Genomic DNA, 56915 nt, shown 5'->3' on the forward strand with positions numbered 1-56915 from the left:
CGCTCCTACGGAACTGCTATCGGGGGCAAGTCGAATCGTCGCACCGCCCCTCCTACATTTGGAACATCATTCGGCTCAGGGTTTGGCTTCGTTGCTGAAACTATCGACCGTCTTGATCAGCCCCTGCGCCGCCAACGCCACCAGCTCACCGCCTTTCTCCACTGTGGCAAGCGCCGGGTCCGAGCCCATGCGCCCATCGGGGAAGCGTGCGCGGAAGTCCAGGGCTTCGCGAATCGGGCCGGTGTTGGCAATTTGCGGCGAGTACTCGGCCGACTTGATCGACTGCGGGTACGCCCACTGTGTCACCGCAATCTCCGACGGCGTGGCGTGGCTGCCGTGGCCGACCGGGAATTGGCGGTGGGCCAGGTCCGTTACGCCTTCCAGATCCCACCAATTAACCAGCTTCAGCGCGAAGCCGGCCGGGCGGCGGGCGAAGCTGGCTTCGGCGTACAGCTCGGAGAACGCTGCTTCGATTGTGGCGATATTGCCGCCGTGGCCGTTCAAGAACAGGATCTTCTCGAAACCATGCCCGGCCAGCGAGCGCACCCAGTCGCCAATCGCGGCGATAAAGGTGGAAGGGCGCAGGGAGATGGTGCCGGGGAAGCCCAGGTGATGTTGGGCCATGCCGATATTGAAGGTCGGGCCGATGAGGATGTCGGCGTTTTTCTGTGCCTCATGGGCGATGATCTCCGGGCACATCCAGTCAGTGCCCAGCAGGCCGGTAGGGCCATGTTGTTCGTTGGAGCCGATGGGAATCACCACCGTGCGACTGCGTTCCAGAAACTGCCCGATTTCGATCCAGGTGGAGGTGTGTAGAAGCATGCGACGCTCTCTTTTATCTGTGGGGACAGGCTATCCGCCACGGATTGTACGACTACTCGCCACCTGTTGGGGTTTGCAATTGAGGTAGGTCGAAGACTTCAACCAGCGCTGGTCAGGGTACCAGGAGAACATGAACTGCCCACCCTTGAGCTTGTCCACTACCTGGCGCGCCACCTGTGGGCGCACCGCCGGACAACCCTGGCTGCGGCCTATGCGGCCTTCGCGCTTGCTCCACAAGGGGCTGACGTAGTCGGCGGCATGGATCACGATGGCACGGTCGCGTGCCAAGTCATTGAAGCCGGGTTCCAGGCCATCCATGCGCAGCGAATAGCCGTGGGTGCCGAGGTAGCTTTCCTGGGTGCGGAACAAGCCCAGGCTGGACTGGTGGCTGCCCTCGAGGTTGGAAAACTGGGTGGCGAAGTTTTCCCCGGACTTGGCTCCATGGGCCACCAGGTCACGCAGCACCAGAGTCTGTTTGCGCAAATCGAAGATCCACAGCCGACGAGCGGTCGAGGGCTGGGAGTAGTCAATAACCGCTAGGCGATCGGAACGTTCCTCGCCGTTATTGACCGCGCACTGCACCGCGCTCAAGGCGCTTTTCAGCACGGCGGGATTGAGTTCTGGAGCCGAGCGCGCCAGGCTGCTATACAAGGAAGGAGGGGCGCCATTGGCGGCGAGCGCAACGTTGCTCAGTAAAGCCAGGCTCCCGGTGATCAAGCCCACGGTGGTTATGCCGAGGCGGCGCATAAAAGTCAGCATCTACAGTCGATCCCCAAGCTGTGGAGTGGAGCTCAGTCAATTGTTCAAAAAACACGCATGTTACTTGAGCATTTGCCTGCTCGTTGCACCATTGGTCGCCATGGCCGATGCACCGCCGCTGGAGCCGTTGCCGGTGACCACGCCGGCGCCGATCGACCTGGCGCCCGTGCAACAGGCTTTGGCGCAATTGCCCAGCGTCTGCCCCCAGTTGGCTCCGCGGATTGACGCCACCGCGTTGGTGCGCCTGCAAGCCTTTTACCAACAGCAGGGCAATGCCTCGCTGTGGTCGGACGACGAGCCCCGCAAAGCCTTGCAAGCCCAGCTGCTGATGCTCGCCGACGACGGCCTGGATCCCACCCACTATAGCTTGCCCACGGTGGATGCTACGTCCAACGTGCTGTGCAGCGATATCGCGACCAGCCAGCAGTACCTGCAGGCCCTGCACGATTTGCATTACGGGCGCCTGCTGCAATCGCATTATGAACCGCTCTGGCATTCTCAACCGCCCACAACAGACCCGAACACTGCAGTATTGGCATTTGCCGCTACCGGCTTGCAGGACATGGTCAAGGCGTTCGACCAGGCGCGCCCCAGTGCGGATTTGTATCGCAGCCTGCGCAATGCCTATTCCAACGTGCGCCAACAGCCTTTACCGCACTGGGACGCGGTGGGCAGTGGCCCGTTATTACGCCCCGGCATGGAAGATCCGCGCGTGCCGGAACTGGCGCGGCGCCTGCACAGTGGCGGCTATCTGGCCAAGTTGCCCGGCGGCAATGGCAAGCAATACCAAGGTGAGTTGGTCAAGGCGGTGAAGGCGTTCCAGCTCAGCCACTCCTTGCAAGCCGACGGTGTGATCGGTGCGGGCACCGTGGCCGAACTCAATATCAGCCCGGCGGTGCGCCGTGAACAACTGCGCATCAACCTGGAACGTTTCCGCTGGCTGGCCCAGGACCTGGAGCCCGAAGGCGTCGTGGTCAATGTGGCGGCCGCGCAACTGAGCGTTTACCAGAGCGGTATCCCGGTGTGGCAAACCCGCCTGCAGGTCGGGCGCGCGGAACGCCAGACACCGTTGCTCAAGTCGCGCATCACACGGTTGACCCTCAACCCCACCTGGACCATCCCGCCGACCATCATGCGCGAGGACAAGCTCCCGGCCATCCGCCTCAACCCCGAATACCTGCGCCAGCAAAACCTGCAGGTGCTCGACGCCGAAGGCCACCCGCTGGCGCCCGAGCAAGTTGACTGGGCACGCCCCGGCAACATCCTGCTGCGCCAGCAGGCCGGCCCGCGTAACCCGCTGGGCAAGATCGTGATGCGTTTCCCCAACCCGTATTCTGTGTACCTGCACGACACCCCCAGCCAACCGCTGTTCACCAAGGGGCCGCGGGCGTTCAGTTCCGGCTGCGTGCGGGTCGAGCAGCCGCTGCTGTTGCGTGACCTGCTGGTGACCCCGGCCGAGCGCACCCGCACCGATGAATTGCTGGCCACCGGCGTGACCCATGAATTCAGGCTGGCCACGCCAGTGCCGGTGTTGTTGGGGTATTGGACCGTGGAGGTGGATCGCCAGGGGAGCCTGGTCTACGCGCCGGATATCTATGCATTTGATCCGGTGTTGATCAAGGCCATGGGGAGTGTGCTCTAGGCAGAATGTTGGAGCGAGCTTGCTCGCGAAAACGTCAACGATAACGCGTTTCTCCTGAATAAACGCGGCGCCTATGGGTTTTTCGCGAGCAAGCTCGCTCCTACAAGTGCCCTAAGCGGGTTCTCAGTCAGGTATCAATTGCTGGCGGCACTCCAGTACAAGCCGGGCACCGCCCAGTTCGCTGGTGCCGACGTCGAGCTTGAAGCCGTGCAAGTTGATGATCGCCGCCACAATCGACAGCCCCAAGCCAAAACCACCTTGTTGATCGTTTTCATCCACCCGATAGAAACGCTGGAATACCGAAGCGCGTTCAGCCGCCGGAATTCCGGGTCCCGAGTCGAGCACTTCAATGCGGGTGCTGCCCATATCATTGACCGCCCGCAGGATGACCTTGCCATTGGGCGGGGTGAACTTGATCGAGTTGCTCAACAGGTTGGCCAAGGCTTCAAACAACAGCGCGCGGTCGCCGGTCACCCACGGCAGTGATTCGGGCGCCTGCAGCACCAGTTCCATTTCACCTTCTTCAGCCAGGGGCAAATAGAAGTCGTGCAATTCGCGCAGCAACGGCAACGGGTCGAGTACCAGGAAACCCGAGCGGCGCTGGTGGTCCTCAAGTTCCGAAATGCGCAGCAGCCCGCGAAAGCGCGCCATCAGCGTGTCGGTTTCGGCTATCGCATCATCGAGTTTTACCGCGTGGGCGGAGTCTTCCTCGGCTTGCTGTTTGATGCGGTAAAGCTGTGCACGCAGACGTGTGAGCGGGGTACGCAAGTCGTGGGCGATGGCGTCGCACACACCCTTGACCTCGTTCATCAGTTTCTCGATGCGGTCGAGCATGGCGTTGACGATGGCGGCGAGCATGTCCAACTCGTCACGGCGGTTGGACAGCGGCAAGCGGTGCGTCAGGTCGCCGGCGACGATGGCTTCGGCGCTGGCCTGGATCCCGCGGATCCGCCGCAGCGGGCGACGGCGCAGCAGGTGCCAGCCGGCAGCGCCAGGGATGATGGTCAACGATAGGGCCCACAGCAAGGCGTGCCAGATGATCCGGGTCACGCCGAACAGCGAACCGTTGGCGCGCACCAGCACCAGCCAGCGCCCGTCGCCGGTGCGGGTAGCCACGGCGTCGCAGCTGTCCTTGGGCAGTTTCGGGTCGTCGGATTCGACGCAATTGGCCAGCGCATGGATCTTGCCATCCAGAGGCAGATCGGCCGGCACCTTACGGATTGGCCCGCTCAGGGGGCGAAATTGCTCATCGAACAGACCATAGGCGTCCACGCCCTTCATGTCGAAGGTCATGCTGGTGGTCAGGGCCTCCACCAGTTCTTCGCCGTCGAAGCGCTGGAATAAATGCTGGCGCTGCAGCAGGGAGTGGCGCGACAAATCGCCCAGGTAACCTGATACCTCGTAGTACAGCACCCCCATGAGGATGCAGCTCCAGGCCACGAACAACGAACTGTACAGCGCCAGCAAGCGGCTGCTGGAAGAGCGCCAGCCCTTAGAGGGGTTCAGCAATGACATAACCGGAACCTCGTACCGTGCGGATCAACGGCGTAAGGCCCGGTGGGTCGATCTTTTTGCGCAGGCGACCGATGTGCACATCGATCAGGTTGGTGCCTGGGTCGAAGTGATAACCCCAGACTTCTTCGAAGATCATCATTCGCGAGAGAATCTGCCCGGTGTTGCGCATCAGGAATTCCAGCAGCTTGTATTCGGTAGGCAACAGGGTCAGCGGTTGCTCGGCACGGCTGGCTTCGCGGCTGATCAGGTTCAGTTCCAGGTCGGCCACGCGCAGGGCGGTCTCGAACTCCTTGACCGTGCTTTTGCGCCGCAGCAGCACTTCGACGCGGGCGGCCATTTCGTCGGAGGCGAAAGGTTTGGTCAGGTAGTCATCGCCCCCGGCACGCAGGCCGCGTACGCGCTCGTCGACATCAGAGAGCGCGCTGATCATCAGGATCGGCGTCGACACGCCGATGGTGCGCAGGGTGGTGACGATGGCCAGGCCATCCAGTTCGGGCAACATGCGGTCAAGGGTGATCAGGTCATAATCACCACTGACGGCACGGACCAGGCCTTCGCGGCCATTGTCCACCCAATCTACGTCCAGTCCATGGCTACTCAGCTCGGCGACAATCTCGCGGGCCGTTACGGCGTCATCCTCGATGGTCAAAATGCGGGTCATAGGATTACCTGGTGAGCGTTCACACTAGAAGTGCGGGTATTTTGCCAAGAAGTTGCTGAATGTTTCCTAAATAAAACTTCATCTAGGCAGCCGTCACCTGTTCGTGACTGGCACGGATCCAATGTGGGAGGGGGCTTGCTCCCGATAGCGGTCTGTCAGGACAAGTTTTATAGCCTGGCACACCGCTATCGGGAGCAAGCCCCCTCCCACAGGGAATGCATAACGCCCGCCTGCAACAGACAGTTCTTGCAACTTGCATGGTTTGAATAAGTTCAATCTTCCTAACTCTTTGAAATGTAAAGATTTTAATTTTATACGCGACTGGCATGGTGCCTGCACTGTCCCTTTTGAGACTTGTAACACTATTTTTCATGCCTGGAGCAAAACAACAATGATCACATCCTCATCCACGCTGCAAGAGTCAAGCACGCTCTCCGGGGTTTCCTGGGGGGCGATCTTCGCCGGGGCCGCTGCGGCGGCTGCCTTGTCATTGATACTGGTGCTGCTGGGCTTCGGCCTGGGCTTTTCGGCGGTTTCGCCGTGGGCCGATAGTGGCATCAGTGCCAAGGGCCTTGGCATTTCCACGATTGTCTGGCTGGCCTTTACCCAGATTGTTGCGTCGGGCCTAGGCGGCTACATCGCCGGTCGGTTGCGGGTAAAGTGGGCCAATATGCATGGCGATGAGGTGTACTTTCGCGATACCGCCCATGGCTTCCTGGCCTGGGCAGTGGCGACACTGATCACCGCGATGTTGGTGGTCGGCTCCGTCAGCAGCGTCGTCAGCGGTGGTGTGCAAGCCGGTGCCAGCGTCGCGTCGGGCGCCGCCAGTGGCATGACCCAAGCGGCCGGCAGCGCAGCACAGGGTGCCGACAGCGGTGACTTCGGCTACTACGTCGACAGCCTGTTCCGCGATGACCGCCCAGCCGCAGTCAGCGATGACGCCGCTCACGCCGTGGTCGGTCGCATTTTCGCCCGCACCCTGAGCAACGACGGCCAACTGGCAGCCGAAGACCGTGCCTACCTGGCCCAGTTGATCAGCCAGCGCACCAACCTCAGCCAGGCCGATGCCGAAGCGCGTATCGACAAAGTCTACGGCGATGCCCGTAAAGCCATCGAAGACGCCAAGCTCAAGGCCAAGCAAGCCGCTGATACCGCTGCGAAAGTCGCTGCCTATACCTCGCTGTGGACCTTCGTGGCGTTGTTGATCGGTGCGTTCTTTGCCAGCTTCGCCGCTACCTTCGGCGGCCGCCGTCGGGATGCCGTGGTGTATGTCGAAACCGAAAACTACGTTCGTTAATTCAAGGCCCGTTCACTTAAGGAGAATATGATGCGCTCATTATTGCTGTGGTTCCTCGGCGTGCCGATTCCGCTGATCATCCTGATCGCGATCTTCATGCACTAAACCCGAGCCCGGCTCGGTGAAGGGCGGGAGGGACTTTGTTCCCTCCCACTTTGCGTTTTGCGCAGGATCAGCCAGCTTGTGACCAGTAATGCACTGGCAAGCGAGGTCATGATCACCAACGGCTGTGAAGTACCGTCCGACAGCAGTCCGGTGGCCCAACTGCTCAGCGCCGTGACAAACATCTGGATGAAAAAGAACAGCCCCGACGCCGTGCCGGCAATTGCCCCATACGGCTGCAACACAGACAGCTGGCAAGCAGGCATCGTCAGGCCCACCGACACCATGATCACCACCATCGGCACCACAATGGCCAGCCACGCCTGTGGCAGCAGTGCCGTGGCCAGCGCGAGCAAGATGCTGCCCAGCACATTCAAGCCGATGGCCACGCTGATCAGGCGGTCGGCTCCGATCCGCTGCACCAGGCGCCGGAACAGGTTGGCACCGAGCATATAGCCACTGATTGTCGCGGCAAACACCAGGGCGTAGGCGCTCGGCGACAAATCGAAGCCTCGTTGCAGCAATGCCGAAGACTCGCTGATGAACGGAAAGTACGTGCTGTACGCACAGCCGATCGCCAAGGCATAACGCAGGAAGTAGTGGTCGCGCAGCAATTGGCTATAGGTGCGCAGCAAGTGGCCTGGCGGCGCAGCGGCCAATTGCGGCGGGCGAGTTTCAGGCAGGCGGCGCTGGACCATTACGCAGAGCACGCAACCGATCACCCCGAGCAATACAAACAAGCCACGCCAGCCCAAAAGCGGCAATAACAGGCTGCCGAGCACCGGCGCGGCCATGGGCGATACGGCCATCGCCATGGAGATCAACCCCAGCAGGCGCGCCTGCTCATCGCGGTCAAAATAATCGCGCACGATCACTCGGCCAATCACCGTGGTGCAGCACCCGCCAAGCGCCTGGAACAGCCGCGCAATGACCAGCACGCCGAGGCTATCGGCCAGGGCGCAGGTCACTGTCGCCAGCACATACAGCATCAACCCGGCCAACAGCACCGGGCGTCGGCCGAAGCGGTCGGTGAGCGGGCCGCTGACCAGCAGGGAAATCGCCGAGCCGAGGGTGTACAGGGTCAGGACCAGTTGCAACTGGCTGTCCGAGGTGTGGAAGTAGTCGGCCATGGCGGGCAGGGCGGGCAAATGCAAATCCAGGGTGAGGCGCGGCAGGCCCACCAGGACCGTCAGCAACGTCAGCCAGAACCAGGGAGCGAGAAGGCGTTGAGTCATGGGCGGGTTTCTTCGCAATGGGTCGAGCCCGGACTCTAGCGACTTTGTGGTTTAATCCTCAGTACCACTTATGCCATGGATGACTGGACCACTATGAGCCGCGGAAAAGCTGCCTCCGACCTTGACCTGCCGCGCCCCGATACGCTGGATGCAGGCAAACAGCAGGGCGCCTACGAAGCGTTGCGCGAGGCGATCCTGGCTCGACAGTTGCCGGCCGGCAGTCGTTTGCCGTCGACCCGCAGCCTGGCCGAGCGCTGGCAGGTCTCACGTGGCACCCTTGAGGCCGCTTTTGACCGTTTGCACAGCGAAGGCTATGTGCAGCGTGTGGCCGGCTCCGGCACGCGGGTGTGTGCGGTGATTCCGGAGCAGTTCATCGCCGCCCCGGTGGCCAGGCAAAACCAGCGCCGACCGGTTGAGCCCGACTTACCTCACGCCGGCGTGCAGAGCCACGTGCCCTTTGTCGCACGACGCCCGGATGCCAGCCTGTTCGACCTGAAAATCTGGGTGCGCTGCCTCTCCCGCGGGTTACTGGCGGCAGGCCCCGGCGTGCTGGAGGCTGCGCACCCCGGCGGGTTGCCGGCCTTGCGCGAACTGATCGCGGATTACCTGCGCCGCTATCGCGGCATGCAGTGCGAGGCAGATGAAGTGATCGTCACCACGGGCATTCGCCATGGTCTTGACCTGATTGCGCGCACGCTGCTCCAGCCAGGTGACACCGCCTGCGTCGAAGACCCCGGCTACACACCGGCGCGGCGTTTGTTCGGCCTCGCCGGGGCGCGGGTCCAGGCGATCGCGGTCACCACCGAAGGGCTCGACACCGACCAGCTCCCCGAGCACGCACGGCTGGCCTATGTCAGCCCGGCGCACCAGGCGCCGCTGGGCGTGACCCTGTCGGTGTCACGTCGGCTGGCACTGCTGGACTGGGCGAACCGGGCGGATGCCTGGGTGGTGGAGGATGACTACGACAGCGAGTACAACTACAACAGCGCACCTCTGGCGGCGCTCAAGTCCCTGGATTCGAACAACCGCGTGCTCTATTGCGGCAGCTTCAACAAAAACCTGTTTCCCGGCTTGCGGGTCGGCTTCATGGTAGTGCCCAAGATCCTGCGCCCGCCACTGCTGCGCACCTTGCAACTGACCGGGCATTCAGTGGGCGCAACCGACCAGCTGGGCTTGGTGGAGTTTCTTGGCAGTGGTGCCTTCGTGCGGCACCTGCGGGCTTCGCGCCAGGCGTATCAGGCGCGGCGGGATGCGTTGCTTGCCTGCCTGCCGGAGGGCGTCACGGTCAGTGGCCAGCAGGCCGGGCTGCATTTCGTGCTGTGGTTGCCGGCCGGGGTGCAAGAGGCGGACTTCTGTGACCGCGCCGCCGACGCCGGGCTGAGCTTGCAGCCGTTGGGCAAATTTTGTGTCGATGTGACCTTGCCGCCCGCCGTGATTATCGGCTACACCGCGTTGACCCTCGCGCAGATCCGCTTCCACGGCCGGGCCCTGGCGCAATTACTGTAGGAGCGAGCTTGCTCGCGAAGATCGTTAACGATAACGCGGGCATCCTGGATGGCCGCAATGCCTATGGGTTTTTCGCGAGCAAGCTCGCTCCTACAGGTAGCGCGCGTCAGTCGTCGAACCCGACCTGCTCATGAATCTCGTCCACCTTCAATTCCAACCGATACGCCACCGCAATAAACAGCGCCTGGCACAGGCACAAGGTGGCGCTCAACGAGCGGAAGGCGAACGAGGAACCTTCATTGACCAGAAGCACCGCGTTCGCGCGCTTGGCCAGCGGTGACAGGTTGCTGTCGGTGATGATCAGGGTCTTGGCCTGATGATGCTGGGCGATGCGCAGGCAGTGCTGGGTTTCCTTGCCGTAGGGCGTGAAGCTGATCGCAATCACCAGGTCATTGGCACGCACACTGCGCATCTGCTCGCGATAGCTGCCGCCCAGGCCGGAGATCAGGTGGATGCGCTTGTTGGTGTGCTGCAGGTTGTAGACCAGGTAGTCGGCCACCGCAAAGGAGCGGCGCACACCGACCACGTAGATGTTGTCGGCATTGACCACCAGGTCCACGGCTTTTTCGAAGGCGGTATCGTCCAGCTCCAGGCCCAGGCGCTCGATGCCCGAGAGGGTCGCGTTGACGCATTCGCGCGCGAGGTCGCCACCGCTGGCCTTTTGCGACTTGTTGGCGATCATGCTGCGGATGCGCTGCTGGTAGTTCTGCACCGGCGTGGTTTTGTGGGTATACGCCTCGCGAAACAGCGCCTGCATCTCGCTGAACCCGCTGAAGCCGAAACGCTGGGAGAACCGCACGATGGCCGAGGGGTGCACTTCGCATTCGCGGGCAATGTCGCTGATGCGATCGACCATGATCCGGTCGCTCTGCTGGCTCATGTAGCTGGCGATGCGCTTGAGTTGACGGGGCAGGCTCTCGTATTCGTCGGTGATCAGCTGCAACAGGCGTTCGGCATTGATCGGAGGGCTGGCGACAGTTTCTTCCAGAGTGGTCTCGGGATCGGTGCGGGACATGGGCAATCCTTCTGGCGTGTTCGTCTGATGCGCTGATGGGTGGCGCAAGTCTACAGGGTAGGCGCAAAAAAATACCTCGGCATCACGGCCCGCGTGGCCTGCTGAAACGATGCACGGGCGCTGGCGTGCCGCTATGCTGACGTATTGGAAAAAATATTCCACTAAAAATAATTATGGAATAAATATTGATTGCCGCCGCTGGACGTTCTAGTCTGCTCCCACCAAGAGCGTTTGCCGTCGCCACGGCGGCACAACGCAGGCTGATAAAAATAACAGGAGCCAGCATGGGCCAGACTCGTTTTGCCAGTGGGCGTCAATTGGATCTGATTTGCCTCGGGCGCCTGGGCGTCGACCTCTATGCGCAGCAAGTCGGTGCGCGGCTTGAGGACGTGACCAGCTTCGCCAAGTACCTCGGCGGTTCTTCCGCCAACATCGCCTTCGGCACCGCCAGGCTGGGTCTCAAGTCAGCGATGCTGAGCCGCGTGGGCGACGACCATATGGGCCGTTTTCTGGTGGAATCCCTGGCCCGTGAAGGCTGCGATGTCAGCGCTATCAAGATTGACCCGGAGCGCCTCACCGCCCTGGTGCTGCTGGGCCTCAAGGATCGTGAAACCTTCCCTCTGGTGTTCTACCGCGAAAACTGCGCGGACATGGCCCTGCGCGCCGAAGACATCAGCGAGGCCTTTATTGCCTCCAGCAAAGCGCTGTTGATCACCGGCACGCACTTCTCCACCGACGGCGTGTACAAAGCGAGCATCCAGGCCCTGGATTACGCCGCCAGGCACAACGTCAAACGCGTGCTGGACATCGACTACCGCCCGGTGTTGTGGGGCCTGGCGGGCAAGGCTGATGGCGAAACCCGTTTCGTTGCCGACCAGAATGTCAGTCAGCATGTGCAGAAGATCCTGCCGCGTTTCGACCTGATCGTCGGCACTGAAGAAGAATTCCTTATCGCCGGTGGCAGTGAAGACCTGCTCACCGCGTTGCGCACGGTACGCGAACTGACGCCTGCGGCCCTGGTGGTCAAGCTGGGTCCCCAGGGTTGTACGGTCATCCACGGCGCGATTCCTGCGCGGCTGGAAGACGGGGCGATCTACCCCGGCGTGCGCGTGGAAGTGCTCAATGTGCTGGGGGCCGGCGATGCCTTTATGTCGGGCTTTCTCAGCGGCTGGATCAATGACGCCAGCGATGAACGTTGCAGCCAATTGGCCAATGCCTGCGGTGGCCTGGTGGTTTCGCGCCATGCCTGTGCACCGGCCATGCCGACACCCGCCGAACTCGAGTACCTGTTCAGCAGCCCGGTGCCCATTACCCGCCCGGACCAGGACGTGACCCTGCAACGCCTGCACCGCGTAACGGTGCCGCGCAAGGCCTGGAAGCAATTGTTCGTGTTTGCCTTCGACCACCGCTGGCAACTGGTGGACCTGGCGCAAAAGGGCGGCCAGGAACCGGCGCGCATCAGCGCGATCAAGCAGCTGTTTATCCAGGCCATCGAACGTGTGGAGCGCAAACTCAGCGAGCAGGGCATCGAGGCCGACGTTGGACTGCTCGCCGACCAACGTTTCGGCCAGGATGCCCTCAACGCCGCCAGCGGTCGCGGCTGGTGGATCGCACGCCCGGTGGAAGTGCAGAACTCGCGGCCTCTGGCGTTCGAACACGGCCGCTCGGTGGGCAGCAACCTGATTGCCTGGCCCCAGGAACAGATCATCAAGTGCCTGGTGCAATTTCATCCCGATGACGAACCGATGCTGCGCCTGGAGCAGGAAGCGCAACTCAAGGCGGTGTACGAGGCCTCCATCGTAAGCGGGCATGAGCTGCTGCTGGAAGTCATCCCGCCCAAGGATCACCCGTCCACTTACCCAGATGTGCTGTATCGCAGCCTCAAGCGCCTGTACAACCTGGGCATCTACCCGGCCTGGTGGAAGATCGAGGCGCAGTCGGCCGAGGATTGGAAGAAACTCGACGAACTGATCCAGGAGCGTGACCCGTACTGCCGGGGCGTGGTGCTGCTGGGTCTGAACGCGTCCGCCGAATGCCTCGCCGATGGTTTCCAGCAAGCACGCCTGAGCACCACCTGCCGTGGGTTTGCCGTAGGCCGCACGATCTTCCAGGAGCCGAGCCGGGCGTGGATGGCGGGGGAGATCAATGATGAGACCTTGATCCAGCAGGTACAGGCTACCTTCGAACAACTCATCAATGCCTGGCGCAGTTCCAGAGCTTAATCACAGTTCTAAAGGTGCAATGTAATCAAATGTGGGAGGGGGCTTGCTCCCGATAGCGGTGTATCAGGTACCAATTTATCAACTGACCCACTGCCATCGGGAGCAAGCCCCCTCCCACACAGGCTGATCCCAGTGATCTCAGGCTAAAACAATAAAGGTGCAGCCATGCCCGCAATCCGAATTGGCATCAACCCGATCTCCTGGAGTAACGACGACCTCCCGGCCCTAGGCGGTGAAACTCCGCTGAGCACAGCCCTGAACGAAGGCAAGGACATCGGCTACGAAGGTTTTGAACTCAACGGCAAATTCCCCAAGGATGCCAAGGGTGTCGGCGACGTGTTGCGCCCCTATGACCTGGCCCTAGTCTCGGGCTGGTACTCCAGCCGCCTGGCCCGTCGCTCCGTGGCCGAAGAAATCGAGGCGATTGCCGGCCATGTCGAACTGCTCAGGCACAACGGCGCCTCGGTGCTGGTGTATGGCGAAGTGGCTGATTCGATCCAGGGCTCGCGCATTCGTTTGATCGAACGCCCGCGCTTCCATAGTGAGCAGGCTTGGCAGGACTATGCCGATAAACTCACCGAACTGGCGCGCTTCACCCTGTCCCAGGGGGTACGCCTGGCGTACCACCACCATATGGGCGCCTACGTCGAGTCCCCCGAAGACATCGACCAGCTGATGCAGCGCACCGGGCCGGAAGTCGGCCTGCTGTTCGATTCGGGCCACTGCTACATGGGCGGCGGCGAACCCATCGAGGTGTTGCGCAAGCATATCGACCGGGTCTGCCACGTGCATTTCAAGGATGTGCGCAAACCCGTGGTGCAACTGGCGCGCAACCAGATGTGGAGCTTTCCCGATTGCATCGTCAACGGCACTTTCACCGTGCCCGGCGATGGCGACATCGATTTTGCACCGTTGCTGGACGTACTGCTGGCGGCGAACTACGAGGGCTGGCTGGTGGTGGAAGCCGAGCAGGACCCGGCCGTGGCGCCCAGCTATATCTACGCCAAAAAGGGTTATGACACCTTGCGTGCGCTTCTCAACCAGAGGACATGAGTGATGAGCTTGTTGGTCAAAAGCAGCAAACGCGGGCAAACCATGGTCGCCCTGGAGCCCGGGCGCCTGGAATACGTAGGCTTTGCCGCCTACCGCCTGAGCCAGGGCGAAAGCCTGCCGGTCAGCGCGGGCGATCAGGAGTTGTGCCTGGTGTTGCTCAGCGGTCGGGTAAACATCGAAGGTGAAGGTTTCAATTGGCAGAACCTCGGTGATCGTCAGTCGGTGTTCGAAGACAAGTCACCTTTCGCCGCCTACCTGCCCCCCGGCACCGACGCCCGGGTCAGCGCTTTGAGCGACGTGCAGATCGCAGTCTGCGCCGCGCCCGGTGTGCAGGGTTACGAGCCGCGCCTGATTCGCCCCGAAGACTGCAAGCGCAGTGTGCGTGGCAAAGGCGCCAACACCCGCTACGTGTGCGACATCCTGCCCGACAGCGAGCCGGCCCATTCGCTGCTGGTGGTGGAAGTGCGCACACCGTCGGGGCATTCCTCGAGCTACCCGCCGCACAAGCATGACACCGACGACCTGCCGCACCAAAGCTTCCTGGAAGAGACCTATTACCACCGGATCAACCCGCCCCAGGGCTTTGTATTCCAGCGCGTGTACACCGATGACCGCAGCATCGACCAGGCCATGGCCGTGGAAAACAGCGACCTGGTGGTGGTGCCCAAGGGTTACCACCCGGTCAGCGTGCCATACGGCTACGAGTCGTATTACCTCAACGTGATGGCCGGCCCCAAGCGCGCCTGGCATTTCCATAACGACCCGCAGCACAGCTGGCTGCTGGACCTTTAAACGGTTTGGACGGAGAACAACAACAATGAAGTCGCCGCTACGTTTTGCCCTTAACCGCATGGTCGCGCCTGACCTGGCCCTGGCGGATTTCATCCAGATGGCCAAGGCCCTCAAGTGTGATGCCATCGAGATCCGCAACGACCTCAAGAACCGCGAAATCGAATACGGCATGCCCGCCACTCGCGTGCGTGAGTTGTGCGCGGCGCAGGGTATTACGGTGCTGTCGATCAACGCGCTGTACCCCTTTGATGTGTGGAACGACGAGCGTCGCGCCCAAGCGTTGGAGCTTGCCACCTACGCCCGCGAATGCGGTGCCCAGGGTCTGGTGATGTGCCCGTTCAATGAGCCCGGCGATACGCGCACCGACGCGCAGCGCGCCGCCGCTTTGCGCACCGCCTTGAGCGAACTGGCGCCCATCCTGCGCGAGTACGGGATTCTCGGTTTCGTCGAACCCCTGGGCTTTGAAGTATCCGCCCTGCGTCGCAAGCGCGTGGCGGTGGAGGCGATCAAGTCCATCGGTGGCCTGGATGTGTTCCGCGTGGTGCATGACACCTTCCACCATCACCTGGCCGGCGAGCATGAGTTCTTTCCCGAACTGACCGGCCTGGTACATATCTCCGGGGTGGAAGATCGCGAGGCGCCGCTCAACGCGATCAGCGACGGCCACCGCGTACTGGTAGGCGAGGGCGATATCCTCGGCAATGCGGCGCAGATCGACACCCTGTTGAGTACCGGTTACAGCGGCTATCTGTCGTTCGAACCGTTTGCCGAAAGCGTGCATGGGTTGGCGGATATCCAGCAGGCCTTGGGGGCAAGCATCGCCCACCTGCAAAAACCATAAGGGGCGCGTCATGACCACCACACGATTGACCATGGCCCAGGCCCTGGTGAAGTTCCTGGATAACCAATACATCGAAGTCGACGGCGTACAGAGCAAGTTTGTTGCCGGCGTATTCACCATTTTCGGCCATGGCAATGTATTGGGCCTCGGCCAGGCCCTGGAGCAGGACAGCGGCGACTTGGTGGTGCACCAGGGCCGCAACGAGCAGGGCATGGCCCATGCTGCCATCGGCTTTGCCAAGCAGCACCTGCGACGCAAGATCTATGCGTGCACGGCGTCGGTCGGGCCTGGCGCTGCGAATATGCTTACCGCCGCAGCCACCGCCACGGCCAACCGCATCCCGTTGTTGCTGTTGCCCGGCGATGTCTACGCCAGCCGCCAGCCGGATCCGGTGCTGCAGCAGATCGAGCAGTTCCACGACCTGAGCATCAGCACCAACGACGCGTTTCGCTCCGTGAGCAAATACTGGGACCGCATCAACCGCCCCGAGCAATTGATGACGGCCGCGATCCAGGCCATGCGCGTGCTCACAGATCCCGCGGAAACCGGCGCGGTGACCCTGGCCTTGCCCCAGGACGTACAGGCCGAAGCCTGGGACTATCCCGACTACTTCCTGCAAAAACGCGTGCACCGCATCGACCGGCGCCCGGCCACTGCGGCGATGATCGGTGATGCGCTGGCCGCGTTTCACGGCAAGCGCAAGCCGCTGATCATTTGCGGTGGCGGGGTGAAATACTCCGGGGCCAATGCCGCGCTGCAAGCCTTTGCCGAGCGCTTTGCGATTCCCTTCGCGGAAACCCAGGCGGGTAAGAGCGCAGTGGTTTCCAGCCACCCGCTGAACGTCGGCGGCATCGGCGAAACCGGCTGCCTGGCGGCCAACCTGCTGGCGCCCGAAGCCGACCTGATCATCGGTATCGGCACCCGCTATACCGACTTCACCACCTCATCCAAATCGCTGTTCAAGCACGCCGGGGTGAAGTTTCTCAACCTCAATATCAGCCCGTGCGACGCCTTGAAACTCGACGGCGTGCAAGTGCTGGCGGATGCCAAGGTCGCCCTTCAAGCGCTGGCTGATGCCCTGGGCGATTACCGTTCCGGCTGGGGGGAGCAAATCGCTGACGCCAAGGCGCAACTCGATGCCGAAGTGGACCGTGTGCATCAGGTGGAATACCAGGGCGATGGGTTCGTCCCCGAAGTCAACGACCACCTGGACCCTGGAGTCTTGCGTGAATTTATCGAGCTGACCGGCTCATGCCTGACCCAAAGCCGTGTGCTTGGCGTGCTCAACCAGAGCCTGGCCGACGACGCGATCATCGTCGCCGCCGCCGGCAGTCTGCCCGGCGATTTGCAACGGGCCTGGCGCAGCAAGGGCGTCAACACCTACCACGTCGAATACGGCTATTCGTGCATGGGCTACGAGATCAACGCGGCCCTTGGTGTGAAGCTGGCCGAGCCGACCAAGGAGGTCTATGCGCTGGTCGGTGATGGCTCCTACATGATGCTGCACTCGGAGTTGGCCACCTCGATCCAGGAGCGGCGCAAGATCAACGTGGTGCTGCTCGACAACATGGCTTTCGGCTGTATCAACAACCTGCAGATCGGCAATGGCATGGACAGCTTCGGCACCGAGTTCCGCTACCGCAACCCCGAGAGCGGCAAGCTCGACGGTGGCCTGGTGCCGGTGGACTTCGCCATGAGTGCGGCGGCCTATGGCTGCAAGACCTACAAGGTCAGCACGGTGGAGCAGCTCGACGCGGCCCTGGCGGATGCGCGCACGCAAAGCGTCTCGACCCTGATCGATATCAAGGTGCTGCCCAAGACCATGATTCACGGCTACCTGTCGTGGTGGCGGGTGGGCGTGGCACAGGTGTCCACCAGCGAACGCACCAATGCCGCTGCGAAAAAACTCAATGAACACCTGGCAAAAGCCCGGCAGTACTAATAACAAGAGGAGTGTTTGCATGTCTTTGCTTTCTAATTCACTGCGGTTAGGTGTAATCGGCACAGGCGCCATCGGCCGTGACCATATACGTCGTTGCAGCCAGACCCTGCTCAACAGCCAGGTGGTGGCGGTCACCGACATCAACCTTGAGCAGGCCGCCAAGGTGGTCGCGGACTTGAAGCTGGACGCAGAGGTGTACCCGGACGGCCATGCACTGATCAGCTCGCCGCAGGTCGAAGCGGTACTGGTGACGTCCTGGGGCCCAAGCCACGAAGACTTCGTACTGGCCGCCATCGCCGCCGGCAAACCGGTGTTCTGTGAAAAGCCCCTGGCGGTCACTGCCGAAGGCTGTCGCAAGATCGTCGAAGCCGAAGTCGCCCATGGCAAACGCCTGGTGCAAGTGGGGTTCATGCGTCCGTATGACGAAGGCTATCGTGCCTTGAAAGCGGTGATCGACAGCGGCCAGATCGGCGAGCCGCTGATGCTGCACTGCGCGCACCGTAACCCCACGGTGGGCGAGAACTACAACACCGGCATGGCGATCACCGACACCCTGATTCATGAGCTGGATGTGTTGCGCTGGCTGCTCGACGACGACTACGTTTCCGTGCAGGTAGTGTTCCCGCGCAAGACCAGCAAGGCCATGGCCCACCTGCGCGACCCGCAGATCGTACTGCTGGAAACCGCCAAGGGCACGCGTATCGACGTGGAAGTGTTTGTGAACTGCCAATATGGCTACGACATCCAGTGCGAAGTGGTGGGGGAGACCGGTATCGCCAAGCTGCCGGAGCCGTCCCAGGTGCAACTGCGCAGTGGTGCGAAGCTGTCCAACGCGATCCTGATGGACTGGAAGGACCGCTTTATCGGCGCCTATGACGTGGAGTTGCAGGCGTTCATAGACAGCGTGCGCGCTGGAAAGCTAGGTGGGCCGTCGGCCTGGGATGGGTATGCGGCGGCGGTGGCGGCGGATGCCTGCATTGAAGCCCAGGGCAGCGGGCAGATTGTGAAAGTCAGCTTGCCGGATCGCCCACACTTCTACAGCTGATCCCAATCTCACAGGTGGAACCTGGTCAATGTGGGAGGGGGCTTGCTCCCGATAGCGGTGGGTCAGTCACCCAGTATGTATCTGATCTACCGCTATCGGGAGCAAGCCCCCTCCCACATTTGGATTGGTTTTCACTTCAAGTCAGGAGTGTATGCATGCGAATTGGACTAGTCGGCTACGGCCACGGAGGGCGCTTCTTTCATGCGCCGCTGATTGCAACGTTGCAAGGCGCGACGTTTGTAGGCGTCGTCACACGCTCAGCCGAACGCCGCCAGCAATTAAGTACCGACCTTCCAGGCGTGAAGGCCTTCGACTCCATCGGCCAGATCGTCGAGGCCGGCGTCGACGCCCTGGTCATCTCCACCACCCTTAAAGGCCGCCCTGCACTGGTCCTGGAAGCCATCGAACACGGCGTAACCGTGGTCAGCGATAAACCCTTTGCCGCCAACGCCGAACAAGCCCAAGCCTTGATCACCGCCGCCGAGCGCCAGGGCTCGCTGCTCAGCGTCTACCAGAACCGGCGCTGGGACTCGGATTACCTGACCCTGCGCAAACTTATCGACGCCGGCGCCCTGGGCAGCATCACCCGGTTTGAATCCCGCGTGGAGCGCTACAGCCCGGATGCTGTGGGCAATGCCAGTGGCGGCGGATGGCTGCGTGACCTGGGCAGCCATCTGGTGGACCAGGCGCTGCAACTGTTCGGCCCGGTGGATCGAGTGTTCGCCCAACTGCACTACACCCCTGAACACCCCAGCGTGGATTACGGTTTTTTTGTTTCCCTGACCCACGCCAGCGGTGTGATTTCACACCTATGGGGCAACGCCTTGCAGAACAGCCAGGCACCACGCTTTCGGGTCAGTGGCAGCTTGGGTTGCTACACCGTCGAAGGCTTGGACGGCCAGGAAGACGCGTTGATGGCCGGTAAATCGCCGAAGACCGAAGGCGAGCATTGGGGGGCCGAGGAACATCGACGCTGGGGCTGGTTCGAACAGGGGCCGGAACGTGAGCGGGTGCCGTCGGAGAAGGGCTGCTGGACCCAGTTCTATCGGCAGTTGCAAGCGGCCGTGCAGGACCAGGGGCCGCTGCCGGTAAGCGCCTATGATGCGCTGGAAACCACCCGTATATTGGACGCCGCGCGCCTGAGTGCCGAGCGCCAGCAGGTGGTTTCGACAAAAATAGAATAAAATTCTAAAACAGGTTGATATGGAAATTATTTTCCAATAAAGTCTTTTCCAGGTTGCATAAAGTCCGTCCCGCACACATTTGGGGCGACTCAACAAAAACAAGATCAAAAACAACCAGGTACCGTCAGATGAAAATCGTCAACGCTGTACTGCGAGTTTTACGCCCCGCCCAAACGCCTCGCGGCCTGCCCCGCGCCCGGCCGTTCTACTTCTCCTTCCTCAATGTGCTGTGCGTCGAAAACCAGGGCGCGCTGCTCTGCTGCATTCCGGGCGCGCCGGTGGTGCGAGTGCCGGCCGAGGCCTGATCAACGCAACGTCCAAAAAAACCAACAAAAAAGTGGAGACAGACCGTTCATGAAGACCCCGATCCGTTTTACCGCGCTGGCCCTGTCCATGCTGCTGGCCAGTGGTGTTGCCGGCGCCGCCGATCTCAAGGTGGGCGTCACGATGTCCGCGTTCGATGACACCTTCCTTACCTACCTGCGCGAAGACATGGACAAGCAAGCCAAGTCCTACCCCAAGGGCGATGGTGTACAACTGCAGTTTGAAGATGCCCGTGCCGATGTGGTCAAGCAACTGAGCCAGGTCGAGAACTTCATCAGCCAGAAAGTCGACGCCATTATCGTCAACCCGGTCGATACCGCCTCGACCAAGAACATCATCAATGCCGCGACCAAGGCGGGCATTCCGCTGGTGTTCGTCAACCGCCGGCCCGACCAGAAAGACCTGCCCAAGGACGTGGTGGCGGTGACGTCCGATGACGTTGAGGCCGGTCGCCTGCAAATGCAGTACATCGCCGAGAAACTCGGTGGCAAGGGCAAGATCGTGATCCTGCTCGGCGACCTGGCGAACAACTCCACCACCAACCGCACCAAGGGTGTGAAGGAAGTACTCGCCAAGTACCCGGACATCAAGATCGAACAGGAACAGACCGGTATCTGGCTGCGGGACAAGGGCATGACCCTGGTCAACGACTGGCTGACCCAGGGCCGCGAGTTCAATGCAGTGCTGGCCAACAACGATGAGATGGCCATTGGCGCATCCATGGCGCTGAGATCGGCCGGCAAGGAAAAGGGCAGCGTGCTGATCGCGGGTGTCGACGGTACGCCGGACGGCTTGAATGCAATCACCAAGGGCGACATGGCCGCTTCCGCGTTCCAGGACGCCAAGGGTCAGGCCGTGGGTTCGGTGGAGGCGGCGCGCAAGATGGCCAGGAACGAGCCGGTCGAGCAGAACGTGATCATTCCGTTCCAGCTGATTACTCCGGACAACGTCGCCCAGTTCAAGTAGCCCTGACATCACAACAATGAACCGGCAGGGCGGTCGTGCCCGCCCTGCTGATGGAGTACCGCCTTATGCTCGCTCATGCCGCTGTTTCGCAGCCTCCCGGTATCCAGCCGTTGCCGCTGGACGAACCCTACCTGTTGGAAATCGTCAACATCAGCAAAGGCTTTCCCGGCGTCGTGGCCCTGGCCGACGTACAACTGCGTGTGCGTCCTGGCACGGTGCTGGCGCTGATGGGCGAGAATGGCGCGGGCAAGTCGACCTTGATGAAAATCATCGCCGGTATCTATCAGCCCGACGCTGGGGAAATCCGCCTGCGCGGCAAGCCCATCGTGTTTGAAACACCGCTGGCGGCACAGAAGGCCGGGATCGCGATGATCCACCAGGAACTCAACCTGATGCCGCACATGAGCATCGCCGAGAACATCTGGATCGGCCGCGAGCAGCTCAACAGCCTGCACATGGTCAACCACCGCGAAATGCACCGCTGCACCGCCGAGTTGCTGGCGCGCCTGCGCATCAACCTCGACCCGGAAGAACAGGTCGGCAACTTGAGCATCGCCGAGCGGCAGATGGTCGAGATTGCCAAGGCAGTGTCCTATGACTCCGACATCCTGATCATGGATGAGCCCACCTCGGCGATCACCGACAAAGAGGTGGCCCACCTGTTTTCGATCATTGCCGACCTCAAGTCCCAGGGCAAAGGCATCGTCTATATCACGCACAAGATGAACGAAGTGTTCGCCATCGCCGATGAAGTGGCGGTGTTTCGCGACGGCCAGTACATCGGCTTGCAACGTGCCGACAGCATGAACAGCGACAGCCTGATCTCAATGATGGTAGGGCGTGAGTTGAGCCAGTTGTTCCCGGTGCGCGAGACGCCCATTGGTGAGCTGCTGCTGTCGGTGCGCGACCTGAGCCTGGACGGCGTGTTCAAGGATGTATCGTTCGACCTGCACGCCGGGGAAATCCTCGGCATCGCCGGGCTGATGGGCTCCGGACGCACCAATGTGGCAGAAACCATTTTTGGCATCACCCCAAGCACCAGTGGGCAAATCACCCTTGACGGCCAGGCGGTGCGTATTACCGACCCGCACATGGCCATCGAGAAAGGCTTTGCGCTGTTGACCGAGGACCGCAAGCTCAGTGGCCTGTTCCCGTGCCTGTCGGTACTGGAGAACATGGAAATGGCGGTGTTGCCGCACTATTCGGGCAACGGCTTCATCCAGCAGAAAGCCCTGCGTGTGTTGTGTGAAGACATGTGCAAGAAGCTGCGGGTGAAAACCCCGTCCCTGGAGCAATGCATCGACACCTTGTCCGGCGGCAACCAGCAAAAGGCCTTGCTGGCGCGCTGGCTGATGACCAACCCACGTCTGCTGATCCTCGATGAGCCGACCCGCGGCATCGATGTGGGCGCCAAGGCCGAGATCTATCGCTTGATCGCTTTCCTCGCCAGCGAAGGTATGGCGGTGATCATGATTTCCTCCGAACTGCCCGAAGTACTCGGCATGAGTGACCGGGTGATGGTGATGCACGAAGGCGAGCTGATGGGCACCCTGGATCGCGCTGAGGCCACCCAGGAAAAAGTCATGCAGCTGGCTTCCGGTATGACCGCGGTCCACTGATCTACAGAATAAGAAGGTGATGGGTTATGAACGCAATAACAGACAACAAGCCGGCGACGGCACCGGTCAAGAACCGTCGACGCATGCCTACCGAGCTGAGCATCTTCCTGGTGCTGATCGGCATCGGCCTGGTGTTTGAACTGTTTGGCTGGATCGTGCGCGACCAGAGCTTCTTGATGAACTCCCAGCGCCTGGTGCTGATGATCCTGCAAGTGTCGATCATCGGCCTGCTGGCCATCGGTGTGACCCAGGTGATCATCACCACGGGGATCGACCTGTCTTCCGGCTCGGTACTGGCCTTGTCAGCAATGATCGCCGCGAGCCTGGCGCAGACCTCCGATTTTTCCCGGGCGGTGTTTCCGTCCCTCACCGATTTGCCGGTGTGGATCCCGGTGGCGATGGGCTTGGGCGTGGGGCTGCTGGCCGGGGCAATCAACGGCAGCATCATCGCGGTTACCGGCATCCCGCCGTTTATCGCAACCCTGGGCATGATGGTCTCGGCCCGTGGCCTGGCGCGTTATTACACCGAAGGCCAGCCGGTGAGCATGCTCTCGGATTCCTACACTGCTATCGGCCATGGCGCGATGCCGGTGATTATCTTCCTGGTGGTGGCAGTGATCTTCCATATCGCCCTGCGCTACACCAAGTACGGCAAGTACACCTACGCCATCGGCGGCAACATGCAGGCGGCACGCACCTCAGGGATCAACGTCAAGCGCCACTTGATCATCGTCTACAGCATCGCGGGCCTGCTGGCGGGCCTGGCCGGCGTGGTGGCTTCGGCACGTGCGGCTACCGGCCAGGCGGGCATGGGCATGTCCTATGAGCTGGATGCGATCGCCGCAGCGGTGATCGGCGGCACCAGCCTGGCGGGCGGGGTCGGGCGCATCACCGGCACCGTGATCGGCGCGCTGATCCTCGGCGTGATGGCCAGTGGATTTACCTTCGTCGGCGTGGATGCGTATATCCAGGACATCATCAAGGGCCTGATCATCGTGGTGGCGGTGGTGATCGACCAGTACCGCAACAAGCGCAAGCTCAAGCGCTGAGTGAATCCAAGGGACGAATCAGATCAAATGTGGGAGGGGGCTTGCTCCCGATAGCGCGGGTTCAGTCAATGCATATGCAAGCTGATACTCCGCTATCGGGAGCAAGCCCCCTCCCACATTTAGTCCGGGAGCAGCCACTTTCAACCGTTTGTCTTCTATATAGCTCCACAAACTTGAATTTCTTGCTATAAACGCACTCCGATGACCGTTCGCCAAGCCCGTCCTGGTGCCTTTGGGGGTTAATTGGGAAAAAATGCCTGTCTTTTCAGTTGCTGCGCCCTCAAGTCGGCCTTAGACTGCCGCCCCTCGTAAATTGAGTGCCGGGTGGCGCTTGAAATGGACGGCGCCCTTCCGAGACCTGCAGAGGCCTGCCGGAACGCTCCCTTATTCGCCTTAATGCACGTATTTTTTATAGAGAAATCAATGACAAAGGAAAAGTTGCTGGCCATGCCGGCGGATGACTACATGAATGCCGAACAGCACGCTTTTTTCGAGAAGTTGCTGCAAGACATGAAAGTGGAACACCACGAGCGCATTGAACAGAACCGCATCGCCATTGAAAGCCTGGACACCCCGGCCGACCCGGCTGACGCCGCTTCCGTGGAAGAAGAGCGCACCTGGCTGGTAAATGCCATCGATCGCGACCAGCGCATGCTGCCGCAGCTTGAGCGCGCCTTGGAGCGTATCAAGGAAGATTCCTTTGGCTGGTGCGATGACAGCGGCGAGCCTATCGGCCTCAAGCGTCTGCTGATCAGCCCTACCACCAAGTACTGCATCGAAGCGCAAGAGCGCCACGAGCAGATCGACAAGCACCAGCGTCAAGCCTGACACGGGTGAGGGGGGCGCCTGCCAGTGAGCCGGCCGCCCCGCCTGCAACAGCATCGCGAGAGCATCCGGCCGCGTCCAGCGCGTAGATTGTTGCTGTTTATGCAATGAAGCTATTCCGAAGATAGCTTTTTCCAACTGGAATAAAACCGTAGCATGGCCAACATTGTTAGCAAGCTAACTAATGCTGCGGAGAAGCTCCATGCAAAACAAAGTCGATGTGGCCGTGATGATCGGCAGTGGCGTACCTGAGACCTTGCGTGCTCTGGGCCAGAGAGCTTGCTGGGTGGTATTGCTCAATGGTGAGCAGCGCGGTACCGCCTTCGCCAGCCGCGATGAGGCCGAGGAGTGCAGGACTGCATGGCAAGCGCTGTTGCGCATGGAACAGTCAGACAGCCTGCATTGAATTATTCCTTGGGCGATTCGTGCAACAGTGCGTTGAGGTCGTCCACCGCAGGCGCCCATTCGGCATCTACATGCAATTGTTCCTTGAGGAAACTCGCCTGTTGTTCGCTCCAGAACGGCGCGTCGATGAGTTTGACATCATCCGGCAGGCGATGCTCGGCGGTAAAGCGCTCGATGGCTTCCTGGCTCGAGTCCAGGCCCAGTTGATCGAACAAGGTTTCGAGCGTGGGGGTGGTGGTGTCCATGTCGTACTCCATGCAGTTCAGGTGTGTATGCATGGGAGGCTTGGGGCGCGGCAGAGTTCTATCAGATTGTCAGGAGGTGAGCGCCCCTGAATCCACGGCTGCCTTGAGCGCCTTGGCGGCATCCTTCGCGGCGCTGGCGGCGGCGTCCACGGTTTTGAACCAGCGGTCCTTCTCTACCTGATGCGTAGTGACGGTGGTCAAGGGTGGTTTGGCACGCATTACGATAACTGCTTGAAACTCTCCGTCTACTTCCCTGGCATCGCCATGGATAAAAAATTCGCCAATATCAAATTCCGTCACGTATAGCCTTCCCTTCAAGGTAACTGCACTGATGAAACCTGACCCGCAGGGGGCAAACTTCAATGGACGGGCCAGTATGGCAGTTGTTGAAGGGCGACGGCGCGGTAAAGTCATCCAGGTGACGAAACGAGTGTGTCACACAGGGCTTGCAACTTGGCTTCCAGGGTCTTGGCCAGTTCGCAGGCCTTGTTATGATCGGTGCGAAACCCCTTGATCCGGCCACTGGGTACTTCAAGGATGTGGAAAAAGTTCTTCCCGGCCGGTACAACTTGATAAATGACCGAGTTGGAGTACCCCTGAGGGTTATGCAGGCAGTAATATTGGCGTTCTTCTGACCATGATGAACGCTTGTGGAAAGACGCAGCATCGTGTTGACGTCGTTGCATGCTCAGCTCCTGTCGATCTTGTTGGCCTGTCAGTGGCGTTTCGGGTGGTTTAACCTGGGTTGCTGTTTTAGTATTGTCGTCGGCAGTTCGCGACTGGTTCCATGCGCGGTTATTTTTTTGCTTTGGGCGTCGGAAAACTGCATTTTCGATTGGGTTATTCTCTGAAGTTGCTCGACTTGTATTCTCGGGTCGCTAAACCTGTGATTTGCTGTGCTACCGGATGACCTTGATTGAGGTCCACCGCGGCTGTATGTACCAGCCTTGTAGGTTATCTTCAGTTTTTAACGAATGGGTGATCGTGCCGTAACGGCCGTTTTTTGTGTTGCCCGCTTCAGCGGCCAGCGCTTTTTTGATGTGGGGACGTTTCCTTGGCAGTCAGTAATCTGGATATGCACGCGTTATTCGTGCTGGGTGATTTGCGCGCAAAGTTGGTCAAGCAGTTTCAATCGCGGTTTGTCTACGTCACCGAGCAAACCCCAGAAGGTATCTATATCGCCGAGATCGATACCGAAACGGCGCTGGTCGTGGATGACAAGCCACGCCTGGAACTCAAGGTGGGCGACCATTTCCGTGCGGCGGTGTTACCCAGCCGCGAAGGTGGCAAGTTCGAACTCAAGTTTCGCGATATCAAGTTGACCGTGTATGGGTTGGGTGATTACGCCTTTGTTTCGTCGGCCGAGGGCCAGGGCATTGTGTTCAAGGAAGGCCACAGCGTGATGCTGGTATTTGCCGCCCATGAACAATTGCAGGAAGGCCTGACCAAGACTTTGAAAGCCGTGACCGGCAAGGCCGCCAAATGGCGCAAGGGCGAGCTGGTTACCTTCAAGGCCAGCGAATAACCGATAAACACTTCGTGTACCGATCTGTTCCGGAACCTCTACTACAGTTGCGTTGACTTAACTATTCAGAGGCTTCGCGCATTGGCGGCAAAGCCGTTCGCCATGACTGTGAAGACGCGAGGTGCAACGCATGAAGGGATTGAAATCACTGTTGGCAGCGTCCTTGACGGCCTTGAGCTTGTCATTGCCGGTCTCGGCTGCCCAGGCACCGGTGCATTTTGCCGACCTGAACTGGGAAAGCGGCAGCTTGATCACTGAAGTACTGCGCTTTATCGTCGAGAAGGGTTATGACCTGCCTACCGACACTTTGCCTGGTACCACCATCACCCTGGAAACCGCCCTGGCCAAGAATGATATCCAGGTGATTGGCGAGGAATGGGCTGGCCGCAGTCCGGTGTGGGTCAAGGCCGAAGCCGAAGGCAAAGTGGTAGGCCTTGGAGATACAGTCAAAGGCGCCACCGAGGGCTGGTGGGTGCCGGAGTACGTGGTCAAGGGTGACCCATCGAAAAACCTCAAGCCGCTGGCTCCGGACCTGAAAAGTGTCAAGGACCTGGCGCGCTACAAGGATGTGTTCAAAGATCCGGAATCACCAGGCAAAGGTCGCTTTCTTAACAGCCCCATCGGCTGGACCTCCGAAGTGGTCAACAAGCAGAAGCTCAAGGCCTATGGCCTCGACGATAGCTACGTGAACTTCCGCAGCGGTTCGGGCGCGGCGTTGGATGCGGAAATTGCGTCTTCGATCCGCCGGGGCAAGCCAGTGCTGTTCTATTACTGGTCACCCACCCCATTGATGGGGCGTTATAAATTGATCCAGCTGGAAGAACCGCCGTTCGATGCCGATGCGTGGAAGACCCTGACCGACGCGGACAACCCTGATCCCAAGCCCACGCGCTCGTTGGCATCCAAATTGAGCATTGGCGTATCGACGCCGTTCCAGCAGGAACATCCGCAGATTGCCCAGTTCTTCGAGAAGGTCGAGTTTCCCATTGAACCGCTTAACAAAGCCCTGGCGAAGATGAGCGAAAACCACACGGCACCACGGGAAGTGGCCCAGGTGTTCCTCAAGGAGCATCCTGAGGTGTGGAAGGCGTGGTTGACGCAAGATGTAGCGCAGAAGGTTGAGGCGAGTCTCAAGTAACCGATAGTCTTGATGTGGGAGGGGGCTTGCTCCCGATAGCGGTGTATCAGCTTGCATATGCATTGACTGAACCACCGCTATCGGGAGCAAGCCCCCTCCCACAGTTGGCTGCATTTCAGGCTCAGAACTTGGTTTGCACCGCTACCTCAAACGTTCTCGGCGACCCCAGGTAATACGCCGGCGATACATGGGCAAACTCGGCATACACCTCATTGGTCAAGTTGCGCACGCGCCCGGTCACCGAGGTGTGGGCGTCCAGCTTGTAGCGCAGGAAGGTGCCGAACAGCGTGTAGGCCGGTACCGCCTGGGTGTTGGCATTGTCCGCATACACCTGGGCGACATACCGCGCATCCACACCCCCTTGCCAATCCTCGGAAAAATCATAGGTCAACCACAGGTTGCCCACGCGCCTGGGCACGTTGGTCGGCGTATTGCCCTTGCGTGACACCACTGCGCCACTGGCCATTTTCTCATTGAATTCATCGTACTCGGCGTCGACCCAGGCGAAGTTGCCTTCAGCCAGCAACCTTGGCGTGATACGCAGTGAGCTGGCCAATTCGATGCCCTTGGACGACTGCGCGCCCACCGGGATGCTGTTGGTCGGATCCAGCGGGTCGGTGACGGCAAAGTCTTTGCGTTCGATCTTGTAGGCCGCGACCGTGGCGGAACCGCGACCGTCCAGGTAGTCGAACTTGCTGCCGATCTCCCATTGCTTGCCGGTGGACACATCGAACACCTGGGTAGTGGTATTGGGCTGTTCTACGGCGGTGCTGTATTGCACGTAAACATTGGCCGACGGGATGAATTGATAAGTCAGGCCCACACGCCCCGTCAGCGGTTCCCAGCTGCGCTTGAAGTGCCGTGGGTTAGTGGCGGTGACCGTGCGGTGGTTGGTCACGTCCATGTCGATGGCGTCATATCGCAGGCCGGTCAGCAGCGAGAGCTTATCCGTCAGCCCCAGGCGGTTTTCCACGAACAGTGCCTTGGTGGTCACCTGGTTGGTCTTGTCCTTGACGAAACCCGGGCGGGTGCCGGGGATGTCATAGAAGTGTCCCGGGTCATAGTTGTTCGGGTCCACGGTACTTTTTCCCGGCACGTTCAAGGGGCTGTTGGTGGTGCTGTTGACCTTGTACTCAAAACCGCCGGACCAGGTGGTGGAGAGGCCGAAAATCCTGTTGTCATGACGCAGTTCGAGCTGGTTGCCGTTCTGTTGGCCCTGATGCCGCACCTGATAGGCGGTCGAGCGGTTCACCGCGCTGTTATCGGCGTTGTACTGGTAGGTCTCCAGGTTGCGGTAGTCGCGCTGGCTGTCGAGGTGATAGAGGGTGTTTTTCAGTGTGGTGCTGTCGTTTATCCGGTAGTCGATGATCGACCGTGCCCAGATCGTGCGCTGTTCGTAACGACCGTCGGCGACGTTGTAATTGTTGAAGCGATTGTGCTTGTCGATCTTAAGTTCGCCGACCTTGGGGTTGAGCACCGGCGTGCCCCAATAGGGGCTGTCTTCATGCTCGTCCTGATATTCCAGGGCCAGGGTGTGGGACAGGTCGGGGGTCAAGTCGCTGAGCAGCGAAAATGCCAAACTCCAGGCATCTCGTTGATCGCGGTCGATATAGCTGTGGTTGGTGTTGCGGCTCACGTCCAGGCGTGCGTAGTGCTGCACCTCGGCACCAGGATCGGTCAGCGCATGGTTGAGGCCGAACGCCATGCCCGCGGTGTCGTAGCTGCCATAGGTCAACTGGCCTTCGACAGCCTGTTCCTCACGGCTCGCCAGCTTGGTCACGTAGTTCAGCGAGCCGCCCACGGAGCCTGCGCCGTTGATCAAGGAGGAAGGTCCACCCACCAGCTCGACACGGTCATAGATCCACGCATCCACTGGCCGCGCCAGGCCCGTGGCGACATTGATACCGTTGAACATCTGGGTAATCTGGCTGCTGGTAAACCCTCGGTACGAGACAAACCCGCCAAACCCGGGCGGCGCGCTGGCATTGACGCCGGGCAGGGTATTGGCCGCATCGCGGAAGGTCTTGGCGCCATGGCGCTCGATATCGTTGCGATTAGCGATGGCCACCGAGGCCGGGGTTTCCCGCACGCTCAGTCCCAGCCGCGAGGCCATACCGCTGGATTGGTCCAGGGCCAGCCCGGGCTCAACGCTTTGCTCGCCTTCAATGGTGGTCGGTGCCAGCTCAAGGGCCGGGGCGCAGACAGGCAGGCAGCCGAACAGGCCTGCCAGCAGGGGTAGATGTTTCATGGTTGAATCCTGAAAACTTGGCTTGAAAACACACGCACGGCCGCCCGTTCTTCCTCACGGAAACGGTCGGCAATGCAGATCAGAAAGCGCAGGGATCAGGCGAGGGCAGGTGGCGCGCGCGGGTTAGCGGTGGGCCAGGTGAAGCGGGCAGGAATGTCAGCGGCGAGCACGACCGCCGCAGGCGGCGCGTGGGGTTGTGGCAAAACCGTCACGTTCAGGTGGCTGTTGAGCGCGGGGCCCATGCCGCCGGTCGAACACAACGGGCAACCGAACGCCTTCGACAGCGTTGGCAGGTTCTCATCCGTAGAATTGTTTTGCAGGGGCGCCTGGGTACGCGGATCCACGGTGCAGAACTGGCCGCTGATGCCGTTGAGCTGCATGCCCACCATCTGCCCATGGCCAATACTGCAGGCGAACACATTGAACAGGACGCAGCAGTAAAGCATCCAGGCAATGAGCGAGCGGTCGGCACGGGCGAGTTTCATGGGGCGGCACTTTACCATCAGCTACCGACGAAATGCCTGCAAAAAATCTCAGGGCGACTATCCTGATTCCCACATTTTTCGGGAGCGTCCGCCATGAGTTTTGTCATTGCGCGATGGATTGTCGGGGTTTTTACCTTTATCAGCATGCTGCATCTTTACTGGGCCGCTGGCGGCAAATTCGGCAGCCTGGCGGCGATTCCGCAACTGCCCGGCGAATTTGCCAGCGGGCCGCGACCGGCGTTCAAGCCCTCGGCGCTGGGCACCTTTCTGGTCGCTATGGGGTTGGTGGCAATTGCCTTGCTCGTTTGCCTGCGCGCCGGGTTGTATTTCACGCCGGTGTCCCATGGGGCGTTGCAGTGGGGCATCAGTGCGATTGCGGTGCTGTTCTTTGCCCGGGCGATAGGGGATTCGGAGCTGGTGGGTTTTTTCAAGAAGGTCGGCGGCTCCCGGTTTGCGCGCCTGGATACGTACGTCTACTCGCCGCTGTGCCTGGTGTTGGGTGCCGGGTTGTTGGTGGTGGCCTGGACCTGATCGTCTCAGCTCCAATGTCGGTGGTGCGACGATTCGACTTGCCCCCGCTGAGCATGGGTATCTACACAACTTCTGGTACGCCGCCGGCCCATGTGGGAGGGGGCTTGCCCCGATGGCGGCCTCACAGCCGACCAGTATCTAACTGACGGTCTCGGTCCAAATGTGGGAGGGGGCTTGCTCCCGATGGCGGCCTCACAGCCGACCAGGATGTTCGGTTGGATCGAGTACATGTCCATTGTTTGGGTGACGGCCGCCATTGGTTCCGCCCTTACGGCGGGTCACTTTTGAAAAGCCGGAATGCCGGCCCAGGCAAAAGTAACCAAAACGCTCTTGCCCCACCACTCGGCACCTCGCCCAGGCTCGGTGTGCCCGTAATCCGCCATGGATTTGGGGGGCCGCCGCCACGCGCCATCCATGGCGCGGGGCGGCTAAACCGGCATCCCTGCCGGTTTACCCCCCAAATCCCTGTCGAATTCCGGCCAGCGTGGTTTGACGGGGCGCCTGAGATCAAAAGCAGAGCAAGATCAAGAGCGGCTCGCTTCGCATCGTGGTTACTGACGGTCGCACGTCAGAGTTGTGTAGATACCCATGCTCATCGAGGGCAAGTCGAATCGTCGCACCGCCTCCTTCCACAACAAAGCGCCTAAAGGCCGAGATCTCCCAAACTGCACACCCAGCCCACGCTCCAAACACCCTCCAGACAAAAACACACCTGTCGGTTTTATAGCGCTTGACCTTCCCAATGTGGCAAGCCCGATAAAAACCTTCAGTGTCGATTTGTCTTGAAAATTCCAAGGAGGGTGAACGATGTACGCCAAACCAATAAGCCTGATCACCGGGGCAATGGCCGTGGTGTTGACGCTGGGCGGATGCACAGACAACGCGCCGCCGGCTGCGGCCGCCAAGCCGCCCAGTGTGCCGGTGGCCGAGGTGGTTGCGCGAGCGGTGACACCGTTTGTCGAATACACCGGTTCGTTGACCGCCATTGATCAGGTGGAACTGCGCCCGCGTGTCAGCGGCTATCTGCAAAGTGTCAGCGTGCCCGAGGGCCAGTTCGTGACCAAGGGCAGCCCATTGTTTGTGATTGACCCGCGGGTGTTCCAGGCGGCGTTGAATGCGGCCAAGGCACGTTTGCGCGAGGCCGAGGCCAATGCGGTGCTGGCCCAGGCCGAGCATGGGCGAGCCGAGCAACTGTTCGCCAAGAAGGTGGTGGCGCGTGATCGTCTTGATACCGCCATTGCTGCGTTGAATGCAGGCAGGGCCCAGGTCGAAGCGGCGAGGGCAGCACTGGATGCGGCACAACTGGACCTGAGCTATACCCGTGTCGCCGCGCCCATCAGCGGCCGTATCGACCGTGCCCTCGTTACCGAAGGCAACTACGTGACGCAAGGGGTGACGGCGTTGACGACTATCGTCTCCATTGACCCGTTGCATGTGTATTTCGATGTCGACGAGCGCACGTATCTGCATTCGCTTGCCGCGACGCGGGACCATGCCGGGTCCAAGGGCGAAAAAGCCGCCAAGGTCAGGGTGGCCATGCTCAACGATACGACCTATGCACGGGCCGGGCGGGTGGACTTCCTGGCCAATGCGGCCGACCGCAAGACCGGCACCGTGCGCGTGCGTGCGGTGGTTGACAACCCGGATGGGCGCCTGACTCCCGGGCTGTTTGCCAAGGTCAAGCTGGACACCGGCACCGCCCAACCGCGCGTGTTGATCGCCGACCATTCCATCGGCACCGACCAGGGCCGCCGCTATGTGCTGGTGGTCGGTGAGGGCGACAAGACCGAATACCGCCCGGTCGAACTGGGCCCCGTGGCCGACGGCCTGCGCGTGATCGAACAGGGCCTGCAACCGGGCGAGCGTATTGTCGTCAAGGGCCTGGTGCGCCCCGGCATGCAGGTGACGCCACTGGCCGCCAGCATCGAGGGCAAGCCGCTTGAGGCGCCGCTGACCGTGGGGGGCGTGCAATGAGCTTCCCACGCTTTTTCATTGATCGGCCGATCTTCGCCATTGTCCTATCGGTGTTGATGATGATCGGCGGCATCGTGGCCTTCTTTCATCTGCCGCTGAGCGAATACCCCGCGGTCACGCCGCCCACGGTGCAGGTCACCGCGTCCTATCCCGGGGCCAACCCGCAGGTGATCGCCGAGACGGTGGCGGCGCCATTGGAACAGGTGATCACCGGGGTCGAGGGCATGCTGTACATGACCTCGCAGTCGGCCACCGACGGCCGCATGATCCTGACCGCGACCTTCGCCCAGGGCACCAACGCCGATATGGCGCAGATCCAGGTGCAGAACCGTGTGTCGCGGGCCTTGCCGCGCTTGCCCGAGGAGGTGCAGCGCCTCGGCGTGGTCACGCAAAAGACCTCGCCGGACATCCTCATGGTGGTTCACCTGCTGTCCCCCGACAAACGTTATGACCCGCTGTACATTTCCAACTATGCCTATCTCCAGGTGCGTGACGAGCTGTCGCGCCTGCCGGGGATCAACGACGTGCTGGTATGGGGCGCGGGCGAATACAGCATGCGCTTGTGGCTCGACCCGGACCTGATCGCCGCCCGTGGCTTGACTGCCGGCGATGTGATTGCCGCGGTACGCGAGCAGAACGTGCAAGTGGCGGCCGGCTCCGTCGGCCAGGCACCGGATTCCAGCGCGGCCTTCCAAGTCACGGTCAATACCCTCGGGCGGCTGACGGATGAAGAGCAATTTGGCGACATCATCATCCGCACCGGCGATAACGGCCAGGTTACGCGCCTGCGTGATGTGGCCCGTATCGAAATGGGTGCCGACGCCTACGCGCTGCGCAGCCTGTTGGACGGCGAGCCGGCGGTGGCCTTGCAGATCATCCAGAGCCCGGGGGCCAACGCCCTCGATGTGGCCCAGGCGGTGCGCGATACCATGCAGCGCCTGCAGGCCAACTTCCCGGAAGGGCTGGAGTCGCGGATTGCCTATGACCCGACGGTGTTTGTGCGCGCTTCGCTGGAGTCAGTCGCGATCACCCTGATGGAAGCGATCCTGCTGGTGGTCATCGTGGTGGTGGTGTTCCTGCGTAACTGGCGCGCGTCGCTGATCCCATTGATGGCCGTGCCGGTATCGATCATCGGCACCTTCGCGGTCATGCACCTGATGGGCTTCTCCCTGAATACCTTATCGTTGTTCGGCCTGGTGTTGTCGATCGGCATTGTGGTCGACGATGCCATCGTGGTGGTCGAGAACGTCGAGCGGCATATCGAAAACGGCGAGGAGCCCACGCAAGCTGCGCGGCGTGCGATGGGCGAGGTCACCGGCCCCATCATTGCGATTACCTCGGTGCTGGCTGCAGTGTTCATCCCCACGGCGTTCCTCAGTGGATTGCAAGGTGAGTTCTACCGGCAATTTGCGCTGACCATCGCAATTTCGACGATCCTCTCGGCGATCAACTCGTTGACTCTCAGCCCGGCGCTGGCCGGCCTGTTGCTGCGCCCACGAGGTGCCGCCGTGGTGCATGATCCGCGCAGCCTGCGCGGTCGTGCCGCGCACCTGCTGGAGCTGTTGGGCCGGCCGTTCCAGCGGGCGCCGCAGGCGTACGGCAACACAGTGCGCAAGGTTGTCGGTCGTCGTGGCGTGGCGCTGGTTGCCTATTGCGGATTACTCGCGCTGACCTGGTTCGGCTTCAACGCTGTGCCGGCGGGTTTTGTGCCGATGCAAGACAAATACTACCTGGTCGGCATTGCCCAATTGCCCAACTCGGCCTCGCTGGATCGTACCGATGCGGTGGTGCGGCAAATGTCGAAAATCGCCCTGGACGAACCGGGAGTGGAAAGCGTGGTGGCGTTCCCGGGACTGTCGGTCAACGGCTTCGTCAACGTACCGAATGCGGCGGTGATGTTCGTGATGCTCGATCCGTTCAAGGAGCGAACCTCGCCGGACATGGCCGCGGTCGCCATCGCCGGGCGCCTGCAAGCCAAGTTCGCGAGCATTCCCGACGGTTTCCTCGGCGTGTTCCCGCCGCCACCGGTGCCTGGCCTTGGCGTCACCGGTGGTTTCAAGCTGCAGGTCGAGGACCGTGGCGGAGTAGGGCTTGAGGCGTTGGTGCAGCAGACCCAGGTGCTGATGACCAAAGCCACCGAGTCGGGCCAGGTCGCCGGCTTGATGACCAGCCTGGACGTCAACGCGCCGCAGCTGAATGTCGATATCGATCGCACCCAGGTCAAGAGCCAGGGTGTGCGGCTGGCGGATGTGTTCGAGTCACTGCAGGTCTACCTCGGTTCGCTGTATGTCAACGACTTCAACCGTTTCGGCCGCACCTACAAGGTCACCGCCCAGGCCGATGCGGACCACCGCATGCAGGCCGAAGCCATTGGCCGCCTGCAAGTGCGCAATGCGGCCGGGGACATGCTGCCGTTGTCGGCGTTTGTCACCGTCACCCCGGGTTCCGGCCCTGATCGTGTGATTCACTACAACGGTTACCCCTCGGCGGATATCTCCGGCGGGGCGATGCCGGGCGTCAGCTCAGGCCAGGCCGTGGCGCTGATGGAGCGCCTGGCGCAGGAGGTGCTGCCCGAAGGTGTGACCTATGAATGGACGGACTTGACCTACCAGCAAAAGCTCGCCGGGTCATCGGCGCTGTTTATTTTCCCGCTGTGTGTGTTGCTCGCTTATCTGATCCTCGCGGCGCAGTACAACAGCTGGCTGCTGCCGCTGGCGGTCTTGCTGATTGTGCCCATGTGCCTGCTCAGCGCGATCATCGGCGTATGGCTGGTGGATGGCGACAACAACGTGTTCGTGCAGATCGGGCTGGTGGTACTGGTCGGGCTGGCGGCGAAGAACGCCATCCTGATTGTCGAGTTTGCCCGCAGTCTCGAAGCCGAGGGCGCAAGCCCGTTGGAGGCGGTTATCCACGCCTGCCAACTGCGCTTGCGGCCGATCCTGATGACCTCACTGGCGTTCATCGCCGGTGTGGTGCCGCTGGTATTTGCCAGCGGTGCCGGGGCCGAGATGCGCCATGCCATGGGGGTCGCGGTGTTTGCCGGCATGCTCGGGGTGACGCTGTTCGGGCTGTTCCTCACCCCGGTGTTCTACGTGGTGATGCGCAGCCTGGCGCTGCGCGTGGAGCGTCAGGGTTCGAGTCCGAAGTTGCAGTTGGAGGAGCGTGCATCATGAGACTGTCTTATCCAGCGTTTCTGTTGCCGTTGCTGATGATGGCCGGCTGCGTCTCGGTGGGGCCTGATTATTCCGCCCCTGTGTTGCCTGCCGCGCAGCGCCCGGCGAGCTTCGGTGCGCCCGTCGCCGGTCTCGGTACCTCCGAGGTCGAGGCGCAGTGGTGGCAGGTGTTCGACGAGCCGGCACTCAGCCAGTTGATCCGGCAGGCGTTGGCGGCCAACCACGATATCGGCATCGCCGCCGCGCGCCTGGACGAAGCCAAGGCGATGCTGCGCGAAAGCCGCCAAGGGTTCTTGCCCAGCGGCGGTGCCGCCCTCGGTTATGAGCACCGACGGCGCAGTGAGGTCGAGACGCCATACGGCGAGCAGCGCTCCATTGAAACCACCCGTGCGGCCCTGGATGCGGCCTGGGAAATCGACCTGTTTGGCCGCGTGCGACGCTCGGTCGAGGTCGCGCAGGCCCAGGCCGGGTCACGCCAGGCGCTGCTGCGCAGTGTGCAGGCGAGCGTCGCGGCCACCGTTGCCGCCACCTGGTTCGAACTGCAAGGAATCGAAGCCGAACAAGCGGTGGTCGCTGACATCAGCCAGAGCCAGCGCGACAGCCTGGGCCTGGTGCAGCATCTGCTCAGTGTCGGCGCTGCCACCGAGTTCGACCGGTTACGTGCCGAGGCTTTGCTGCGCAATGTCGAAGCGGTAGCGCCCGACCTTGAGCGGCGTCGCGCAACCTCCACTAACGCGTTGGCGGTGCTGCTGGGGCAGGTGCCGCAAGGGTTCAAGCCACCGCAGGCCAGGCCCGGTCGTGAGTCTTTGAGCCTGCGCACCCTGCAAGTCGGTGACCCGGCCGGCTTGATGGCCCGGCGCGCCGATATTGCCGCGGCCGAACGCACCCTGGCGGCTGAGACCGCGCAAATAGGCGTGGAAACCGCCGGTCTGTATCCGGATATCCAGGTGCAGGGCTCCATCGGGCTACTGGCCGGAAGCCTCGGCTCCCTCGGCGATGCAGGCATGCAGTCGAACTTTATCGCCCCGGTGATTCGCTGGTCGCTGCTGGACACCGGGCGTGTGCGTGCGCGGATCGCCGCCAGCGAGGCGCGTACCCAGGCGGCGTTGATTGCCTACGACCAGACCGTATTGCGTGCCCTGCAGGAAACCGACGATGCGTTCCAGGCCAACAGTGCCGCAGGCAGCACCCTGGGCTTGCGGCTGCTGGAGGCCGCGGCCAACCGCGAGGCGGCCAGGTTCGCGCGCACGCGATTTGCCGAAGGCGAGGGCATGTATCTGGATGTGCTTGAGGCCGAACGTGCCGACTTCACCAGCCGCCGTGCGTTAACGGCGGCGCGCACCCAGCAGCGCTTGGCGGTGGTCGGGATCTACAAAGCGCTGGGCGGTGGCTGGCAGATTTGTGAACAGGCGGGGCAGGCTTGCAGTGGGGCTGCGGCGCTGCGTTAGCCACAGCCGAGCAAAAACACAGCACTGCAGTGCAAATGTGGGAGGGGGCTTGCTCCCGATGGCGGCGGGTCAGTCAGTACATCAGGCATTGACCCACCGCCATCGGGAGCAAGCCCCCTCCCACATTTTGATCTCCACACATAAGGAAAATGACCATCGAAAAGAAATTTCCTACAGGTATTGACCTTGCCACTAGAGGAACCTTTAGCCTTTTCTTCGAGTACGCCAAATCACAAAAACAAGAATCAAGGGGTTATCAATGGATACTGCTGCCCTGCAACAACGCCCGAATTCCGATCTGTTCACCACGGCTTCGACGCTGATGGTCAATGCCCTGGAACCCGGCGCCCATTACGCCCAGGTCACCCGCGCGCTGGAAGCACTGCTCGCGCTGACCCGGCAAGGCTTGTCGGGGGATGCCGATGCCTACGCCCGCTACCAGGCAGCCCTGCTGCAGCTGCACATTCCGGGCGATCCACGTACTGAGCCGACCCGCCGTTGGATGGCCAGTGAGGTCTACCGCGTCGAAGATGAGTTCGCCACCGACCTGCCGGGCTTCACCGCGTTGCCGGTGGATGAGTTCCGACAGTTGGTTGACGCTGAAATCGCCGCTCGCAGCCGGGTCAACCACCCCATGTCGGTGCACCTGTTCCAAGGTACGCCGCCTGTGCAAGACGTGCGTTTCTTCCTGGAACACCACTGGACCCGCTCCTACAACTTCTACAGCCTGCTGGCCGAGCTGGCGTTTCGCTTCGAGGCCATCGAGGATGCCTCGGTGTTCTACCGCAACCTTTACGGTGAAGCGGGGGCCGAGACTCCGCAGCGTTCGCACCCGGCGATGCTGGCCCATCTGATGGAGTATTTCGATATTCCGCTGGCCATCGATTTTCCTGCGTTGCATCCCCTGGAAAAGGCCTACCTGAATAATCGCATTCGCTGCGTGCGCCACACCGATGTCGCCTGGGGCCTCGCGCTGCTCTATGCGGTGGAGTCTGTCAGTTGCGTCAACCACCGGCGCATCTACGAGCTGTTGCAGCGCCTCGACGTTCCAGAGCAGCCCAGCGAATTCCACCGCCTGCACGGCACCCAGGATGAGATCGACACCGAGGAAATGTGGGCGCTGATTGCCAAGTTCGCCGGCGATGAGGGCTTTCAGCGCACGTTCATGCGCGCGCTCAAGCGCCACTTCGAAATCAACAAGGCCTATTTCGACAGCTTGTGGCAGCAGATGCAGGCACAGCGCTTGCCCGCCTGAACCATCCAGCGATCCCAGAACAACAATAATGGAGCACATGATGAGCCCACGTAATTTCTCGCAGCCGCAATTGCAGAATATCCACACCGCCGAAGCCCGCCTGTTGGCCGAAGCGCTGAAGCCGGATGCGACATTCAATCGCATCGAAATTGCCGCCAATATGCTGCGTGCCCTGTGTGAGTCGGGCCAGCGCGGCGATGCCGCGAACGCGGCGCAGTGCCAGCAATTGCTGTACATCCTGTCGCTGAGCGATGACGTCGCCACCGCCTCGACCCGACGCTGGCTGGCCAACGCCATCTATAGCGTGCAAGAGCGTTTCATGCCGTCTGCGGACCTGGCCTCGCCGTTGTCCGAGGCCGCGTTCCAGCAACGCCTGGAAGAGCAGATTGCTGCGCAGTCACGGGAAAACCACCCGATGTCGCAGTATGTGTTCGAGGGCAAGGCGTCCCGCGAGCAACTGCAGGTGTTCCTGCGCCACCAGTGGTTTCGCACCTACCGGCTATACCGGGATGCCGCCGATCTGTTAGTCAACCTGACCGATGTTGACGAGGCGGCCGCCCTTGGCCGTTATCTCTACGGCGAGCTGGGCGAAGAGGACGAACAGCGCTCCCATCCCCGGCTATTGGCCAAGCTTCTGGCCGCCATAGGTCTGACTGCGGATTTCGAAGCCATCTCGACGATGCCCGAGGAAATCGCCTACCTGAATAACCGTGCCCGCTGTTTCCGCAACCCCGATGTCGGCTGGGGCCTGGCGGTGTTCTACATCACCGAGCTGGTGGTGCCCGGCAACCACGGCAAGTTGTACAACGCCTTGCGCAATGCGGGCTTGAGCCAGGACGACGCGGAGTACTACGAAGTGCATATCAGCCTGGTGCCGCCACGGGCCAAGCGTGAATGGGCACTGATTGCACGGCGTATCCCGGACCTGGGTTTCCAGAATGCCTTTCTCACGTCCCTGGCCGAGCACTTCCGGCTGGAGCGGGCCTATTACGACGCGGTCTGGGAAGCAATGCAGCGCGTGAAGTAGCCCTCCTTAGGACAACGCGAGTAACCCGACATGCCGAGTCATATCACTGAATCCCGTATCCACGGGGGCGCTTACTCGTCCCCGGAATTTGCCGCGATCTTCTCTGATGCCAATCAGGTGCAGAAGTGGCTCGATGTAGAAACAGCGCTGGCGGCGACCCAGGCGCAGATGGGCATCATTCCACAAGAGGCTGCACGGGAAATCGCCCGAGTGGCCAGTGTGGAGCTGCTGGATCTCGACGCCCTGGGACGCCAGAGCATGGAGACCGGGCATATCCTGGTGCCGACGCTTCGCGCCCTGGAAGCCTTGTGTGCCGATGGCTGGGGTGAGTACGTGCATTACGGCGTGACCACCCAGGACATCCTCGACACTGGGCTGATCCTGCAAGTGCGCGATGCCTGGGGCCTGGTGTTGCAGCGCTTGCACGCGATCCGTGGACATTTGCTCACGCTCGCCCTGCGACATAAGCACACGCCGATGGTCGCCCGCACCCATGGGCAACAAGCATTGCCCACCACGTTTGGCTACAAGGTCGCGGTGTGGGTCGATGAGATCGATCGCCACCTCGAGCGCTTTGACGAGGCGTATGCCCGGGTCATGGTGGGCAACCTGACCGGCGCCGTGGGCACCCTGGCGGCGCTTGGCCCGCAGGGTTTGGAGGTGCAGCGCCGCACCCTGGAAAGTCTCGGCCTGGGGGCACCGTTGAGCAGTTGGCACAGCGCCCGGGACCGCATTCTGGAGGCGGCGTGGCTGCTGGTCCAGGCGTCGGCGACCCTGGGCCGCGTCGCCAATGAGATCTACCATCTGCAGCGCACCGAGATCGATGAAGTGCGTGAAGGCCGCCGGGCAGGGCAGGTGGGAAGCAGCACCATGCCCCACAAGCAGAACCCATCGACGGTGGATCTGATCAGTGCCCTGTCGCGGCTGGTACGTGCGCAGATGCTTGCCCTGACCGATGCGGCATTCCAGTTGCATGAGCGCGACGGCACCACGTGGCGCATTGAATGGGCGGCTTTGCCGGAGCTGTTTATCTACGCCGGTGCCTTGCTCGCCCGCATGGAGGGCGTGCTGCTGGCTGGTTTGGAAGTGCGCGAAACGCGCATGCGCAGCAACCTCGAGATGCTCGGCGGGCTGATCCTGTCGGAGCGCATCATGCTCGCGCTGGCGCCACGGTTCGGCAAGCAGACGGCTCATCAGCTGGTCCACGAAATAGCCCAGCGGGCCCAGGTCGAGGGTCGTCCTTTTCGCGAAGCTCTGCTCGGCGACTCGCGCCTGCACGGCTGTTTCAGTCGCCAAGTGCTGGACGACCTGCTTGACCCGGCGGCCTACACCGGGCTGGCGGCAGACATGGTCGACCTGGTGGCGAATAAAGCGATACCCCGTCTTGAAGGGGTAGAAACCCAAGGCAATACCGGTCAGTCCCAGTACGCAATGGAGGGTATGTGATGGATGCGCAAACGTTGGAAATGGCAGCCCGTGCGTCTTGCACCGCACGTTCGGAACACCCGGGCCTGGGTCATGACGGCGAACAGTGCCGGCATGAACACAGCCACATTCTTGACTCGAAAACCCACGGTTCAGGCTATGCCGGCCCGCAGAGCCGCAAGATCTTTTGCAGCCATTGCCGCCTGCAACGCTGGCTGGATGTGGAAGCCGCACTGGCCATGGCCCAGGCTGATGTCAATATCATCCCGCGTGAGGCGGCCCTGGACATCGAAAAAGCCGCGTTGCTGTCGGGCATCAATGTGCGCCAGTTGGCCGAGGGCGTGGCGGCCACCGGTCATTCGCTGATGCCATTGCTCAGCGCCCTGCAAAAGAACTGCAGCCCGAATGCCCGTGAATACGTGCATTACGGTGCTACCACCCAGGACATCCAGGACACCGCCCAGTCCCTGGAAATGCGCGACGTCCTCGACGCCATGGACCAGGCCCTGGAAACCTTGCTGGGCAAACTGTCGACGCTGGCCGATGCACACCGTGACTCGCTGATGGTCGCCAGAACCCACTCGATCCCGGCGTTGCCGACCACTTTCGGGCTGAAGGTCGCCGGCTGGATCGACGAGCTGCTGCGCCATCGCCAGCGCCTGGCCGAGGCACGCCAGCGCGTGCTGGTGGTGCAACTGTTCGGCGGGGTCGGCACCATGGCCGCGTTCGGTCCGGAGGCGATACCGATGCTGGAGCGTTTTGCCGAGCGCTTGTCATTGCAGGTGCCCTTGACCGGCTGGCACGTGTCCCGTGACCGGGTCGCGGAGTTCGTCAGCACCCTGGCGATGGTCACGGCCTCGTTGGCCCGGGTGGCCGATGAGATCCGTACGCTCAATCGCTGGGAAATCGCTGAAGTGGAAGTGGGCTGGAGCGATCAGCAGATCGGCAGCAGCACCATGCCGCACAAACGCAACCCGGAAGGCTGCGAGCAAGTGGTGGTGCTGGCGCGGCTGGCCAAGGCCCAGGTCATGCTCGCGCTGGACGCGATGATTCTTGAACACGAGCGCGATTACCGCGGCACCCGCCTGGAGTGGTGTGCGGTCGCGGACGTTTCCCACTATGCGCTGATGGCGCTGTCGATCCTCACCGACACCATCGACGGGCTCACTGTGAACGTGCAGAAGATGGAATGTACCGCCCACGCCTACGGCGATGCCATCTGCACCGAAGCCGTGGTGTTCGAAATGGCGCGCAAGCTGGGCAAGAGCAGCGCCTACGAAATCATCTTCGAAGTGTCCCAGGCGAGCCAGCGCAATCATGTGTCGATTCGCACCGCCATCGAGGCCGATGCGCGGGTGGTCGCCGCCATGGACACCGGCGCACTGGCTCGGCTGTTCGAGCCCAGGACCCACCTGGGCATGTCCGACCGCATCGTCGACAACGTGCTGTCCAAACTGGCGGCCCGCTAAGCATTGATCACCCCACAGACTTATCAAGGAGCGACACATGTCAAACGTTATGGCAGTTGATAAAGCCAAGGTGCAACAGTTTTCGGCGCGCATCATGGAGGACTACGGCAACACCCTGCGCGGCGCCATGCTCTATATCGGCGACCAGCTCGGCTTGTTCAAGTCCCTGGCCGACGGCGAGGCGGTGACCCTGGAGGAGCTGGCACAAAAGACCGGCTACAACGCCCGTTACCTGCGCGAATGGCTGGGCAGCATGGTCACCGGCAGCTATGTGACCTACGACGCGCCCACCCGCCGTTACCAGATGCCTGCGGAGTTCGTGCCGGTGCTCGCCGATGAAGACTCGCCGTATTTCGCCGGCGGCATCATTCAGTTGAGCGTGCCGTTCGTGAGCATGGCACCCAAGGTCATCGAAGCGTTCCGTAATGGGGGAGGCTGCGCCGAAGAGGCGTTCCCGCTGGAGACCTGGAAAGGCATGGAGCGCATGACCATGCCTTGGTACAAACACTATCTGGTGCAGCACTGGATCCCTTCCCTGGACGGCGTCGAAGAGAAACTCAAGACCGGCGGCAGTGTCCTTGACTTCGGCTGCGGCGCCGGCCTGGCGGCGATCACCATGGCCAAGGCCTACCCCGAGGCGCGGATTGTCGGCTGCGACTTCCATTTGCCCTCCATCGAGTTGGCGCGGGCCAACGCCGAGGCGGCGGGCGTGGGCGACCGTGTGCAGTTCGAAGTGAATGATTCCGATGCGCTGCGCGGCCAGCAATTCGACTTCGTGACCACCTTCGTGGTGATCCACGACGCCACCGACCCCCAGCAAATGCTCAAGGACCTGCGCGCAGCTACAGCCGCAGACGGCACCTACCTGATGGTCGAACTCAACTTGTCCGAGGAGCTGCACGAGAACATGAACCTGTTCGGCCGGGTGATGTACCCGCAGAGCACGCTCTATTGCATGACTTGTTCGCTGTCCCATGGCGGGGCGGGGCTGGGCGCGTTCATGGGTGAGAAGCGTGCCCGTCAGATGGCGCAAGCCGCCGGGTTCAGCCACTTCCGCAAAGTGCCTTCGGAATGGCCGCCGATGCCGGCGTTGTTCGAACTTAAGCCCTGACCTGGGCCATGCCTGCGACGGCTGCCTGAAGTTCGCACAGTAAGGCAATTTAGTGGCCCCTTTGTAACCAAATCCTCGCCAAAATCGCTTTTATTTTCAGGTGGTTAGGCGAGGATGCAAATGCGCACTGTGGGAATGATGCTGATTGCCTGCTCCCTGGCCGGCGGCGCGGCGGCCGTGCAGGCCAGGGAATTGCGCGAGGGCGACAAGTACATGTGCAGCTGGGGCGCGGGCACTGCTGCCAGGGCCCAGGAACTCAAGCTCTCCGGGGTGTCGCTGTACGCCGCTCGGCAGAAGATCCAAAGCATCAAGTTCAACAAATCGTGGATGCGCATGATGGCCATGGGCATTACCGAACAGACCTATGACAGTCGTTCACGGCTTAAGCCGGAGGCGATTCGCAAGAGTTTTTATCAGGATTGTTTGCGTTATAAGGTGGCGCGTAAATAACCGATTGCCACGCACTGGCGCTTACAAATCCACGACAAACTCAATGTAGGTATTTGCATACAATCACCCACTTCTTCATGGAGGCCTGTATGCAAGTGCTTATTCGAGCGGCAACAGCCGATGACGTTGACACGCTGTGTGCTATCCGCACCGCGGTTGTGCAAAACCATCTGAGCCTTGAGCAGATGGCTGACCTTGGCATTACCCCACAGGTACTGGTCGATACCCTGAGTGCGGCCCCCTGCGCCTGGATCGCGGAAGTCGATGGCCAGGCGGCCGGTTTTTCCATGGTTGACCTGGCCGAAGGCGAAGTGTTCGCGATGTTCGTGTTGCCCACCCATGAAAACCTTGGGCTAGGGCGCCAGCTGATGGCGTTGGCCGAGGCGGCATTGTTTGAACACCACGACAGGCTGTACCTGGTCACCGACGGGCGCGATGACATCCGCGCCAATGGCTTCTATCAGCGCCTGGGCTGGTCCGTCGTGGGCAGTGTCGAGGGCGACGACGTTCGTTATGAAAAGGGCAGGGCGCGGTAGGCCATGAATGCGCCGCCGCCAGCGTCCAACAGCTTGCGTTATCTCGCGGTTGGCGTGCTGTGTGTCGCGGTGTTATTGGGGTTCTATTTCGTTCAAATCAACGCCAAGGCAGACCGCCAGCGTGAAGAGACCGCCGAACGCCTTGCGCTGTGTCGTCATCTGGAACGGGTCGCGGGGGCGACCTCTACCCGTAACGAGGAGCTTCGTCGAACGTGCGCGCAACTGAGCGAGCAGTTATTCAAGCGGGCGCCGTCAGATTGATTAATAACCCTCTTTTATAAGTGGAATTGTTTCAAGAATATTTGCGCTACTTGCACCAAAAAGTGGCACTCGTATTATTCGTTACCTTAAAAAACATGTGGTTATTGAATGACTTACGCAATATGTAATCCGACGAAAGGATTAAAATATTGTTGTTACAGGGTTTTACAGTCGCTACTATAGCCGGGCGTTCACCTCCCACGGTTTATGCATTTTTAAATCCCAAGTTTCCATCAGCTACTTGGGATTTTTTTTGCCTGCGATTTGACCTAGGGGATCGAATTTCAGAATATTTCATCTGGCGTCAGAGACGACGCAGGAAGGATTTGACGATGTGGCGGGTGGCATCGGTGGTATCCAGCTCGTCCAGTGCCCCATAGGCGTACCACTGGCAGTCCACGATCTCATTGCAGGGGCGTGCCTGGTCGATATTCACCACCGAGGCCTCGAACACATGGTGCAGGGTGTCGCGGGTCTTGAGTTCCTGTAAATACAGCAAGCCGTCCACGTTTAATCCGGTTTCTTCTTCCAACTCGCGTTCCGCCGCGCCGACCGGGCGCTCGTCGGACTCGACCTTGCCGCCTGGCAACGCCCATTTAGACCGGGCTTTGCGCACGAAGAGAATATGCTCCTCATGTGCGCAAATGACCGTTGCACGTATTTTCAATGCCTGTACCTCCCACAGTGCGATCAATGTCATAAAAGTGTAATGCAATTGTCATGCTAAGTGGTTGTGGCGTGCCGGGGCCGGTATGTGGATACTTCCGGTTTGACGAATACGAGCGAGGACATTCAATGAAGACCATACGCTGGGGCATGATCGGCTGTGGCAATGTCACTGAGTTGAAGAGTGGACCGGCTTTCTATAAAGCGCCAGGTTCGGCACTGGTGGCGGTGATGGGGAGGCGTCTGGATGCAGTGCGAGATTATGCGGCGCGGCACGGTATTGCCCGTTTCTATACCGACGCCCAGGCACTGATCAATGACCCTGAGGTGGACGCCGTCTACATCGCCACACCGCCCGACAGTCACCTTGAGTACGCCCTGATGGTGGCGGCGGCGGGCAAGCATTGTTGCGTCGAAAAACCCATGTCGCTGAATGCCGAACAGAGTGCGTTGATGCAGCGCACTTTCGAACGCGCCGGCCTGCATCTGTTTGTTTCCTACTACCGGCGCTCGTTGCCGCGCTTCCAGCAAGTGCGCACCTGGTTACAGGAAGGCCGTATCGGTGCATTGCGCCATTTAACTTGGACTCTGTGCAAGCCGGCCGCTGCCGCTGACAGCAACGCCGCCAATTGGCGCACTGATCCTGCGATTGCCGGTGGCGGCTATTTCGCTGACCTGGCCAGCCATGGCTTCGATCTTTTCCAATACCTGGCTGGCGATATTGTCGAGGTCTCGGGCTATACCGCGCGACAGGCCGGACGCTATGCAGCAGAAGATGCGGTAACCGCCTGCTGGACCTTTGCCAGCGGTGCGTTGGGCATGGGCTGCTGGAACTTCGTGGCGGACCGTCGTGAGGATTGTGTCGAGTTGATCGGTAGCCAGGGTCGCATCCAGTTTTCAGTGTTCGAGGACCAGCCACTACGCCTTGAAGGTGAGACCACCGAAGTATTGGAGGTGCCATGCCATGCCCATATCCAGTGGCACCACGTACTGAACATGAACGCCCATATCCGCGGGGAGGCCGAGCATCCGTCGCTGGCGATCGAGGCGTTGAAGACCGATATCATCCTGGACAAGGTGTTACAGCGTTACTCCCAGCATCCCTAGCCGTTGCAATAGCGTGAGGCTTCATTTTTTTCAAAGGAATACCGGGATGAAATACTGGATGGTGTTGTGGCTGCTGATCGCTACAGGCGCAGCGGCGGCTTCGCGCAACCAAGGGCAAGCGGGGGAGTTTGATTTTTATGTGCTGTCACTGTCGTGGTCGCCGACGTTCTGCCTGACGCACCCAGGCAATGAGCAGTGTTCGGGCAAGGGCTATGGCTTTGTGCTGCACGGCTTGTGGCCGCAATACGCACGAGGTGGTTGGCCGGCCTCGTGTGCGCCGCAGTCGCGCCTGAGTGACGAGGAGATGGACAAGGGCGCGGCGCTGTTTCCGACCCGTGCGTTGCTCAAGCATGAGTGGGCCAAGCATGGCACTTGCAGCGGGCTCGAGCCGCTGGAGTATCTGCAAAGGACCGACACGGCACTTGGCGTGGTGGTTATCCCGCAACAGCTGCAGCCGTTCAATACACCGCCATCGCTGCCGGCACAGGAGATCGAGGCGCTGTTTCGCGAGAGCAACCCACGCATGGGCAACCACGGGCTGGCGGTGATCTGCAAAGGCAAGGTGCTCTCGGAGGTGCGTGTGTGCCTGACCAAAGACCTGGCGTTTGCCGGTTGCCCGCGCAGCGTGAAAAGCCAGTGCCGAGACGGTGATATTCGTATTCCAACCCAGCGCTGAATGCCAATTCGAGCACTGGGCAGGGAGCAGGGCAAAGGGGCATTTTGTTCAATACCTTGAGCGTTCCGGGCGTTACCGTGATCTCAACCTCGTTTGGCATCACAAGAAGGAACTGCAATGAGCTTGATCATTTCCATGGCCGCCTTTGCCCTGGCGACTTCCATCACCCCTGGGCCAGTCAATGTCGTGGCCCTGAGCAGTGGCGCGCGCTTTGGCTTCGCCGCCAGCCAGAAGCATGTGTTCGGCGCCGCTGTCGGCTTCACCTTGTTGCTGGTGCTGATCGGCCTGGGCCTGCATGAAGTGCTGGTGCGCTGGCCGATCCTGACCCAACTGATCCAGTGGGGTGGGATCGCCTTTCTGCTGTACATGGCCTGGAAGCTGGCGGTGGACGATGGTCGCCTGGACGCCGACGGCACTGCAACCGCGCCGTCGATGTTGTACGGCGCAATCATGCAGTGGCTCAACCCGAAGGCCTGGCTGGCCTGTGTGGCAGGCATGGGGTTGTTCGCGGCTGATGGCGACGCTGGGCAGGTGTGGTTGTTTGCGGCGCTGTACCTGGTGATCTGCTACCTGTCGGTGGCGTGCTGGGCGTACGCCGGGACATTTTTGCGCCGCTACTTGAGCAACCCCCAGGGCGTGCGCCTGTTCAACCGCTCAATGGCCGCGTTGCTGGTGGCCAGTGTGGGTTATTTGCTGATGGTTTGAGGTTTTCGCGGTACTGCCCCGGCGTGGCGGCGAAGTGCTGTTTGAAGGTGCGCTGGAAATGGGCCTGGTCGGCAAAGCCCGCGGCCAGGGCGACGTCGGCAATCAGTGCACCATTGCGCAATTGGCTGCGGGCAAACTGGATGCGTCGGTTGACCATGAACGCGTGTGGCGTCAACCCGTAATACTGTTTGAATGCGCGGATCAGATAGGACGGCGACAGCTCGGCCGCCTGGCAAATGTCTTCGAGCTTCAACGCCTGGGTACAATGGGTGCGGATGTAGTCGGCGGCGCGTTCCAGCTTGTGGTTGACCTCACGCACTGGCGTCAGCGACGGATTCAGGCGCTGTTGCACCTCGGTAAAATAGCTCACCAGCGCGCTCTGTTTTTGCAGCAGCTCGGCCTGTTCGTCCAGCAGTATCCGGTACAGGTCCAGCAAGCCGAGATACAGCTGCGTGTCACGGGTATGGGGCGTATCGAAAGGTCGGTAACCCTGCTCGGTGCTGAAACCCAGCTGGTATTGCAGGTCGGTCAGCCACGGCGTGTCGAGGTACAGCATGTGATAGGACCAGGGCTGGTCATAAATTGGGTTGCATGCATGCACATCGCCCGGGTTCATCAGCACCACCGTGCCGGCGCTGATCTCGAAGGTCTTGGCGCCGTAGTGGTAATAGCTGCGCCCGGTGGTGATCGCGCCAATGGAAAAATGCTCGTGGGCATGCCGGGTGTAAGTGACCTTGCGACCGTCGGCGATGGTCCGCGCCTCAATGAACGGCAAGCGTTCATCACGCCAGAAAAGCGGTGCTGTAGCGGCGGTCATGGGCAGGCGCTCCCGGGTGTCGATCAAGTGAGCAGGCAGCCTTATACAAAATCCGGGATTGTTCAAGCCTCAGCGATGTTCAAGCGCCAGGCCGCGCAGGTAGTCGGCCCAGGGGTCGCTGCCGCTCGCGGCGGCCTGCAGGCTGATCGGCAACCTGGCTTGTTGACGCAAGGCCTGGCTGTCGTGCAGCAGGTGCTGTTCGACAATGACCCGCGTGAGTGCATAACTGCGCGGTGAATCCAGGGTAGAGGGCACCCGCCGACCGAGGCTGTCGGGTGCGGGAACGTCGTCCACACTGGGCAGTTCATGACCAAGTTTGTTGAGCCGCAGGTCAGTATCGACCGGCGTCAAGGCGACCTCGACAGGTGCGGCTCCGCGTGCATACGCCGGCCAGTCGAAGCGCATCCAGGCAGAGTGGCTGGCGCTGTCGACCGCTTGCATGACCTGGATGTAATCCAAGTCACGTCGTGGCCGAATCAGTAACTGCTTGGGGAAGAATTCGTAGAAGTCCAGGTTGCTAAAGTACGTGACATACACCAACACGCCCAGCCGACCCACCTCGTTGGGGGTGCCTGGTCGCCGTCGATTCACGCTGAAAAACTGTACGCGGCCATATTCCAAGGCTTCACGGCGCGGCAGAGTCAGATGCGACAGCCAATAACGAATGGACTCTCCATAAGCGGCCTTCAACTGTTGGAGTTTGAGGTCAAAGGCGATGGCAAATACTGTATTGATCCGCCCCAGCAGATGAAACTGCTTAGCCATTTCCCGGTATTTGATCGCCGGGTTCGAGGAATGCCAGCGGCTAGAGGTGGTGTCCAGGGCGCCGGCCATGTGCAGGTCGACGAAGGAATACTTAGGGCCGGTATGCACATCCTCAAAGCGCCCCTCTTCGGAAAATGGCGAGTCTTGCGGTAGCCACATCAACACGCGCGTCTCGAGCAACACATTGTCAGGGTAGACCTTGCGCAGATCCTCCAGGGCGGTCTGGCGTAACGTGACGATGGGCTGGGCAAACGCCTGCAGCGTTGAGGCTAGGCGTGCGCGTTGGAAGTTGAGCGCCTGGCTTGCGCTGTTCAACGCTTGCGTACCGCTGCGTTTCTCGCTCGGCAGTACGCCGTTGGCCTCGGCCCAGTCCAGGATCGGGCCGGCCGCTTCGGTGCTGGCCAGGAAGCTTTTCCAGCCACCTTCCGGATTCAGGTAGGCCAGTGTCATGATCTGCGAGTAGCTCAACTGACGGGACGATCCTGTCACGACCTTTTCCATATAACTCACGTACTGACGGAACAGCACCCAGGCCTGTGAACTCAGGCAAGGGGTGGATTCGGGGATGTCGCGAACCAGCAAGTGCGGGCCTTTTGCGCACAGCAGCAAGTGGGCGGCGAGGGCGGCGACCGGTGCGCTGAGCCGGTACAAGCTGACTTCAATCTGGTGGCGGACGAAAGACACGGATTCACCCCAATAGTAGGCATCGTGCCAGTCGATGTGGCTGATACGGGTGGGGTGCACGTGCGGCTCGGGATCCAGGCTCAAGATCAATGCCGCCAGGATCAGCGCGTTGCGACTGCCACTCTCGGTGCGCTCACTCGCATGGCCTCCATGCCAGTGCAAGGTGTTCGCGAGATTCTCGCCCAGTTGCTGGGCCAGGGGGGACGCCAGCAAGCGCACCAGGAGGAAGTCCGCTTCGGCGCGGACGTCGGCCACCGACTTACCGGCCAGGCCGGTTCCACCCAGTGCTTCAAACAGCAGGCCGTCCCTGTCGGCCATGAAGGCTTGGCTGATGCTCAAGATCTGCTGGCGTTCCAGCCTCGACAACTGCCACGCCGTCGGCTGCCAGCCGGTCGACGGTTTCAGCGCCCGCCACCAGGCACGATCGCTGATGGCCAGAGGTTGGCTGACTTCCAGGCGCTGCAGGGTGACGCGGGCTTCTTCTAATGAGCGTGGCAAACTGAATTGGTACAGTTTCAACGCCTGGGCGAGGGTGACGGTGGTGTCGGTGCGCAGGTAGCCACCGGTCTTGGCGGCCACTTCCTGAAGTTGGCTGACCAGCGCCGCCAGCCTGGGTTGCTCCAGTACGGCATCGGTCAGGGATGTCCAGTTGCCGTCCAGATCGGAGGCGCCGAGGCTGCCCGCGGCGCTCAGTACCACTGGGCTGGCAGGGTCAATGCGTTCGCGAAGACGCAGGGCCACGAAGGCGGGGTCGTCGGTCAGCACGCGCAATTGCCCATAGGCTTTATTCACGGTGGCCTGGAGCGCATCCGGGTCACCGTTGAACGGTATCTCGAGGCCTTCTGCCCCTTGTAGTGTGCCGGTGTCGATGACCTTGGCCAACGCGGTGCGCAATATGTGACGGTCGTTCAACAGGCCGACATATTGCTGGTAACGGTACAGCTCGGCGAGCGAACGGCTGGCATTGAGCACCACCGGTACTGTCGGGGCGGGTTGTTGGCGCAAACGCCTGACCAGCGCGTTGATAGCCGATACGCTCCAGGGTCGCTCGAGGGTGTAGGCCTGCAAGGCGGCGGCGATACTGAGGCTGGGGTCCGGGTAAAGATTGATGCCCAGTTGGTTGCCGAATGCCACCAGCTTGTCCCAGCGCGCATCGCGATGGGTCGGGATATGGAAGCCCAACTCTTGCTCGTTGCCCGGCGTGGGGACCGCCAGCTGTCGGCGCTGGCAGTCGAAGTACAGGGAGGTCGATGTGTCCGTGGATGCGCTCAGATCGTTTTCATCCATGATCGCCTGCAGCAGGCCCGCGGCGTCCTTTAAGGACCTGGCCAGCCGCGAATCGGAACCCAGGTGCAGGCGGGTACGATATATATCCAGGGCTGAAAATGCCTCGCTGTCCTGGGTAAGAAGGGCCAGCGTATCGGCCAGTTGCTGGAGGTCCCGGGCCTGCTCGGTCAATTCAGCGTAGATCATCGACTTGCTGCGGCCGTTGTCGTCAAACCCGGGGAAGCCGCCCAACGTCTCCAGTTCTTCGACAATCGTTCGCGCCTGCAAGTGGTTAGCCGGCATCGGCAAGCCATGGAAGGCCAGCGCCAGGTTCAACGGCAGTGTCAGGGCGGTCGTCGGCGATTGCGGGTCGATAGGGGGCATGCCCAGTTCCATCGGGTCGATCAGTTGGCTGATGAAAATAATCGGGTTGGCGTGGGCCCACCAGCCGGACGCGTCGGCCAGCTTGAAGACCCTGTGCTGACCGCCCACGGTGGCACTCAGGGTGCTGTTGTGGACCCGCAGGCTCTCCTGCTCAAAGCCTTCCAGGGCATCGACCCAGGCCCTGAACGCCTTGCCATTGATGGCTTTGCCGAAGGCCGCACTCCATTGGCCCAGCAATGAGCCCGCGGCAATCGTCAGCGGCTGGGAAGGTGGTGCCAGGGCCTGGCTCGCCGCAATGGCAAGCACGCCGGTCAACTGCTCTATCAGGTTGCGGTCACCCTCCACGCGCAGGGCCTGGCGTTCGCTCACAAAGGTGGCGGTAGGTTTGAGCGTGACCGGCAAGGCGGTATCGCTGGGCAAGGCGTCCCAGGTCAGGGCGAGGGTGCGAAAGTCTTCCATGAGTGCGGTTCCGGATTTGAATGTAAACCCGGATGTTCACATGGGTGGTCGGCGCCTCAGTAGCGGGAGGTTCCGCTAAGGCCGTGGCTTGTATCAGCCAGGACTGCCCGTCATCGCGGCGTGGGGCGGCCTGGCGGCGCTCCTCTCACTATAAGAGCAGGCTACTGCCCTATTTCGCCCCGCGTTCCGTCAGGCAGGTACCAGGAAGGCTGCCTTGAGCAACTGTCGGGTATAGGCGTGCTGCGGATCAGCAAAAATATTTTGCGCGTCGCCCTGTTCCACCACCTGACCTTGCTTGACCACCATCAACTGGTGACTCAGCGCCTTCACCACCGCCAGGTCATGGCTGATAAACAGGTAGGTCAGGTTGTACTTGGCCTGCAGGCCGCGCAGCAATTCCACCACCTGGCGTTGTACCGTACGGTCCAGGGCCGAGGTGGGTTCGTCGAGCAGGATCAGCCGCGGCTTGAGCACCAGGGCGCGGGCGATGGCGATGCGCTGGCGCTGGCCGCCGGAGAATTCGTGGGGGTATCGATGGCGGGATTCGGGGTCCAGGCCCACCTCCTTGAGCGCCGCGATGATCGCCGCTTCCTGCTCGGCAGGCGTGCCCATCTTGTGGATGCGCAAGCCCTCGCCGACGATCTCGCTGACGCACATGCGTGGGCTCAGGCTGCCGAACGGGTCCTGGAACACCACCTGCATTTCCCGGCGCAATGGGCGCACCTGTTGCTGGGTGAGCTTGTCCAGTTGCTGGCCTTCGAAGCGAATACCGCCTTGGCTGCCGATCAAACGCAAGATGGCCAGACCCAGGGTGGATTTGCCCGAGCCGCTTTCACCTACAATGCCCAGGGTCTGCCCTTGGGGCAGGCTGAAGTTAATCCCATCCACGGCCTTGACGTAGTCGACGGTGTTGCGCAAGAAACCTTTCTTGATCGGAAACCAGACTTTCAGGTCGTCGACTTCCAGCAGCGCTGGGCCCACTGCGTTGTTGGCCGGCCCACCGCTGGGCTCCGCCGCCAGCAACTCCTGGGTGTAGGGATGCTGGGGTGACTGGAATAGCGTCTCGCAATCGGCCTGCTCGACGATGCAGCCCTGTTGCATCACGCACACGCGGTGGGCGATGCGTCGCACCAGGTTGAGGTCGTGGCTGATCAGCAGCAGTGCCATGCCCAGCCGGGCCTGCAACTCCTTTAATAGTTCGAGGATCTTCAACTGCACGGTGACGTCGAGGGCCGTGGTCGGCTCATCGGCAATCAGCAGTTCCGGCTCGTTGGCCAGGGCCATGGCGATCATCACCCGCTGGCGCTGGCCGCCGGATAGTTCGTGGGGCAGGGCCTTGAGGCGTTTGTGCGGCTCGGGAATGCCCACCAGCTCCAGCAGCTCCAGGGTGCGCTGGGTGGCGACCTTGCCGGTGAGGCCCTTGTGCAGGCCGAGCACTTCGTTGATCTGCTTCTCGATGCAATGCAGCGGATTCAACGAGGTCATCGGCTCCTGGAAGATCATTGCGATACGGTTGCCGCGAATATGCCGCAGAGTCTTTTCTTTCAGGGTCAGCAGGTCTTGCCCGGCATATTCGATGGTGCCGGAGGGGTGCCTCGCCAATGGATAGGGCAGCAGACGCAGGATCGAATGGGCTGTCACCGATTTGCCGGATCCGCTTTCACCTACCAACGCCAGGGTTTCACCACGCTTGATGTCGAAGCTGACGTGATTGACCACGCGATGGTGATGCTCGCCCGTGACGAACTCGACACTCAGGTCGCGGATTTCGAGCAGATTGTCCTGAGTCATCTCATTTCCTCGGGTCGAACGCATCGCGAGCGGACTCGCCGATAAATACCAGCAAACTCAACATGATCGCCAGCACCGCGAAGGCACTCATGCCCAGCCACGGCGCCTGCAGGTTGGATTTGCCCTGGGCCACCAGTTCACCCAGCGACGGCGAACCTGCCGGCAGTCCGAAGCCGAGAAAATCCAGGGCGGTGAGCGTGCCGATGGCGCCGGTGAGAATGAAAGGCAGGAAGGTCATGGTCGAGACCATCGCATTGGGCAGGATATGCCGGAACATGATCGCGCCGTTCTGCATACCCAGCGCCCGTGCCGCACGCACGTATTCGAGGTTGCGCCCGCGCAGGAATTCGGCGCGCACCACATCCACAAGGCTCATCCAGGAAAACAGCAGCATGATCCCCAGCAGCCACCAGAAGTTGGGCTGCACGAAGCTGGCGAGGATGATCAGCAGGTAGAGCACCGGCAACCCCGACCAGATCTCCAGAAAGCGCTGCCCCGCCAGGTCGACCCAGCCGCCGTAGAAACCCTGCAAGGCGCCGGCAATCACACCGATGATCGAACTCAGCACGGTCAGGGTCAGGGCAAACAGCACCGACACGCGAAAGCCATAGATCACTCGCGCCAGCACATCACGGCCCTGGTCATCGGTGCCCAGCAGATTGGCGCTCGAGGGGGGCGCGGGGGCAGGGACCTTCAGGTCGTAGTTGATGCTCTGGTAGCTGAACGGGATCGGCGCCCAGAGGGTCCAGGCGTCCTTGGCCTTGAGCAGCTCCTGGATGTACGGGCTCTTGTAGTTGGCTTCCAGGGGGAACTCGCCGCCGAAGGTGGTCTCCGGGTAGCGCTTGAGCGCCGGGAAGTACCAGCCGCCGTCGAAGTGCACGGCCAGGGGTTTGTCGTTAGCGATCAGCTCGGCGCCCAGGCTCAGCACGAACAGGACCAGGAACAGCCACAGCGACCACCAGCCACGCTTGTTGGCCTTGAACCGCTCGAACCGGCGGCGATTGAGGGGGGACAGGTTCATCTCAATGCTCCCGGCTGGCGAAGTCGATACGCGGATCGACCAGGGTATAGGTGAGGTCACCGATCAGTTTCACGACCAGCCCCAGCAGGGTGAAGATAAACAGCGTGCCGAACACCACCGGGTAATCACGGTTGATCGCCGCTTCAAAGCTCATCAGGCCCAGGCCGTCTAGGGAAAAGATCACTTCCACCAGCAACGAACCGGTAAAGAAGATGCCGATGAAGGCCGAAGGAAAACCGGCGATCACCAGCAGCATGGCGTTGCGGAATACGTGACCGTAGAGCACGCGATGGTTGGTCAGCCCCTTGGCCTTGGCGGTGACCACGTACTGTTTGTTGATCTCGTCGAGGAAGCTGTTCTTGGTCAGCAGGGTCATGGTCGCGAAGTTACCGATCACCAGCGCGGTGACGGGCAGGGCCAGGTGCCAGAAGTAATCGAGGATCTTGCCGCTCCAACTCAACTCATCGAAGTTGTTGGAGGTCAGGCCGCGCAACGGAAACCAGTCCAGGTAACTGCCACCGGCAAATACCACGATCAGCAGGATCGCAAACAGGAACGCCGGGATCGCATAGCCGACGATGATCGCCGAGCTGGTCCACACATCGAAGTGGCTACCGTGGCGCGTAGCCTTGGCGATCCCCAGTGGGATCGACACCAGGTACATGATCAGGGTGCTCCATAGCCCGAGGGAGATGGACACCGGCATCTTTTCCTTGATCAGGTCGATGACCTTGGCGTCACGGAAGAAGCTATCGCCGAAATCCAGCTGGGCGTAGTTCTTGACCATGATCCACAAACGTTCCGGCGCCGATTTGTCGAAGCCGTACATCTTTTCGATTTCCTGGATCAGCGCCGGGTCCAGGCCCTGGGCACCACGGTAGCTGGAACCGGCCACTGCGACTTCGGCACCGCCACCGGCGATGCGGCTGGTGGCGCCGTCAAAGCCTTCGAGCTTGGCGATCATCTGCTCCACCGGGCCACCGGGGGCTGCCTGGATGATGACGAAGTTGATCAGCAGGATCCCGAACAGCGTGGGGATGATCAGCAACAGGCGGCGAACAATATAGGCCAGCATTCAATCGCCTCCGCTCGCCGTATCGGCGTTTTGCGTGGTGTCCAGGGAGACCGCCGGCTTGACGTCGGGCTTGGCCCACCAGGTGGCCGTGCCCACGTCATAGCGTGGAGAGACCTTCGGATGGCCCAAATGGTCCCAGTACGCCACGCGGAAGGTCTTGATGTGCCAGTTGGGGATCACGTAGTAACCAAACTGGAGTACGCGATCCAGCGCCCTGGCGTGGGCTATCAGGCTCTGGCGCGAGCCGGCGTCGATCAACTCTTCCACCAGTTGGTCGACGGCGGGGTCCTTGAGGCCCATGTAGTTGCGGCTGCCGGGCTTGTCGGCGCTGGAGGATTTCCAGAATTCGCGCTGCTCGTTACCCGGCGAAGTGGATT

General features: G+C 61.2%; 51 protein-coding genes (1 of these 51 running past the window's edge). 33 read left to right on the top strand and 18 right to left on the bottom strand.

The features are described 5' to 3' along the window. Nucleotides 1-75: 75 nt before the first annotated feature. Entirely contained in the window at nucleotides 76-822 is a 747-nt protein-coding gene (locus KVH01_RS21645) for a creatininase family protein (protein WP_043050566.1), read from the bottom strand. A gap of 30 nt (nucleotides 823-852) precedes the next feature. Beyond that, the gene (locus KVH01_RS21650; protein WP_217882847.1) at nucleotides 853-1581 is read right to left on the bottom strand and encodes a murein L,D-transpeptidase catalytic domain family protein; all 729 of its coding nucleotides are present in this window, start codon (nucleotides 1579-1581) and stop codon (nucleotides 853-855) included. A gap of 40 nt (nucleotides 1582-1621) precedes the next feature. Between KVH01_RS21650 and KVH01_RS21655 the strand changes: the two genes are divergently transcribed. Beyond that, nucleotides 1622-3223 (top strand): L,D-transpeptidase family protein, encoded by a 1602-nt coding sequence (locus KVH01_RS21655; protein WP_217882848.1) that lies wholly within the window; start codon nucleotides 1622-1624, stop codon nucleotides 3221-3223. A gap of 123 nt (nucleotides 3224-3346) precedes the next feature. Here KVH01_RS21655 and KVH01_RS21660 read toward each other — a convergent pair whose 3' ends face one another. Together KVH01_RS21660 and KVH01_RS21665 are read right to left on the bottom strand one after the other, a co-directional pair. Beyond that, entirely contained in the window at nucleotides 3347-4738 is a 1392-nt protein-coding gene (locus tag KVH01_RS21660; protein ID WP_043050568.1) for a sensor histidine kinase, read from the bottom strand. Continuing rightward, the gene (locus KVH01_RS21665; RefSeq protein ID WP_005787712.1) at nucleotides 4716-5399 is read right to left on the bottom strand and encodes a response regulator transcription factor; all 684 of its coding nucleotides are present in this window, start codon (nucleotides 5397-5399) and stop codon (nucleotides 4716-4718) included. Before KVH01_RS21665 ends, KVH01_RS21660 begins: the two co-directional genes overlap by 23 nt. A gap of 391 nt (nucleotides 5400-5790) precedes the next feature. Between KVH01_RS21665 and KVH01_RS21670 the strand changes: the two genes are divergently transcribed. Beyond that, nucleotides 5791-6696, top strand: coding sequence for a hypothetical protein (locus tag KVH01_RS21670; protein ID WP_043050569.1), 906 nt, complete (start codon nucleotides 5791-5793; stop codon nucleotides 6694-6696). Nucleotides 6697-6797: 101 nt separating this feature from the next. Here KVH01_RS21670 and KVH01_RS21675 read toward each other — a convergent pair whose 3' ends face one another. Then, a complete protein-coding gene (locus tag KVH01_RS21675) occupies nucleotides 6798-8033 on the bottom strand; it encodes a multidrug effflux MFS transporter (protein WP_217882849.1) in 1236 nt (411 codons plus the stop codon). 93 nt (nucleotides 8034-8126) lie between these two features. On the opposite strand from KVH01_RS21675, the gene pdxR reads away from it, so the two are divergent. Next, nucleotides 8127-9539: a MocR-like pyridoxine biosynthesis transcription factor PdxR gene (gene pdxR / locus KVH01_RS21680; RefSeq protein ID WP_217882850.1), complete on the top strand. Its 1413-nt coding sequence runs from the start codon at nucleotides 8127-8129 to the stop codon at nucleotides 9537-9539. Nucleotides 9540-9645: 106 nt separating this feature from the next. On the opposite strand, the gene KVH01_RS21685 is transcribed toward pdxR, so the two are convergent. Beyond that, nucleotides 9646-10554 carry a MurR/RpiR family transcriptional regulator gene (locus tag KVH01_RS21685; RefSeq protein WP_043050572.1) on the bottom strand — a complete coding sequence of 303 codons (909 nt, stop codon included), beginning with the start codon at nucleotides 10552-10554 and terminating at the stop codon, nucleotides 9646-9648. Nucleotides 10555-10838: 284 nt separating this feature from the next. On the opposite strand from KVH01_RS21685, the gene KVH01_RS21690 reads away from it, so the two are divergent. From KVH01_RS21690 to KVH01_RS21750, 13 genes are all read left to right on the top strand, one after another. Continuing rightward, nucleotides 10839-12776, top strand: a complete 1938-nt coding sequence (locus KVH01_RS21690; protein WP_217882851.1) for a bifunctional 5-dehydro-2-deoxygluconokinase/5-dehydro-2-deoxyphosphogluconate aldolase — start codon at nucleotides 10839-10841, stop codon at nucleotides 12774-12776. 165 nt (nucleotides 12777-12941) lie between these two features. Next, on the top strand, nucleotides 12942-13829 hold the full coding sequence (iolE, locus tag KVH01_RS21695; RefSeq protein ID WP_217882852.1) for a myo-inosose-2 dehydratase: 888 nt from the start codon (nucleotides 12942-12944) through the stop codon (nucleotides 13827-13829). A gap of 3 nt (nucleotides 13830-13832) precedes the next feature. Further along, nucleotides 13833-14621, top strand: coding sequence for a 5-deoxy-glucuronate isomerase (iolB, locus tag KVH01_RS21700; protein WP_217882853.1), 789 nt, complete (start codon nucleotides 13833-13835; stop codon nucleotides 14619-14621). 25 nt (nucleotides 14622-14646) lie between these two features. After that, nucleotides 14647-15462: a TIM barrel protein gene (locus KVH01_RS21705; protein ID WP_043050576.1), complete on the top strand. Its 816-nt coding sequence runs from the start codon at nucleotides 14647-14649 to the stop codon at nucleotides 15460-15462. A 10-nt stretch (nucleotides 15463-15472) separates the two neighbouring features. After that, on the top strand, nucleotides 15473-17404 hold the full coding sequence (iolD, locus tag KVH01_RS21710; protein ID WP_043050577.1) for a 3D-(3,5/4)-trihydroxycyclohexane-1,2-dione acylhydrolase (decyclizing): 1932 nt from the start codon (nucleotides 15473-15475) through the stop codon (nucleotides 17402-17404). Between the two features lie 19 nt (nucleotides 17405-17423). Then, entirely contained in the window at nucleotides 17424-18449 is a 1026-nt protein-coding gene (locus tag KVH01_RS21715) for a Gfo/Idh/MocA family protein (protein WP_217882854.1), read from the top strand. A gap of 155 nt (nucleotides 18450-18604) precedes the next feature. Next, the gene (locus KVH01_RS21720; protein WP_217882855.1) at nucleotides 18605-19633 is read left to right on the top strand and encodes a Gfo/Idh/MocA family protein; all 1029 of its coding nucleotides are present in this window, start codon (nucleotides 18605-18607) and stop codon (nucleotides 19631-19633) included. Nucleotides 19634-19761: 128 nt separating this feature from the next. Continuing rightward, nucleotides 19762-19938 (top strand): hypothetical protein, encoded by a 177-nt coding sequence (locus tag KVH01_RS21725; RefSeq protein ID WP_217882856.1) that lies wholly within the window; start codon nucleotides 19762-19764, stop codon nucleotides 19936-19938. A gap of 49 nt (nucleotides 19939-19987) precedes the next feature. Next, entirely contained in the window at nucleotides 19988-20923 is a 936-nt protein-coding gene (locus KVH01_RS21730; protein WP_217882857.1) for a sugar ABC transporter substrate-binding protein, read from the top strand. Between the two features lie 65 nt (nucleotides 20924-20988). Then, on the top strand, nucleotides 20989-22542 hold the full coding sequence (locus KVH01_RS21735) for a sugar ABC transporter ATP-binding protein (protein ID WP_217882858.1): 1554 nt from the start codon (nucleotides 20989-20991) through the stop codon (nucleotides 22540-22542). Between the two features lie 26 nt (nucleotides 22543-22568). Next, nucleotides 22569-23591 carry an ABC transporter permease gene (locus tag KVH01_RS21740; RefSeq protein ID WP_003191668.1) on the top strand — a complete coding sequence of 341 codons (1023 nt, stop codon included), beginning with the start codon at nucleotides 22569-22571 and terminating at the stop codon, nucleotides 23589-23591. 423 nt (nucleotides 23592-24014) lie between these two features. After that, nucleotides 24015-24419 carry a TraR/DksA family transcriptional regulator gene (locus tag KVH01_RS21745; protein WP_003191666.1) on the top strand — a complete coding sequence of 135 codons (405 nt, stop codon included), beginning with the start codon at nucleotides 24015-24017 and terminating at the stop codon, nucleotides 24417-24419. 199 nt (nucleotides 24420-24618) lie between these two features. Then, a complete protein-coding gene (locus tag KVH01_RS21750) occupies nucleotides 24619-24822 on the top strand; it encodes a hypothetical protein (RefSeq protein ID WP_034120025.1) in 204 nt (67 codons plus the stop codon). A gap of 1 nt (nucleotide 24823) precedes the next feature. On the opposite strand, the gene KVH01_RS21755 is transcribed toward KVH01_RS21750, so the two are convergent. The 3 genes from KVH01_RS21755 to KVH01_RS21765 all read right to left on the bottom strand — a co-directional run bounded on the left by KVH01_RS21755 (nucleotide 24824) and on the right by KVH01_RS21765 (nucleotide 25752). Further along, nucleotides 24824-25066, bottom strand: a complete 243-nt coding sequence (locus KVH01_RS21755) for a DUF2789 domain-containing protein (RefSeq protein WP_034120024.1) — start codon at nucleotides 25064-25066, stop codon at nucleotides 24824-24826. A 69-nt stretch (nucleotides 25067-25135) separates the two neighbouring features. Beyond that, entirely contained in the window at nucleotides 25136-25366 is a 231-nt protein-coding gene (locus KVH01_RS21760; protein WP_034120023.1) for a hypothetical protein, read from the bottom strand. A 110-nt stretch (nucleotides 25367-25476) separates the two neighbouring features. Next, nucleotides 25477-25752 (bottom strand): hypothetical protein, encoded by a 276-nt coding sequence (locus KVH01_RS21765; RefSeq protein ID WP_225924315.1) that lies wholly within the window; start codon nucleotides 25750-25752, stop codon nucleotides 25477-25479. Between the two features lie 389 nt (nucleotides 25753-26141). On the opposite strand from KVH01_RS21765, the gene KVH01_RS21770 reads away from it, so the two are divergent. Both KVH01_RS21770 and KVH01_RS21775 read left to right on the top strand, forming a co-directional pair. Then, entirely contained in the window at nucleotides 26142-26591 is a 450-nt protein-coding gene (locus tag KVH01_RS21770) for a hypothetical protein (RefSeq protein WP_043050583.1), read from the top strand. 130 nt (nucleotides 26592-26721) lie between these two features. Then, on the top strand, nucleotides 26722-27729 hold the full coding sequence (locus KVH01_RS21775; protein ID WP_217882859.1) for an ABC transporter substrate-binding protein: 1008 nt from the start codon (nucleotides 26722-26724) through the stop codon (nucleotides 27727-27729). Between the two features lie 121 nt (nucleotides 27730-27850). Here the strand turns inward: KVH01_RS21775 and KVH01_RS21780 are convergent, their stop codons facing one another. Together KVH01_RS21780 and KVH01_RS21785 are read right to left on the bottom strand one after the other, a co-directional pair. Then, nucleotides 27851-29977: a TonB-dependent receptor gene (locus tag KVH01_RS21780; RefSeq protein WP_217882860.1), complete on the bottom strand. Its 2127-nt coding sequence runs from the start codon at nucleotides 29975-29977 to the stop codon at nucleotides 27851-27853. A gap of 95 nt (nucleotides 29978-30072) precedes the next feature. Then, nucleotides 30073-30462, bottom strand: coding sequence for a DUF2946 domain-containing protein (locus KVH01_RS21785; protein WP_043050586.1), 390 nt, complete (start codon nucleotides 30460-30462; stop codon nucleotides 30073-30075). Between the two features lie 93 nt (nucleotides 30463-30555). Between KVH01_RS21785 and KVH01_RS21790 the strand changes: the two genes are divergently transcribed. From KVH01_RS21790 to KVH01_RS21845, 12 genes are all read left to right on the top strand, one after another. After that, a complete protein-coding gene (locus KVH01_RS21790) occupies nucleotides 30556-30993 on the top strand; it encodes a DUF3995 domain-containing protein (RefSeq protein WP_043050587.1) in 438 nt (145 codons plus the stop codon). Between the two features lie 807 nt (nucleotides 30994-31800). Then, a complete protein-coding gene (locus tag KVH01_RS21795) occupies nucleotides 31801-32967 on the top strand; it encodes an efflux RND transporter periplasmic adaptor subunit (RefSeq protein WP_217882861.1) in 1167 nt (388 codons plus the stop codon). Continuing rightward, entirely contained in the window at nucleotides 32964-36140 is a 3177-nt protein-coding gene (locus KVH01_RS21800; protein WP_217882862.1) for an efflux RND transporter permease subunit, read from the top strand. Before KVH01_RS21795 ends, KVH01_RS21800 begins: the two co-directional genes overlap by 4 nt. Further along, complete coding sequence (locus tag KVH01_RS21805) at nucleotides 36137-37588, top strand: efflux transporter outer membrane subunit (RefSeq protein WP_217882863.1); 1452 nt, start codon at nucleotides 36137-36139, stop codon at nucleotides 37586-37588. Before KVH01_RS21800 ends, KVH01_RS21805 begins: the two co-directional genes overlap by 4 nt. Nucleotides 37589-37847: 259 nt before the next feature. Next, on the top strand, nucleotides 37848-38843 hold the full coding sequence (locus KVH01_RS21810; protein WP_217882864.1) for an HOASN domain-containing protein: 996 nt from the start codon (nucleotides 37848-37850) through the stop codon (nucleotides 38841-38843). A 40-nt stretch (nucleotides 38844-38883) separates the two neighbouring features. Beyond that, nucleotides 38884-39870 (top strand): HOASN domain-containing protein, encoded by a 987-nt coding sequence (locus tag KVH01_RS21815; RefSeq protein WP_043051409.1) that lies wholly within the window; start codon nucleotides 38884-38886, stop codon nucleotides 39868-39870. 30 nt (nucleotides 39871-39900) lie between these two features. Next, nucleotides 39901-41316 carry an adenylosuccinate lyase gene (purB, locus tag KVH01_RS21820; protein ID WP_217882865.1) on the top strand — a complete coding sequence of 472 codons (1416 nt, stop codon included), beginning with the start codon at nucleotides 39901-39903 and terminating at the stop codon, nucleotides 41314-41316. Further along, nucleotides 41316-42764, top strand: coding sequence for a class-II fumarase/aspartase family protein (locus KVH01_RS21825; protein WP_217882866.1), 1449 nt, complete (start codon nucleotides 41316-41318; stop codon nucleotides 42762-42764). Before purB ends, KVH01_RS21825 begins: the two co-directional genes overlap by 1 nt. Before the next feature lie 37 nt (nucleotides 42765-42801). Then, on the top strand, nucleotides 42802-43875 hold the full coding sequence (locus KVH01_RS21830; RefSeq protein ID WP_217882867.1) for a class I SAM-dependent methyltransferase: 1074 nt from the start codon (nucleotides 42802-42804) through the stop codon (nucleotides 43873-43875). A 120-nt stretch (nucleotides 43876-43995) separates the two neighbouring features. Beyond that, nucleotides 43996-44325: a hypothetical protein gene (locus KVH01_RS21835; protein ID WP_046072302.1), complete on the top strand. Its 330-nt coding sequence runs from the start codon at nucleotides 43996-43998 to the stop codon at nucleotides 44323-44325. An 89-nt stretch (nucleotides 44326-44414) separates the two neighbouring features. Next, complete coding sequence (locus KVH01_RS21840) at nucleotides 44415-44861, top strand: GNAT family N-acetyltransferase (protein ID WP_217882868.1); 447 nt, start codon at nucleotides 44415-44417, stop codon at nucleotides 44859-44861. 3 nt (nucleotides 44862-44864) lie between these two features. After that, nucleotides 44865-45122, top strand: coding sequence for a hypothetical protein (locus tag KVH01_RS21845; RefSeq protein ID WP_217882869.1), 258 nt, complete (start codon nucleotides 44865-44867; stop codon nucleotides 45120-45122). 304 nt (nucleotides 45123-45426) lie between these two features. On the opposite strand, the gene KVH01_RS21850 is transcribed toward KVH01_RS21845, so the two are convergent. Further along, the gene (locus tag KVH01_RS21850) at nucleotides 45427-45789 is read right to left on the bottom strand and encodes an NUDIX hydrolase (RefSeq protein WP_217882870.1); all 363 of its coding nucleotides are present in this window, start codon (nucleotides 45787-45789) and stop codon (nucleotides 45427-45429) included. 128 nt (nucleotides 45790-45917) lie between these two features. Between KVH01_RS21850 and KVH01_RS21855 the strand changes: the two genes are divergently transcribed. The 3 genes from KVH01_RS21855 (at nucleotide 45918) to KVH01_RS21865 (ending at nucleotide 48276) form a co-directional block, all read left to right on the top strand. Next, entirely contained in the window at nucleotides 45918-46895 is a 978-nt protein-coding gene (locus KVH01_RS21855; RefSeq protein ID WP_217882871.1) for a Gfo/Idh/MocA family protein, read from the top strand. A 46-nt stretch (nucleotides 46896-46941) separates the two neighbouring features. Continuing rightward, nucleotides 46942-47571, top strand: coding sequence for a ribonuclease T2 family protein (locus tag KVH01_RS21860; RefSeq protein WP_217882872.1), 630 nt, complete (start codon nucleotides 46942-46944; stop codon nucleotides 47569-47571). A 117-nt stretch (nucleotides 47572-47688) separates the two neighbouring features. Then, nucleotides 47689-48276 carry a LysE family translocator gene (locus tag KVH01_RS21865; RefSeq protein WP_217882873.1) on the top strand — a complete coding sequence of 196 codons (588 nt, stop codon included), beginning with the start codon at nucleotides 47689-47691 and terminating at the stop codon, nucleotides 48274-48276. Here the strand turns inward: KVH01_RS21865 and KVH01_RS21870 are convergent. The 6 genes from KVH01_RS21870 to KVH01_RS21895 all read right to left on the bottom strand — a co-directional run. Continuing rightward, nucleotides 48218-49093: an AraC family transcriptional regulator gene (locus tag KVH01_RS21870; protein WP_217882874.1), complete on the bottom strand. Its 876-nt coding sequence runs from the start codon at nucleotides 49091-49093 to the stop codon at nucleotides 48218-48220. The two genes, KVH01_RS21865 and KVH01_RS21870, sit on opposite strands and share 59 nt — an antisense overlap. Before the next feature lie 69 nt (nucleotides 49094-49162). Continuing rightward, the gene (locus KVH01_RS21875; protein ID WP_217882875.1) at nucleotides 49163-52651 is read right to left on the bottom strand and encodes a hypothetical protein; all 3489 of its coding nucleotides are present in this window, start codon (nucleotides 52649-52651) and stop codon (nucleotides 49163-49165) included. Between the two features lie 189 nt (nucleotides 52652-52840). Then, the gene (locus KVH01_RS21880; RefSeq protein WP_217882876.1) at nucleotides 52841-54442 is read right to left on the bottom strand and encodes an ABC transporter ATP-binding protein; all 1602 of its coding nucleotides are present in this window, start codon (nucleotides 54440-54442) and stop codon (nucleotides 52841-52843) included. 1 nt (nucleotide 54443) lies between these two features. Beyond that, on the bottom strand, nucleotides 54444-55463 hold the full coding sequence (locus tag KVH01_RS21885) for an ABC transporter permease (RefSeq protein ID WP_043050291.1): 1020 nt from the start codon (nucleotides 55461-55463) through the stop codon (nucleotides 54444-54446). Between the two features lies 1 nt (nucleotide 55464). Further along, on the bottom strand, nucleotides 55465-56538 hold the full coding sequence (locus KVH01_RS21890; RefSeq protein ID WP_046072314.1) for a microcin C ABC transporter permease YejB: 1074 nt from the start codon (nucleotides 56536-56538) through the stop codon (nucleotides 55465-55467). Next, nucleotides 56539-56915, bottom strand: the 3' portion of a protein-coding gene (locus KVH01_RS21895; RefSeq protein WP_217882877.1) for an extracellular solute-binding protein. It continues 1462 nt past the right edge of the window; only the last 377 of its 1839 coding nucleotides appear in the window; its start codon lies off the right edge, out of view; the stop codon is at nucleotides 56539-56541.

The sequence above is a fragment of the Pseudomonas khavaziana genome, from assembly GCF_019145205.1.
Taxonomy (GTDB): domain Bacteria; phylum Pseudomonadota; class Gammaproteobacteria; order Pseudomonadales; family Pseudomonadaceae; genus Aquipseudomonas; species Aquipseudomonas khavaziana.

What these genes read in the sequence shown, in the direction of transcription:
- KVH01_RS21795 (WP_217882861.1), top strand. Translation starts at nt 31,801, where the DNA reads ATGTACGCCAAACCAATAAGCCTGATCACCGGGGCAATGGCCGTGGTG.
- KVH01_RS21880 (WP_217882876.1), bottom strand. Translation starts at nt 54,442, where the DNA reads ATGACTCAGGACAATCTGCTCGAAATCCGCGACCTGAGTGTCGAGTTC.
- KVH01_RS21775 (WP_217882859.1), top strand. Translation starts at nt 26,722, where the DNA reads ATGAAGGGATTGAAATCACTGTTGGCAGCGTCCTTGACGGCCTTGAGC.
- KVH01_RS21790 (WP_043050587.1), top strand. Translation starts at nt 30,556, where the DNA reads ATGAGTTTTGTCATTGCGCGATGGATTGTCGGGGTTTTTACCTTTATC.
- KVH01_RS21855 (WP_217882871.1), top strand. Translation starts at nt 45,918, where the DNA reads ATGAAGACCATACGCTGGGGCATGATCGGCTGTGGCAATGTCACTGAG.
- KVH01_RS21875 (WP_217882875.1), bottom strand. Translation starts at nt 52,651, where the DNA reads ATGGAAGACTTTCGCACCCTCGCCCTGACCTGGGACGCCTTGCCCAGC.
- KVH01_RS21650 (WP_217882847.1), bottom strand. Translation starts at nt 1,581, where the DNA reads ATGCTGACTTTTATGCGCCGCCTCGGCATAACCACCGTGGGCTTGATC.
- KVH01_RS21730 (WP_217882857.1), top strand. Translation starts at nt 19,988, where the DNA reads ATGAAGACCCCGATCCGTTTTACCGCGCTGGCCCTGTCCATGCTGCTG.
- KVH01_RS21665 (WP_005787712.1), bottom strand. Translation starts at nt 5,399, where the DNA reads ATGACCCGCATTTTGACCATCGAGGATGACGCCGTAACGGCCCGCGAG.
- KVH01_RS21675 (WP_217882849.1), bottom strand. Translation starts at nt 8,033, where the DNA reads ATGACTCAACGCCTTCTCGCTCCCTGGTTCTGGCTGACGTTGCTGACG.
- KVH01_RS21670 (WP_043050569.1), top strand. Translation starts at nt 5,791, where the DNA reads ATGATCACATCCTCATCCACGCTGCAAGAGTCAAGCACGCTCTCCGGG.
- KVH01_RS21765 (WP_225924315.1), bottom strand. Translation starts at nt 25,752, where the DNA reads ATGCAACGACGTCAACACGATGCTGCGTCTTTCCACAAGCGTTCATCA.
- KVH01_RS21645 (WP_043050566.1), bottom strand. Translation starts at nt 822, where the DNA reads ATGCTTCTACACACCTCCACCTGGATCGAAATCGGGCAGTTTCTGGAA.
- KVH01_RS21705 (WP_043050576.1), top strand. Translation starts at nt 14,647, where the DNA reads ATGAAGTCGCCGCTACGTTTTGCCCTTAACCGCATGGTCGCGCCTGAC.
- iolE (WP_217882852.1), top strand. Translation starts at nt 12,942, where the DNA reads ATGCCCGCAATCCGAATTGGCATCAACCCGATCTCCTGGAGTAACGAC.
- KVH01_RS21725 (WP_217882856.1), top strand. Translation starts at nt 19,762, where the DNA reads ATGAAAATCGTCAACGCTGTACTGCGAGTTTTACGCCCCGCCCAAACG.
- KVH01_RS21840 (WP_217882868.1), top strand. Translation starts at nt 44,415, where the DNA reads ATGCAAGTGCTTATTCGAGCGGCAACAGCCGATGACGTTGACACGCTG.
- KVH01_RS21835 (WP_046072302.1), top strand. Translation starts at nt 43,996, where the DNA reads ATGCGCACTGTGGGAATGATGCTGATTGCCTGCTCCCTGGCCGGCGGC.
- KVH01_RS21780 (WP_217882860.1), bottom strand. Translation starts at nt 29,977, where the DNA reads ATGAAACATCTACCCCTGCTGGCAGGCCTGTTCGGCTGCCTGCCTGTC.
- KVH01_RS21805 (WP_217882863.1), top strand. Translation starts at nt 36,137, where the DNA reads ATGAGACTGTCTTATCCAGCGTTTCTGTTGCCGTTGCTGATGATGGCC.
- KVH01_RS21870 (WP_217882874.1), bottom strand. Translation starts at nt 49,093, where the DNA reads ATGACCGCCGCTACAGCACCGCTTTTCTGGCGTGATGAACGCTTGCCG.
- KVH01_RS21690 (WP_217882851.1), top strand. Translation starts at nt 10,839, where the DNA reads ATGGGCCAGACTCGTTTTGCCAGTGGGCGTCAATTGGATCTGATTTGC.
- iolB (WP_217882853.1), top strand. Translation starts at nt 13,833, where the DNA reads ATGAGCTTGTTGGTCAAAAGCAGCAAACGCGGGCAAACCATGGTCGCC.
- KVH01_RS21740 (WP_003191668.1), top strand. Translation starts at nt 22,569, where the DNA reads ATGAACGCAATAACAGACAACAAGCCGGCGACGGCACCGGTCAAGAAC.
- KVH01_RS21750 (WP_034120025.1), top strand. Translation starts at nt 24,619, where the DNA reads ATGCAAAACAAAGTCGATGTGGCCGTGATGATCGGCAGTGGCGTACCT.
- KVH01_RS21735 (WP_217882858.1), top strand. Translation starts at nt 20,989, where the DNA reads ATGCTCGCTCATGCCGCTGTTTCGCAGCCTCCCGGTATCCAGCCGTTG.
- KVH01_RS21885 (WP_043050291.1), bottom strand. Translation starts at nt 55,463, where the DNA reads ATGAACCTGTCCCCCCTCAATCGCCGCCGGTTCGAGCGGTTCAAGGCC.
- KVH01_RS21800 (WP_217882862.1), top strand. Translation starts at nt 32,964, where the DNA reads ATGAGCTTCCCACGCTTTTTCATTGATCGGCCGATCTTCGCCATTGTC.
- purB (WP_217882865.1), top strand. Translation starts at nt 39,901, where the DNA reads ATGCCGAGTCATATCACTGAATCCCGTATCCACGGGGGCGCTTACTCG.
- KVH01_RS21720 (WP_217882855.1), top strand. Translation starts at nt 18,605, where the DNA reads ATGCGAATTGGACTAGTCGGCTACGGCCACGGAGGGCGCTTCTTTCAT.
- KVH01_RS21745 (WP_003191666.1), top strand. Translation starts at nt 24,015, where the DNA reads ATGACAAAGGAAAAGTTGCTGGCCATGCCGGCGGATGACTACATGAAT.
- KVH01_RS21830 (WP_217882867.1), top strand. Translation starts at nt 42,802, where the DNA reads ATGTCAAACGTTATGGCAGTTGATAAAGCCAAGGTGCAACAGTTTTCG.
- iolD (WP_043050577.1), top strand. Translation starts at nt 15,473, where the DNA reads ATGACCACCACACGATTGACCATGGCCCAGGCCCTGGTGAAGTTCCTG.
- KVH01_RS21660 (WP_043050568.1), bottom strand. Translation starts at nt 4,738, where the DNA reads ATGTCATTGCTGAACCCCTCTAAGGGCTGGCGCTCTTCCAGCAGCCGC.
- KVH01_RS21845 (WP_217882869.1), top strand. Translation starts at nt 44,865, where the DNA reads ATGAATGCGCCGCCGCCAGCGTCCAACAGCTTGCGTTATCTCGCGGTT.
- KVH01_RS21810 (WP_217882864.1), top strand. Translation starts at nt 37,848, where the DNA reads ATGGATACTGCTGCCCTGCAACAACGCCCGAATTCCGATCTGTTCACC.
- KVH01_RS21770 (WP_043050583.1), top strand. Translation starts at nt 26,142, where the DNA reads ATGCACGCGTTATTCGTGCTGGGTGATTTGCGCGCAAAGTTGGTCAAG.
- KVH01_RS21865 (WP_217882873.1), top strand. Translation starts at nt 47,689, where the DNA reads ATGAGCTTGATCATTTCCATGGCCGCCTTTGCCCTGGCGACTTCCATC.
- KVH01_RS21715 (WP_217882854.1), top strand. Translation starts at nt 17,424, where the DNA reads ATGTCTTTGCTTTCTAATTCACTGCGGTTAGGTGTAATCGGCACAGGC.
- KVH01_RS21785 (WP_043050586.1), bottom strand. Translation starts at nt 30,462, where the DNA reads ATGAAACTCGCCCGTGCCGACCGCTCGCTCATTGCCTGGATGCTTTAC.
- KVH01_RS21890 (WP_046072314.1), bottom strand. Translation starts at nt 56,538, where the DNA reads ATGCTGGCCTATATTGTTCGCCGCCTGTTGCTGATCATCCCCACGCTG.
- KVH01_RS21825 (WP_217882866.1), top strand. Translation starts at nt 41,316, where the DNA reads ATGGATGCGCAAACGTTGGAAATGGCAGCCCGTGCGTCTTGCACCGCA.
- KVH01_RS21860 (WP_217882872.1), top strand. Translation starts at nt 46,942, where the DNA reads ATGAAATACTGGATGGTGTTGTGGCTGCTGATCGCTACAGGCGCAGCG.
- KVH01_RS21815 (WP_043051409.1), top strand. Translation starts at nt 38,884, where the DNA reads ATGAGCCCACGTAATTTCTCGCAGCCGCAATTGCAGAATATCCACACC.
- pdxR (WP_217882850.1), top strand. Translation starts at nt 8,127, where the DNA reads ATGAGCCGCGGAAAAGCTGCCTCCGACCTTGACCTGCCGCGCCCCGAT.
- KVH01_RS21685 (WP_043050572.1), bottom strand. Translation starts at nt 10,554, where the DNA reads ATGTCCCGCACCGATCCCGAGACCACTCTGGAAGAAACTGTCGCCAGC.
- KVH01_RS21755 (WP_034120024.1), bottom strand. Translation starts at nt 25,066, where the DNA reads ATGGACACCACCACCCCCACGCTCGAAACCTTGTTCGATCAACTGGGC.